This window comes from Hymenobacter cavernae, from assembly GCF_014641455.1.
Taxonomy (GTDB): domain Bacteria; phylum Bacteroidota; class Bacteroidia; order Cytophagales; family Hymenobacteraceae; genus Hymenobacter; species Hymenobacter cavernae.
Genome location: NZ_BMHT01000009.1, coordinates 115,343 through 155,745 on the forward strand (window position 1 = coordinate 115,343; position 40,403 = coordinate 155,745).

Consider the following 40,403-nt stretch of genomic DNA (forward strand, 5'->3'; position numbering starts at 1 on the left):
TCAGCTCATTATAGAAGTACTTCCAGAAAACGGCATCAGTACGAGCCTGTACTTCCGCAAAGCCGCCCCATTTATTTTCGGGACTACCCGGCAGCAGCGCCGTTCCGATCAGCCAGCTGCCCCAGCGCTGGGGTGGATTAGCGGGCGTTTGGGCAAGGGCAACACGGCTATGGCCAGCCAACAGTACTGATATGAGAACCGTAATGGGTAAGAATTTCTTCATCAAGAGGATAAGCTTAGGCGAAAAGGCAGGTGAGAAACCACAGCGAAGGTAGTCTACTACTGCTGCTTGTAGCTCCTTGCGCCGGTATTCAAAGTAATTACCTCAGAAATAAGTGCAAGCCAGACCTAGCCCCGGCACACGCACAAAAAAGGCAGCACGACGCTAGGTCATGCTGCCTTATCTGAACGGTACGCGCTACTTACTAACCTAGGTGCTCGCCCCTTCCATCCGCACGATGCGCGGGGTGAACGTGCCGAGCACGTCCACCAGTTGTTGCTGGCTGCGCATCACGGCGAAGATGTCCTTATACGCCTGCGGCGCTTCGTCCACGCCACCGCCGATGAGCGACACACCCGCGTCGGTCAGGTACTGGCGCACTTCGGCTTCGCCTAGCTCCTGCTTGGCCCGCGTCCGCGACATGGCCCGGCCAGCCCCGTGCGAGGCGGAGGCCAGCGAAGCCGCCTCTCCCCGTCCGCGCACGATGAAGCCCGGGGCCGTCATCGAGCCGGGGATGATGCCGAGTACCCCGGCGCCGGCCGGCGTAGCACCTTTGCGGTGCACCACCACGTTGCGGCCGTCGGCGAGGCGTTCTTTCCAGGCGAAGTTGTGGTGGTTTTCCACTTTCGCCAGGGGCCGCTCACCGAGGGCTTTGGCAATGCGCTGGTGAATCTGGTGGTGACAGGCGGAGGCGTAGTCGCCGGCCAGGTTCATAGCAGCCCAATACTCTTGGCCCGCTTCAGTGTCGAGGGAAAGCCAGGCCAGGTGCTGCGCTTCAGCGGGCAGTTGGCACACGTCTTTCGCCAGCTTCGTGTAGTGATTCGCAACGCTTGCGCCCAGGCCACGGGAGCCAGAGTGCGAAAGCAGACCTAGGTACTGGCCCACCGGCACCCCTAGCTCGTTCTGCGGATCGGTGATGTCAACCACGCCGAACTCCACGAAGTGGTTGCCGCCACCGGAAGTTCCGATCTGCGCAGCGGCCGTTTCCTGCTTATTGCGCAGGAACGGAATGCTCAGGAACTCGTCGCGCTCCAGTACCGCGTGGTCTAGCTTTTGGCCGTAGCGGAACACGTCGCGGTTGCCGAACTTGGTGTTGTCGAGCAAAATCTTGCGCATCTCTTGTAGGCGCTGCTCCAGGTGCTTAGGCGGCAAGGCGTACACCGACAGCGCCATGCGGCACCCGATGTCCACGCCCACAGCGTAGGGAATCACGGCGTTGTCCGTCGCCAGCACGCCACCGATGGGCAGGCCGTAGCCGTGGTGGGCATCGGGCATGAGGGCCCCGGCAACGGTTACGGGTAGTTTCATAGCCGTTTCCATCTGATGGATAGCGCCTTGCTCGATGTACTCGGGGCCGAATACGGCGTAACTTTTCCGCTCGGCCAAGGCAATGTGACGGCTCGGGGGCGGTAAAAGCGCGGCAGCCGTGTGACTCCAGTCGAGGTCGGTTAAGTACTCATTGGGATTGTTTAACAAGGTTTGGAGCAGACCTAGCTGCTCGGTGTGGGAAAGTTTTTTCAAATGTTTGCGCTGCAATTGAGCCAGCGCCAAGCCAATGGCACGCCCTTCCGGAAATCCGAGTTGGCGGAGGTCATTGCCACGTAGTTGTTGAGCCATGATTGGTTTTTGTTTTGGGCTGTTGGTTTTACAGAACCAACGACCTTGTCTGCCTTCGGCAGAAGTTATTAGTTAATACCTAGGTACCTGCCACCATTTGGGGGTATTTGTGCAGAGGAACACAAAGGCATTTTCTCAGTCGGTAATCAGCCTTGCTTTTACCTATCCAAGCACTTCAGTGCCGCGAAGCGGTGCAGGTGCTTGGCAAAAAGCCGCAAAATCTTCCTCCCGAATGGGCTAAGGGTAAATCTTGGTTTCATACTAGTGTGCTTATGGACTTTTTACACAAAACACAACCCTAGCTAGCCGGAGCAATGAGCGACAAGCGTGCTGTTTGCGAATAGAAATCGAAGGAACGCTCGCCTACGGCATCCGGCTAGGTTGAGTGGAACGCGGGAAGGGCAACAACTGAGTAGTCATATTGGATTTCCAGTCGAAGTAAGACTACCCTACGGCACCTTCTTGCGTTCCAATAAATTGACAGGGCGACAACCGCAAGTCTCTGTGCTCTAACCAACTGAGCTACCACCCCAAAGGGTGAGCGGGACTCGAACCCGCGACCCCAGCGTCCAAGGCGAAGTAAGACTTTGCTACGGCACCTGCCAATTGGCGAGGTGGTGAGATGGTGAAATGGCGAGTTTGTCGTTCTACCATTTTCAATCTAAACTCTCACCACCTCACCATTTCACTATCTCACCACTCGGGGCAACAAGCGCCCAGCCTCCAAAACCTGCTCTACCAACTGAGCTACAACTGACCCTTGCTAGGCCAATTGGCGGGGTTCGAACCCGCGACCTGGGCAATCGAAGTGCGAAGCATGGCTGAACTACGGCACCCGGTGAGGTAAGAAGAAATCCATCGGGGTAAAAAGCACGGCGCGAAAGATACGGCCGAAGCCGCTCTGCTCTACCCGCTGAGCTACTCTCAAGCTAGGCTTGAAGGCAGGGCTCGAACCTGCGACCCGAAGTAACGCGCCACTACGACACCCGACGGAGTACTTTTCCACAACCAACCTAGCAAGGGCAACAAGCAGCCGGCGACATGTTTTCATTCCCCAAGCCTTTAGGCCGGGGAGCAGGGTTCGAACCTGCGAGACTTCACGTGGTGAAGTCGAAAACGGACCACGAAGTAGCGCCCACTTACGGCACCTTGTAGGCTAGTTGGGAAGTGTTGTTATCGATTTATTTGATTGAATTTCATGGGAGTACTTTTTGGAAAAGTGCCTGCGCTTACCTGTTGTCAAGGGAGCGGCAGCCGCTTTTGTCTCTGCTGCTCCTTAGGTCGCTTCATTGAGCTAGAACTCAATTTTTTCAATCTCCGTCAGGGCGGAGCCGCCGTCTTCCAGCGCGGCCAGCACGTCGAACACTTTATCCGACCAGCCAGCAATGAGCGCCACGCCATCTTCGCGGCGCACTTGCAGCGGCACGGTGCCGTGGCCAGCTAGGTCGAAGAGATAGAGCTGCGCTTGCGGGGCTACCGTGCGGCGGTATTCGCGCCACTCAGCGGCCAGCGAGCCGGCCCGGCCGGTGTTGTCCCACAACTGGCAGTCGGTGAAGAGCATCACCTTATCTACCACTTCACGGCGCTGCCGCAAGTCGTAGACGACCAAGTGGCCGTTGGTGCTGTAGCCTACTTCGCCTTCACGACGGTACAGCTCCTGCACGTTGCACAGCACTTGCCCGCTGGGCAAGCTAACGCGCTTCCACCGGTCGCCGAACATGCCGGTTACCACATGCTGACAGCGGCTTTGCAGGAGCATCGCCAGCACCAGCCCGATGTCGTAGAGCAGCACTTTGCTGCGCGCCGAGATGGGTTGCTGCATGGAGCCCGACACGTCGCAAGCTAGGAGCACGCGGGTATTGGCGTCGAAGCCGCGCAGGTTGGCGACGGAGTGGCCGATGGCTGTTTCCAAAGCCGCCAGCACCGCCGGCACCCGCCCCGACTTCAGCTCCAGCACCTCGCGGTAGGCTGCCAGAAAGCGAAACGGCAGCTGCTTGCTGCGCGCCACCGCCGCCCGGTTGGCGAGCGTAGCGCACACGGCCTGCACCGCCTCGGCCGACACGTCGGCTTCGAGGATGTTGCGCAGGTTTCGCAGCAGGGCCATATAGCCTAGCTTACCGCTACCGATCAGCTCTTCCCACTTGGCTTGGAAGGCTACTTGGCGCTCCGCTGCGCTAGCAAATGCCTGCTGGCCTTGGGCCGACAGCTCTGTTTCCCAAGTGTAAGGCGTAGCTAGCTCGCCGCGCACCAGTTGATCGAATAAGGCTTGCTGGGCCGCGTCTTTGGCCTGTGGGTGCATCAGGAACAGGGCATCGCGGAGGCGCACCTGGCCGGCGCGGTCGTACTTGGCGAGCTGGTAGCCATCAAAGTGGTTGAAGCTAATAGCTAGGCCTTTCTGCAACTGCTTAGAAAGGCGGTTGAGCGTTTTCGCGGGCGCTTTGCCGTTGGCGCCTTGGCGCTCGTTGGCGACGGCGTAGAAGGCCAGCAACTCCGTGATTTCGTCGGCGCGCTGCACCACGCGGGCCACGAGGCGGCTCACGAGGTTGTCGCCGCGGTGCAGGCGGGCTAGCTCCACGGTCAGCACCAAGGGCACTGAGCGTAAGTGGAGTTTTTCGCGGGCATACACTGCCAGGCGCGCCACAAACAGCGGTTCGTTTTGCGCTATCAACTCGCGCAACCGCGCCAGCCGCGTATCGGCCTTCTCGTAGAACTGGTCGCTGAGCGCGGCGGTAGCCACGGCAGCGTATAGTTCGAGTGCGGGCGTAAGCTGGTAAGCGGCGGCGCCTTCGTGGTTGACCACCGGCGCCGATTCGTTTTTGCGGAAGCTGAAGTTGAAGCGCATAATTGTAGAGCGTAATCGAGTAAAAAGAAGCTTGGCTTCTGGAAATAAAAAGCTAGGTCTTGAGGGGCTTAGCCGGCTTAGTTGGCTGCGCTTTAGAATCAAGGTGATTTCCTTTTGTATCTGAATGCAGAGAATTATTGCCCGATACATGGGTTGCCGAAGTCACCGGCATCGAATTACTAAAGGATAGTCTGAAGATTTCGTACATAGTAGCGTTGGTAAAAGGGTGTAACCATCCGTTCGGCAATTCCAGCGGAATTAATTGCCGTTATTAAATTATTACCGAGCTAAAACTTTAGGCAATATTTTTCTACACCGTCATTTATTGACGATTAAAATAGAAAATAAATACCAGAAATAAAGCCCGATTTAGAAATACACGAACCGTGAATAAACCGGTAATCTTAGCTATGTTTTCGGCCGCAACTTGGCTTTCGTAGCTGGTCCCAGGCGCCGCACCAACGCCCTAGCACTTGGGCTGGATGTGTGGCTGCCAAGCAAAGGGAGGGTTGATGAAAGGACGTCATGGAAGTAACTGATTAGGATAGAGGAAAAAGAAAACGCCCGAACCTAGGTGGGTTCGGGCGTTTCATATGGTTGGTTTCTATCAGGTAAACCTACCTCATTGCATACGCGCCGAACCCGGGCTGAATATCGCGCTTCAGCTGACTGGGCATGGTTTGAAAATCTGATTTGTGGCGCCGCATGACGAGGATTGACTTTGTAGTCGCGTTAGGTTTTGTGCTTTGAACGGGACAAATATAGAAAAGTTATTTTCCTAAAGTCAATATACGATGAAAAATGTTTTTACTTTTTTTTATCAGAGGCAATTATTCGATTTCTAAGCAAAGAAAACTATTCATCCTGCCACAAGTAATTCTTATTAATCAACTACGAAATAGCGGAAAGCAAAAGATTTATTACGCGCAGAAATAACACGAGCTACTAACTAGTTCTTGAAGCTAATTCACAATTCTCTGAGTCATGCTGAGCTGACCGAAGCATCTCTCCCGCCAAAGTAAATCTGATTACCACTGCGGGAGAGATGCTTCGGTCAGCTCAGCATGACGTTCTAGAGAGTCTTTTCTGATCTACCCTCTTTCTGAGAACAGAGTGTGCTGTTGCACAGCACTGCTGGCCACGCGCATCTTACCTAGGTAATTGGTGGCGGGCACTAATTGAAAGGCCGGATCGTCGCGGAAGATGCTTTGCAGGGACCCAATGTGCGCCGCCCCGATAATGACCAGCACTTTCTTCGACTGCTGCGCCATCTGTGTGGTCACGATATTGGAGTAGATTTTATAGTCGCGGTTTTTAAAGATGGACGTCAGTTCGGCACCGATGTAGCGGGGGTTCACGAAGGCAGTGTCCACCATAGCATCAGGGTTGGTAAAGTGACCATTGGTGACACGGGCAGGCATGACGTAGCGCAGGTGATGGATTTTCTGCGTAATAGCGGGCTGGTTTATGTAGGTGATATATTCGGTGAGGCTTAGCTTGCCATTGTCCAGCTCGGTTTGCTTGGCCGTAGACAGGTTGCGCATCTGCACGCCTTCTTCCTGATATAGTTTGATGTTCTGGCCGTTGCTCAGGATGCTCTGTGAAGTACCGCCGGGCGCATTTACGCCCACAATCCTTTTGAGACCTAGCTGCTTACCGAGCGCGAAACCGATCTGGTATTCCTCGCCTCGCCCGTCTTCCATATCGGCGAGTTGGAGCTTGTTGTTCACGTACAGCGCGTAGGTGCTGTCGAGGGAGGCCTGTCCTTCAGGTACCCGCTCCACCACAATTAGGTCGGGTTGAAACTTGCGGATGCGGCTGATCAGGTCGGCCAGTTCCTGCTGGCGCTTGGCGGTCAGTACATCGGTATTTGGGTTGTCCTTATTGTACATCTGTCGCAGATGAGCGCAGCCGAGCAGCATAATCTGGGTGGGTTTTCCCTGGCTCCATCCTGAGCGTGTGAACAGGAAGCAGACCACGAGCAGCGCGAACAGAAATTTCATTTTATAGTGTTTTAGTATGAATGTGTATAGGTCGTAACCCAATAGCCATGCCATCTACTAAACCCTATCATTATCAGCACAATACATTGAATATCAACTTTCAACTTCGTCCATAAGTGAACGGTAACTGTCCGGTTCTGGACAGCTCATGAAAAGGTGTTCGATTTTGGCTGGATGAACGGTGTAGAGACGCAATAGTTGGAGTCTCTCGTTGAACGATTGCTGCCAACGCGGTCGACAGCAGCAACGACGAGGCGCAACGCATTGCGTCTTTACGCTGCTCTCAACTAACCGCAAGCCGAAAGGCGCCCCTACCCCACTTGGCCCCGTTGCGTATGTAGGCATGTTCTTGTAGCTAGGTTCGGGGGTCTTCGCAGATCTGCTGGCCGTTTTGCTTTTCACCGCATGCCCTGCCTCGCCACTTCCGACCGGTACGTTCTCGACTTGCCCACCGGCCACCGCTTTCCTATTGCCAAATACGAGCTGATTCATCAGCAACTTTTGTGGCAAGGCATCGCGCCGCCCACCGATTTTTATGACCCCGGCCTATGCTCGGAGGAAGACTTGCTGCGCGTGCACACCGTGGAGTACTGGCACAAGATCCGCGACCAACAGCTCTCGCCAGCCGAAGTGCGCCGGCTAGGATTGCCGCAAAGCGAGCGGCTGGTACTTCGCTCTCTGAGCAGCTCGGCCGGCACGCTGCAATCGGCGCGGCATGCTCTGCGCGACGGTGTAGCCCTGAACCTAGCCGGCGGCACCCACCACGCGTTTGCTGATCGGGGCGAAGGTTTTTGTGTGTTCAACGATATTGCCATTGCCGTCATGCACCTGCTGCATCACGGCCTAGCTAGGCAAGTATTAATCGTAGACCTCGACGTGCACCAGGGCGACGGCACGGCCAGCATCTTCCGCCACGAACCTAGGGTGTTCACCTTCTCCATGCACGCCGGCGCCAACTACCCGCTCCGTAAAGAGCAATCGGACCTTGACGTGCCACTGCCCCTGGGCATGGATGACGCCGCCTACCTATCCCAACTCCGCACCATCCTACCAGGCCTTATTGACCGAGTGCAGCCCGATTTCATCTTCTTTCAAGCCGGCGTGGATGTGCTGGCCACCGACAAGCTCGGCAAGCTAGCCCTCACCAAAGACGGCTGCCGGCAGCGCGACGAGTTCGTATTAGGTCTCTGCCGCCAACATCGTTTGCCGGTGGCCATAAGCATGGGCGGCGGCTACTCCGAGCGCATCGGCGACATTGTGGACGCGCACTGCAACACGTTTCAGGTGGCGTACGAACTGTTTGGGTAACCTAGAACCTAGCTCCCCTCCCTTCGGCTTTTCCTCTCCTATTTTTGTCTCTATGAATCTGCACAACCCCGCCATCGATCTGCCTGCTGAGCAGCATGTACCCGTCAAGCAACCGACGGAAGCACCTAGGTCCCCGACCCAGCAGGCTTTTCAGCAAGCGGTGCAGGACGTGGAGAACCTGCGCCAGCGCCTGCGCGACCTGCAAGCGGAGCAAGCCGAGGCCCGCCGCCGCTACTGGCAGCAGGTGGGGCCGCTGGCCCAAACAGTGGTAGCGGCGCGGCGTGCATTGTTTGAGCCGCTGGAAGAAGCCTTGCTCTCCGGCTACTTCAACCGCGGTGAGGAGCGGCAGCTGCTAGAGGTGATTGTCGGCAACGCCCGCACACTGCAAGACCGCTTCGGGGAAGATGAAGCAGCGATTTTGCAGAAGTACGCGCCCGATGCCAAGGCCACCCGCCCACCCGAACCCGCGCCTGAAGCTGCCAGCACCGAACCTAGCTTTCACGAAGAAGCTGCCCAGCAAGCTCGCGCCAAGCGCAAAACCAAAGCCGAGCGCGCTGCCGAAGCCGCGGCTAAGCAAGAGCGGGAAGAACAACAGCGGCTGCTCTCGAACACCAAGACTGTGTACCGGCAGCTGGCCCGCGTCAACCACCCCGACCTGGAACGCGACCCGGAACGCGCTGCGCTGAAAACCACCCGCATGCAGCGCATCACGGAGGCATACGAGGCCAACGACCTCTACACGCTGCTGCAACTGCTGGCCGAAGACTCCGCGGAAGCCCCCGACGACAACCTGCTCACGCGCTACACCCAGGCCTTGCAGCAGCAGCAAACGGAACTGAAGCAGCAGCTCAACGAGTTGAAGTATGGCCCTAATGGCTTTGCCGGCAGCACCGGCAAAAAGCAGGAGGCCGAGCTGCGCCAACTGAAGCGCCACCTACGCGCCGAGGCTGATTATCTACACCAGGTCGGGCAGCTTATTGCCCAGCCCGGCGGTTTGCGCGATTTGCTCAGGGACCTGGCTTCGGCCGGCCACGATACGTTCTAGGTTATCGCGCCAGTAGCGTGAAACCTACGCTTCGCGTATCGTTGAACGACCATCGTAAATGCACTACTATACGGTCCAAGGGTGAAACCCTAGGCTACGGAGCGGTTCTCATGTTCGACCGCTAACTAGCCCAGGGTTTCACCCTGAGAGGACTACCAGCTTCCAGCCACGACGCCGTATTTCTCGTATTGCTCCTAGATTCTGGCTCGACAGCAACTAGCACGGAGGCTGCCGTTCTCTGCGATGCAGCCGGAACTAGCGGCCTACTTTATGAAATGGTTTTCTTTCCGGCGTTTGCTCGGCTTGGGGTTCTTGCTGGTCGTGCTGACGCTGGGCCTCGCCGCCTGGTTTATCGGCTCGGCGTATGGGCGGCGCTACCTGGAGCAGCTCGTGCGCGGACGAGTCAGCCGCAGCTCCGACCTCGTGCTGGCGCCGTTTGAAATTGAGTTTTCGCCCTGGCACGACTTTCCGCACCTCACGGCGTCGCTGCACCACCTGCGCCTGACGGACACCACCTACCAGCAGCCGCAGCTGGTTTTTGGGGTGGGGCGCGCCGATATGCGCCTGGAGTTAGGTAGCCTGCTGCGCGGCCGTGCGCGAGTCAGTCGTCTGATCGTGACCGATGTAGACTTCCGGGAGCGGGTCGATTCGCTGGGCCATAGCTGGGGCTTGCACGGCAAGCGCAAAGGCCAAAAGCACAGCACCAGCCCCGACCTGACGCTGGTGCTCGACTCGCTCATTGTCAATAACTACCACATGCAGTCGCGCAACGAGTACGCCCACAGCTCGTTTGCCGCGAGTGCGCGGCAAGCCCGCCTTTCGGTTCGGATTCAGCAGGGCGTGTTGCAGGCGCGCGGCACTATCGATGGGCAAATCAATTACCTGGGTAGCAGCGACGACCCACTGTTTAAGCAGGAGCCGGTGCAGGCTTGGGTCAATTACACGTTTAATTTCGAGAAGCGACAGGGCGTGTTTTCCAACACCCGCGCCACGCTCAATGGCGACACCATCCAGGTCAGCGGCACGCATACGAGTACGGATAACCGGCGGGCCGGCACGCGCATGAACCTGCGGTTTGAGGGAGAGCAGCCGCTCATGGAGGTTTTGCATAAAGCCCTGCCTCCTAGCTTACAGTCGTATCTGGCGGGAGCAACCAGCCCGAGCAAGGCCCATATTATCTACACCATCGCGGGGCTGAACGGTCCCACGATCAGCACCCGCAACGTGCTGCGGTTTAAGCTACGCGGAGCCAGGTTGTTCTGGCCTGACTCGACGCGCCGCATCAACCACTGGGACCTGGCCGGCACCTACGACAATGGCCCCGGCCACACTTCCCGCACCACCTTTCTGAACCTCGACCATTGCCGCCTCTACACGTCGGCGGGGCAGCTAAACATTGCCTTGCTGCTGCGCGATTTCGACCGTCCGTTCGTAGATGGACACCTGCGTGGCAGCACCGAGTTGCCGGAGCTGGCAGCCGTCGTGTCGCCGGGGTTGTGGCGCGCCCGCCACGGCACGGCCCAGCTCGATGTGCGTTTGCACGGACTGCTGCCGCCCCCGCCGGGTAGGCGCACGGCTGTCTCCCGGCAGCCTAGCTTGTCGGTGCGCGGGGCCGTGACTCTGCGTGATGCCTCGTTCGTGCTGCTCGACCGGGGTGCCGACATGAGCGGCCTGAACGTGCGCATCGGCTTGCGCGACAGTATCTGGCGGCTCTCGGATGCTTCCGGGGTGCTCGATAAGATGGGGTTTCGGGCGGGCGCTACCACCGTTAACCTGCTGGATTATCTGACCGGCCAAAAACCCGTTACGCACATCACCGGCCATTTTGCCGTCGATGAGCTGCGGGTAACCCGGCTGCGGGAATTGCTGCGACCCCGCCCCCTGGCCACCCGGCCGGCAGCTACGCCGGCCCTGGCTCGCAAGCGCAACCGCGCCAAACAGGCCAACCGCACCGCTAACCTAGGTTCCAGCTTGTTTCCGCCCGGCTTGCGGCTGAACGTGGCCCTGCGCTGCGATCAGCTGCTGCTGCCCACCGACACGCTCCGCCACCTGGCCGTAACGGTGCGCCACGATGGCAAGCGCGTGGAGCTTTCCAACCTGGCCGGGCAGGTGTGGGGCGGGCAGGTGCGCGGGCAGGTTTCCTGGCCCACCGACACCACGCACCAGGTGGCTCCCGTCAACTTCCAGCTCGGCGTCCAGTTCGCCACCATCAACTACCAGCGTTTGCTCGCCAAGATGGCACGCCCTCCGCAGCGCTCGGCCAAAGCGCCGGCGAGTCCGGCGCTCCGCGAGCTGCTGTTGGCTGCTAATGGTCAGATTATTTGCACTATAAATCATGTGCAGCTGCCAGGCGGCGAGCAGTTGCGGAGCCTGAAAATGCGCTTCGATAAGCAGGAAAATGTTCTGCGTATGCCTTACCTCGACTTTGGCACAACGCGCGGCGGTACGGGCCACGCAACAGCCTCGGCGCAGGTAGCGGGCACCCACCTGCAAGCCGCCGACGCCAGCCTGGATCTGCGTTATGCCACCCTCGATGTGCAGGAACTCCTGAAGCTGCTGGCCAGCCTCGATCCGGACGATAACGCTACGCCCGCTCCGGTAGCTACTGCCAAACCAGAGCAAAACGCCAATAAAGCGGCCCGGCTACTGGCCGATGGTCTGCTTACGGCCAGGGTGCGCGTGCAGGCCGATGAGGTGCATTACGCCGCCATCAAGGGGCACGACTTCCGACTGGTATCACGCCTGCGCGACGGGGCGGCTCGCCTGGAAGATTGCTCGCTCAAAGCTTTTCAGGGGCAGATTCAGCTGCGGGGCTTTATGCGTACTAACGCCGGCCGGCACCATCACCCGCTGCACGTGCAGGTGCTATTAGATGCTATTCAGCTGCCGGAGTTGTTTGCGGCCGCCACTACGATGGGCCTGAATGTGATGAACAGCGACAATGTTCGCGGCTCCATGCACTGCGCCGCCGATCTGCGCACCGATCTCAACGCGGAGTTCCTGCCCGATTTCAACCAGACCCTAGGTTACCTGCGCACGGATATTCGCAACCTGGAACTCATTGAGGTCGACGCCCTCACCCAGGCCTTGCGTTTTCTGAAAGCGGAGCGCACCGATCATCTGTACTTTGAGCCGGTGAGTACCCGCTTCGTGCTCGACCGCGGCCAGCTTTTGATTCCTTCGCTGAACCTGAATAGCAATCTCACCGACCTGCACATCAGTGGCCGTTATGGCCTCGATGGCCGCTCCAACCTCTACGTGGGTCTTAATCCGTTGCAGGCTCTGTTCAGCAACAACGACAAGCGCATTGCCCGCATCCAGAGCGGCGAGGCTACCCGGCGACCCGACCGGCCCCTCACCTACGTCAATCTGCGCCGCACGGCACCCGACGCCAAGTATGGTGTGCGCCTCTTCAAGAAGGACGAGCAGCGCGCCCAGCAGGCAGCACTGCGCCAGCAGTGCCAGCGGCTCCTGCTTACCCAGCGGCTCGATACCACGCTCCGGCTGTTGCGGTCCGACGCACCGGCCGTTATGCAGCGCCAGCAGTAGCGGCCCGCCCATAAATCCTCAACTTCAAACCCTATAATCGTCACATTATCATGCGATTGATGGAATTTTTGCGTGCGTCTACCTTTGTCTTACATCACAGTACTACTTTCCGTCACTGCCATGCAAGACAAAGCCGAGAGCACCACGCTGGTGCACCCCGACGCAACGCCTGATTTCTATTTAAGCAACAAAACCCTCGGGACGCTGGGTATGCTAGGTGCGCCGTTTCTTGCCCTGGCTATGCTCTGGAGCAGTTTCTGGGGTAAGCACTGGCTGAACCCCTCGTACCTCGACGGGGTGCTCTGCCTCGTGTACATATCGGCTTGGATGTGCAGCATGCTCGGCTTGGTCCAATTGCGCGCCACCGGCGAAAGCCGCTTCGGGCGCGGCGTGCTCTACCTCATCTTCAGCACGCTCACCCTGGCCAATTGCTGGAACACCTACCACGCCATTCATCCCAACGCCTGGACGCTGCTTTATAGGGCGTTGGATGCTTTTTGGCCCATCAGCAACCTTGTCATGCTGGTGGTGGGCATCACCATTGCCCACACTAAAGGGCTGCCGGGCTGGCGGCGCTACGTGCCGCTAGCGGTGGGCCTCTGGCTGCCGAGTGTGGCCTTGGTCTACACCTGCCTGGGTAATAACCTGAGCACCATGCTGTTTGATACCTCCTACACCACCAGCGCCTGGCTGACCCTCGGCTACGTGGTGCGCACCAGCCCGGAAAGCTAGGTTTCGCGGAGTTCGGCTGCGGGGAGCTACGTACGCTTTAAATTCAACTTGCCGGCAATCTGATTTTTAGAAAATAAGCGCGCAAAGAGGCATCTCACACGCACTGAAAAGGCATTTAGATTGTAGTATAAGAAGAAGACCACGTATAGGGTCTGCTTCTTATACTACCACCAGCGCCAGATTATCTTACCCTGCCCGGATGTTTTCGCATCCTGAGCCTTGGGCTCCGTTGATCTGGCTACTGTTCAGCTTACCTTGCGTAATGATTATACTAGAGCCTTTCACCAAAGCCGATTTTCCGCAACTTATTTCCTGGATTGATAACGAACGACTGCTCAAGGAGTGGTCGGGTGGCCTGTTCTCTTTCCCCCTAACGGAGGACAGCCTAAACTGGTACATCGAGGACACCAACGACCTCGAAAACTCAGAAGTATTTGTTTACAAAGCCGTTGACACCAATACCGGCGAAACCGTCGGCCATATTTCACTGGGCAGCATTAGTCGCTACCACAAAGCCGGGCGCATCACGCGCGTGCTGGTTGGCAACACGGCCGCGCGCGGGCAGGGCTACGGCCAGGCCATGGTGAAAGCTATTCTCTCCGTTGGCTTTCGGGACCTAGGTCTGCACCGCATCAGCCTGGGCGTGTACGACTTCAACCACAGCGCCATTCGGTGCTACGAGCGCGCTGGCCTGCACCGCGAAGGCACCCTGCGCGACGTGGTCCGCTACGACGACAAATACTGGTCGTTGGTAGAAATGAGCATGTTACGGCACGAATGGCAGCAAGCGCAAGCCGAAGCGCAGGTTTCGGTCTGTGTTGCGTAGCCGGGCGGGCAGCCAGCCTTTTCACTTCCGAATCGCTAAAACTCTGAGCCGGTACGCGGCCGGTTCCGCATACAAACGGAACCGGCCGCGTACCGGCTCAACCCATCCGGGGCACACCACGTAGGCCTCGCAAAGGCAGCATCCTATTCCGGCGGCTCTTGCGACTTCCAGGGCCGGGCATTCGCTAACGACCAACGTATGTTTGAGCAGGTAGACTGGCACGCGGTGTTTGTGCCTCACACGCCGTTGCTGTAGATTTTCGTTCGGGGCTCCCTGATCTATCTAGCTTTATTCCTGCTGCTACGGGTGCTGCTGAAGCGGGAATCGGGCACCCTAGGTATCACCGACACGCTGCTCATCGTGCTGATTGCTGATGCCTCCCAAAACGGCATGGCCGACGATTACCGCTCCGTCACCGACGGCATTATCTTGGTAGCCACGCTTATTTTCTGGAGCTTATTTCTGAACTGGCTCAGCTACCGGTTCCCGGTTCTGGAGAAGCTGATAAAACCCCGCAAGCTGCTACTGGTCAGAAACGGCCGGATGCTGAAGGACAACACGCGCAAGGAGCTGATTACCTACAGCGAGCTGATGAGCGAAGTACGCGCCAACGGCATCACCGACCTCAGCAGCATCAGGGAAGCCTACATGGAGCCAACCGGCACCATCAGCATCATCTGCTTCGAGGAAAGCCCGGGCGGCAAGCGGGAAGAAAAAACAGTGGTATGACACGCAAAGGAGCAGCCTTGTCCGGGCTACTCCTGGCGGTTGTGTTTCGCATTGAGGCCGCTTAATAACCTAGCTTTTCTACAAAGCCCTGCGGTGGGGCAAGAACCGATGCGGCACAAAGTGCACCACCAACGGGCCTTCTCCGCCGTGGGCGGCGTAAAACGCGGCCACGGCTGTTTTCAGGGCCGGCTCATCGTGCAAAGAAACCGTGGCAAACACATCGTGCGCGTCCAGCGGAGCGGGCAGTGCGCTCAGGCGACAGCTATCAACCCCAAAGGAATGCTCGACGAACAACGGAGTACCATCCTTGGCGGCGTGGTCGTGCTGGTAGCGCCAAGCCTGGCTGAACGCCGGCCGGTTGGCCATGCGGTCCTCGTTGGTGGGCGAAAAACCTAGGCTTCGCAGGTAAGAATCGGTCATGGCAGTAAGGGAAAAAGAAGTTAGATAGAAAGAGAAGGCTCTGCGGCCCAGTTTACCTGGCGCAACAGCACGCGAAACTCAGCTTCCGAAGCCAGGCGGCCCTGGAAGCTGTACAGCAGCCGGCCGTTCACGGCTTCCAGCAGGGTCAGCTCGGCATCATCGTAGAGGACGATGGTTTCCTGCCCGCAGTCGCTGGGCCGACTGTAGCGCGTTTGTCCGGCCGGGGCGCGGTACGGCACGAAGCCAAACGCCAGCAGCAGCTCGGCGGAAGGCTGATAAAAGGAAGACATACAGGATGGCTCGGGAAAGGGCGCAAAGCCAAGATACTCTGCGCTAAGCTAGTAAGCGCCGAATGAGGGCGCAGCACAGTCAACAGTATCGCTACTACTACGGCCGGTACTTAGCTTAACGCGAACGGAGCCGTTAAGTTCGCCGGCCGACTACTGCGGCAAAAAGATGTGGAACGTAGTGCCGCTGCTCACTTCACTCTCCACCTCTACCCGCCCCCCGGCCTGGTGCACGAGGCGGTTGACCAGGTACAAGCCCATGCCGGAGCCAACGACCTCGGGGTGAAAGCGGCGAAACAGCTGAAACAGCTCGCTGCCATGCCGCGCCAGATCGATGCCACGGCCATTATCCTGCACGCTGATTATCACTTCCTTGTCGCCCTGCGCCGTGCTAACCCGCACCTGGGGCCTGCGGTCGGGGCTGGCGTACTTGAGGGCGTTGCTGAGCAGATTATACAACATGCTGTGCAGGCTAGGTCGCGCCATGCGCAGTCTGGGCACGGCAGAGAAGTCGAGCGTGAAACCGGCCTCATGCTCGCTTGGGTGCAGGCTGCGGATGATGTCCTCGGTGAATGGGCGCAATTCTACTACATCCACCGACACCTGCTCCAGCTCGCGCTGCTGCTGCACTACTTCCGTTAGCCCCTCAATGGTGCCCAGAATCTGCTGCAAGGCTTCTTCAAACATGCTCATCATGCCGGCCGCGTCGGGGTCGTGGAAGGTAGCGGTGCGTTTCAGCTCCTGAAACAGGCCCGCCATGTTCGTGACGGGCTGCTTCAGATCGTGAGAGGCCGTGTACACGAAGCTATCCAGGTCGGAGTTGATGCGCGTGAGCTGTTCGTTCTTCGTGACCAGCAGTTCGTTGGCGCGGGCGAGCTGCTTGCTCTGCTCCTCGGCCTGAACTTTGGCGCGCAACAGCTCCTGCTCGTATTTGCGCCGGTCGGTGATGTCGAATAAGGTTATCCGCACAGCCAGGGGTTGCTTATCGATGTCGCGCAGCAGCACGGCATTCATCAGCACGGGTAGCGTCGAGCCGTCTTTGCGGCGCAGCGTGTAGCTGATTTCCCGCACCTGATCTTGCAGCAACAGCAAGGGCGCGCAGTGCATTTCGTAGTGCAGGCGCCCGCCGATGGTGAACAGCTCTTGCAGACATTTGCGCGCTACCAGCTCCTGCACTTCATAACCTAGCCACGTAAGCAGCGTGTGGTTCAGCTTTACCAGGGTTCCGTCGGGCAGACAGGTGCAATAGCCACAAGGGGCATGTTCATACAGATCTTCCAGATTTTCCTGGGTTAAACGCAGATCAAGCTCGGGCAATAGCTCGTCCTCAGGTTCACTCATACTAACTACTTACGCCGGTACGCAAAAAATGGTCAATTGCGGCGATGGTTGCCCGCGGAACGCTCAGGTGCGGACAATGCCCGGAGGTATCCAGCACAATTAACTCGCTTTCAGGCAAATGCCTATGCAGATAGGTCCCGACGGCCAAGGGCGCAATTACATCGTGGGCACACTGCAAAATAAGGGCCGGCATGTGCAGCCGGGGCAGATCGGCGCGGTTGTCGGAGAGGAACGTGACGCGGGCAAAATGCCGGGCAATAGTGGGGTCGGAACTGCAAAAGCTGTTGTTCAGCTCGGCGGCCAGCTCGGGGCGGTCGGGGTGGCCCATGATAACGGGCGTGATGCCCCCCGACCAACCTAGGTAATTGTCGTCCATGGCCTCCAGCAGCTCCTCAATATCCGTCTGCTCGAAACCACCCACATACGCCTCGTCGTTGATATAGCGGGGCGAGGGCGCCACCAGCACCAGGCACGCAAAACGCGACGGCTCCCGGTTGGCTGCCAGCACTCCGATCATCGCACTCACGGAATGCCCTACGAAAACAACGTTCTCTAAACCTAGCTCGTGAATAACGGCCAGCACATCCTCGGCGTGAGCCGCCAGCGAGTTGTACCGCAGCGGGTCGTAGGCAGTCAGGTCCGAGCGCCCCGAGCCGACCAGGTCAAGCAGCACCACGCGGTAGCGCGCCTTAAAGGCCGGGGCTACCAAGCGCCACATGCGCTGGTCGCAGCCGAAGCCGTGCACGAATACCATAGCCTGCGCTCCATCACCGGAAACAGTGACGTTATTACGCCTGAGAACATTCATACCGCCTTCGCTACCCGTTAATCAATATGCAAGCCACGGAATAACAGGCCTCACTGAAGGTTGCCGCAAGCTGCTCCGCGCCCCTAAGGTAGCAGTTGTGCTCCGGTAACCGTGTTATGGGTCTGGGATAAGGCCACAAACTATTCCCGCCCTAGCTGCGGGTACCTGCTGGCAGCACCCGCTTGACTTCATGCCTTGGCGGGCACCTTTTACTTAACCGCCCCGACTACGGCCGACTGCTCGGGTCGCTCGGTTTAGCTTGGCCTTTAGTACCTCCACCCACCAGCACGGCGACATTCTTCCCAGCGTGTTCCTGGCGCGCCTGCAAGCTTACAGAAACCACATGGCCTCCGGCGCAAGCGCCACACGCACTTCCGCGCCGGGCTCAATCCCGTGCGTATCTGTCTTCAGAACAACCGTCGTATCGGCAAACGCGACATGCAATTCGGAGTAAGAGCCAAAAAACCTAGCTTCTATCACTTTGCCGGAAAGACCCGGATTTTCTCCCGAAGTTATCTTCAAATCTTCGGGCCGAATTACGATGCTTTCTCCTTTCGCTTCTACGCCGGCCAATTTTGAGAAAACCGCCACCTGCTCACCCGTTATCAAATTATAATCGCCGAACAAGGCGGCCGTGTATTCATCCGCGGGTTGTCGGTAAATCTGCGCGGGTTTGCCACGCTGAATAATTTGCCCGGCTTTCAACACCATAATTTCATCGGCCCACGAAAGCGTATCGTGCGGGTCGTGCGAAATCAAGATGCATGTGATACCTAGCTTTTCCCCCAAGTCGTGAATAACCGACTTCAGAATATTCTTATGAACCCGGTCCAGGTTTGAATACGGCTCGTCCAACAATAGCAAGGTTGGCGAAGCTAACAGCAACTTAGCCAGCGCAATCCGCTGACGCTCGCCCCCAGAAAGCTGGTTGGTTTTACGCGCAATCAAATGGTTGATCCGGCACACATCGTACAAGGTGCGCGCCTGCTCCGCCGATAATTTGTTAGCGTAGCGCAACACCTGTTCAACCCGCAAAAACTGCGGAAGCTCAAATTGCTGCGACAGGTACGCAATGGCCGGGTGACCCGGCACTAGTTTGTCCGCCGGGCCTCTTACTAGTTTATCTTCGAAGTATACTTCACCGGTTTCAGGCTGAATAAGGCCGGCTACGATTTGCAGCAAAGTGCTTTTCCCCGCGCCCGTTTCGCCCGCGATGGCTAGCTTCTGGAATTTCTCCAGCGTAAAGCGTATGTCCTTTAAAGCAAACTTATTATTCTCTTGTAACGATACTTCTGAAACACGCAATAAACTCATACAATCGAAGAAGAGGGTTTCGGTAAATCGCCAGAACACCTAGCTAGCTTTCCAGCCGATTAGAAGCCCTTGGGGTTGACGAAGGTACGCTGCTCGCGCCAAGACGACCTCATGGCATGCAGAGACGCGGCCGCTACTGTTCCCGTTTTTGCATGGTCGTCGCTGCGCCTTCTTCGTCGGCCTGATTAGTCGCGGGCGCTTCTCTCGGCTCATAAGCCAGCACATAGGCGGGCGGCAGGTTCAGCAGCACGTGGGTATGCCCTGTGAGGCGGAAGAACTTCTCGAACAGCTTCCGATTCTGGAGCGAGTACTGAAACAGGATCAGCTTGCCGGCAGGTAGCAGCAGTTGCTGGGTGTGCTCTACAATGCGCCACCCTAGCTTTCGCGGCAGCGAGGAGAATGGCAAGCCGCAGACTACATACTCTACCTCCTTGACACCTAGGTGTTTCAGGTAGTCGCCGGTTTTGTCGGCTGAGCCGTGGATGATGTGCACGTTGGGCTGGTTAGTATACCGCTCTTGCAGGAGGGTAGCGAAGCGGCGGTTGGTTTCGACCAGCACGATGGTCGTTTCGGCGCGGCGCCGGGCTACCAAGATGTCGGTGAAGACGCCCGTGCCGGGGCCATACTCCACGATGCAGCGAGCAGCGGCAAAGTCGATAGGTTCTATCACTTTGTTGGTCAGCTCGCGAGAGCTAGGGATGAGCGACCCAACCATAGCCGGGTTGCGGAAAAACTCTTCTACGAACGAGGACATGGCACAGCAGAAATTAGGACGAAGGTAAGCCTAGGTGAAAACGACTTCTGTACGACAATTTTCGGCTTTGGATCAGCACGTATTGCAGCTTTCGTAATTCTCTGACCAACAACCTCAACAGTACTGGTACTCGCTTATTGCGCGCCGCCTCGGAACCTGGCTAGGTAGGGCGCCGTGCGGCTTTTCTTTGCTTTCGCCACCTCGGCTGGCGGACCCGCAGCTACGACGTGGCCACCTTCGTCGCCGGCGCCAGGACCCATGTCAATCACCCAATCGGAGCCGGCTACTACGCGCATGTCGTGCTCGACGACGATAACGGTGTTGCCGGCTTCTACCAGTCCGTCGAGCTGAGCCATCAGCTTCTCAACATCTGATGGGTGCAGGCCGGTGGTGGGCTCGTCGAGGACGTAGAGCGAATTGCCGCGCTGGGCCCGTTGCAGCTCCGTAGCTAGCTTGATGCGCTGGGCCTCACCGCCCGATAGCTCGGTGGCCGGCTGGCCGAGGCGCAAATACCCTAGGCCAACTTCACGCAGCACCGTGAGGGCGCGCAGAATCGTCGGTTCGTCGGCGAAGAACTCCCAGGCGGCGTCTACCGTCAGGCCGAGCACCTCGGCAATGTTCTTGTCGCGGTAGGTGACTTCCAGCGTTTTGGCGTTGTAGCGGGCACCGTGGCAAACCGGGCATGGGGCGTACACGCTGGGCAAAAACAGCAGCTCTACCATCACAAACCCTTCGCCCTGGCAGTTTTCGCAGCGGCCTTTGGCTACGTTGAAGGAGAAGCGGCCGGCATCGTAGCGGCGGGCTTTGGCCATTTTGGTAGCGGCAAACAGCTTCCGCACATGGTCAAACAAACCGGTGTAGGTCGCCATATTGGAGCGGGGCGTGCGGCCAATTGCCTTCTGGTCGACGCGCACCAGCCGCTTAATCTGCTCCATGCCCGCCACAATTTGCCCACCTAGCTCTGCGGGTTCAGCGCGCTCCAGGGGGTCGGCTTCTTCCTCTTCGGCCTCCACCTCCTGCCCTAGCTGCTCGGCCACCAGCTCCACCAGCACCTGGCTAACCAGACTCGATTTGCCCGACCCCGACACGCCCGTGACGGTAGTGAGCACGCCCAGCGGAAACGCCACCTCTAGCTGCTCCAGGTTGTTGCGCGTGACACCCGCCAGCCGCAGCCAGCCCACAGGTGTGCGGGGCGTGCGCACAACCTGCTCATCGTCGGAAGTGAACAGATAGCGGCGGGTCTGCGACGTTTCGACGTCGGCCAGGCCTTTGGGCGGACCGCTATACAGCACTTCGCCGCCCTGCTCGCCCGCAGCCGGACCCACATCCACGAGCCAATCAGCTTGCCGGATCACATCGAGGTTGTGCTCCACCACAAACAGCGAATTGCCGGCTTGCTTCAAGCTAGCTAGTGCTTTCAACAAGGCTTCCGTATCGGAAGGATGCAGACCGGCGGAAGGCTCATCGAGCACGTACACTACGCCGAACAGATTGGAATACAGCTGCGTAGCCAGCCGCAACCGCTGCAACTCGCCCGGCGACAACGTCGGCGTGCTGCGCTCCAATGACAAATATCCTAGACCTAGGTCGAGCAGCACAGCGAGGCGAGCCGCGAGGTCGGCAGCAATGCGCTGCTTCACAATCAACTGCGCGGCATCGTGGTCCGGCTGACTGCCGACCGCACCCGTGGCGTAGGGCTGCAACAAGCTAGCGACGCGCTTCAGCGGCAGCCCCGACAAATCGGCAATATCCAGCCCGGCAAACATGACCGACAACGACTCGGGCCGCAGGCGCTTGCCGTGGCACAGCGGGCATTCGGTGCTGAGCATATACTGCAACGCCCGCTTTTTCATGAGAGGGCTTTGGGTGTTGGCGAAGGTGTGCAGCACGTGCCGTTTGGCGCTCGTGAAGGTGCCCATGTAGTTGGGCGGCTCCTTGCGCTTCAAGGCGCGCTGGGTTTCCTCGGGCGAGTAGCCGGGGTACACGGGCACCACGGGCTGCTCGTCGGTGAACAGAATCCAATCGCGCTGCTCCTGGGGCAGCTCGCGCCAGGGCGTGTCCACGTCGTAGCCCATCGTGACGAGGATGTCGCGCTGGTTTTGGCCGCCCCAGGCCTGGGGCCACGCCGCAATGGCCCGCTCCCGAATGGTGAGCGAGTCGTCGGGTACCATCGACTTTTCCGTCACTTCGTAGATGCGACCTAGGCCATGGCAGGTAGGGCAAGCGCCTTCAGGAGTGTTGGGCGAAAAGGCTTCGGCGTAGATAATACCCTGATCCGCTGGATAGTCGCCAGCCCGCGAGTAGAGCATGCGCACCAGGTTGGAGAGCGTCGTGACGCTGCCCACCGAGGAGCGCGTGGTGGGCGTGCCGCGCTGCTGCTGCAAGGCCACGGCCGGCGGCAAGCCGTCGATAGCATCTACTTCCGGCACCGCCATCTGGTGAAACAGCCGCCGCGCGTACGGCGACACCGACTCTAGGTAGCGCCGCTGCGCCTCGGCATAAAGCGTCCCAAACGCCAGGCTCGACTTCCCCGAACCCGATACGCCCGTGAATACCACCAGCGCATCGCGCGGAATTTCCAGGTCAACATTCTTGAGGTTGTGCTCCCGCGCGCCACGCACGCGCACAAATCCAGTAAACTCTTTTATATGAGTAGAGGACGAATCTTTTGCCATGTAGTAAAGCCCGATCAATAAATACTGCTGAGCTCAAGTACGCAGACCTAGCTTAATTCGCCGAACTGTTGCGTGCCGGGGCTAGCTCATCATGCTGACGCAACTGACACAAAGCAGCATCTGACATTCCTCGCTAGCAGGTCATTTCGACCAGTGAGAGACATCTCGCGTGCCATGCTAACTCCAATCGTCAGAGATTACTAGCACAACCTCAGCATGCGAGATTCCTCCTGGCGTCGGAATGACGTGCTAGTGTCAGCGGCAACGGCTATATATTCTCACCTAGCGCCGAACATTTTTTAGTATCATCGTCGTACATCTTGCTTCTGTCTTCTCTTCAGCCTATTGCTTTTGCGTACCGTTTCTCTTTTTCTAGCACTCATCTTAGCTTCTATCCTGGCTTTCAGCCAGAGCGGCTACCGGCGAGTAACCGCGCGTCGCGGTGATAATATAGCAACGCTGCTGCGGCGCAACCGCCTCGACCCTAACTCGAATCTGCGGGCTTTCTTAGCACTAAACCGGGGCAAGCTAGGTAGGCACAACACGCTGATTGCCGGCCGAAAGTACACGCTGCCGCGCCCCTCGTTGCGGCCCGTTGCCAAGCGCAATGTACCGGCTTCGACCCTCAAGCCTAAGCTAGCGGCCAAGCCCGCAAAGCTCAGCATTCCGCTGCCGGTGCTGTTTGGGCCCGCTTACAGCCAGGTTACGGTGCGCGACCAGCAGCTGCGCGGGGCCGTGCTCTACGTTTCGACCGGGCACGGCGGCCCTGATCCGGGCGCTATTGGCAAATACGGCGGCAACTCGCTGGCCGAGGACGAATACGCCTACGATGTTGGCCTGCGCTTGGTGCGGGCCTTGCTGGAACACGGCGCCACGGCGTACATGATTATTCAGGACCCGAACGACGGCATCCGCGACCAGGCGGTGCTCAAGATGGACAACGACGAGGTGACATACCCGCACCAGATTACGCCCATCAACCAGCTCGCCCGCCTGCGCCTGCGCATCAACGCGGTAAACAAGCTCAAAGCAGCGCACAAGAACAGCTATCAGCGGTTCATCGGCTTGCACGTGGACAGCCGCAGCATCGGTCAGAACATCGACGTATTTTTCTACCACAACTCGGCTAGCCCGGCCGGTAAGCGCTTAGCTGAAAGCATCCACAAAACGTTCACCGCTCGTTATAAACGCGCCCAGCCCAACCGCCCTTACAAAGGCACCGTCTCGACGCGCAACACGCTGTATGTGGTGCGCAACAGCCACGCGCCCGCAGTGTTTATGGAGCTAGGCAACATCCGCAACACCAAGGACCAACGTCGTTTTGTGGTGCCTGATAACCGTCAAGCCATGGCAAACTGGATTTGCGAAGGCATTATTGCCGATTACCGCAACCGTCGCTAGCTTACGAATCCAGCCGAACCATACTCTCGGAATTCATGCAGTAGCGCAGGCCACTTGGCTCGGGGCCGTCGGGGAAGATGTGACCTAGGTGCCCGTCGCAGACATTGCACTGCGCTTCAATGCGCTGCATGTGGTAGCTGTCGTCGAAGGTGTACTTGATGGCGTTTTTGGCAATCGGCTGCGTGAAGCTAGGCCAGCCGGATATGGCGTGGTACTTCTCGGTGGCGTTGAACAACAGACTGCCGCAGCCTACGCACGCGTACACGCCGGGCTCATAGGAGCGGCAGTACGCGTTGCGATACGGCGACTCGGTGCCTTTCGCGCGCAGCACCCGAAACTGCGCGGGCGTGAGCTGCGCCGCCCATTCCGCCTCCGTTTTCTCCACGCGCCGGGGCGGCTCGGGGTTACTGTATTTGGCAAATTTGAGAACGTCGATCCAGCGCAACACAATTGTGATTTACCATTTAACAATTAACATTTACCAATTATCAGTTGCCGGTACTTCCTCATTGCTACTTAGGTTAGTGGTGCCGTGTTAACTGGTAGCTGTTAACTGACCGCCGGGTTCATCAAGAGGAAAAGTAGGTTGTGGTAAACGATGCCTACTTCTCCGTCGTGCAAGCCGTAGAGGCCGGCGTCTTCCATCAGCCCCTCTACTTCGGCGTAATCCTCCACGAAGTCTAGCTCCAACTCGTCGGGGTTATCGTCGGCTAGCGTGTGCGTGACGTAGCGGCGCTGGGCTTCGAGCGTTACAAACAATTTCTGCCGAGCCGTTTGGGCGACGAGCAGCGCGGGAAATTGCAGGCGGCGGTTGCCTTTCTGGGTGTGAATAATAGTCTTTTCGGCGTCGGGCGTGTGTTGCAGGAAGGTGTCAAGGTCTAGGCTCATGGTGGTAGTATACGGCAGCGCTGCAAAACGCAGCGAGTAAAGCAGCACTTTCCTTGGCTATAAGCTTCTGAGTTAAGCACATGCGCTTATTTCGTACGCTTCGCGCTTCTGCCAAGCTGCCCACTCAATCTGTTTGGTTTTAAGCATCTAGCTTAGCATTCTTAAACGCTACCGGCATGTTCCCTTTTCAGCATGTGGAATACTTGCAGCATGGCACAGCTGTGCAGCAATCAGCTTATCATATTCTTCTGAACAGCAATCTACTGCACGTATTACGCCCCTATCAGCCGCTGCTGGTGGGTACCGTGCCCATCGGCTTGCAGCTGCCCGGCAGCGACCTAGATATTATCTGCGAGGTCCATGACTTAGGTGCGTTTGAATCCTTGCTACGGCAGTATTTCGGCCACTACCCGGACTTCTCCTTACGCCGTATCCAGCGGCAAGGCCACGCCTGCATTGTGGCTGCGTTTACGACGGGCTCGTGGCCAGTAGAGGTGTTTGGGCAGCCCGTGCCGAGCACGCAGCAGCACGGCTACCGGCACCTGCTGATCGAGCACCGCCTGCTGATGCTGGGTGGCGACGCCTTCCGGGCGCAAGTGCAAGCCCGGCGCGCTGCCGGGCTGAAAACCGAGCCTGCTTTCGCTATAAGCCTAGGGTTGGTGGGCGACCCATACGCGGCCCTGTTAGCGCTTGAAGCCTGCTCAGATGCAGAGCTGCGGGCGCGCTATTTCCGCAATACAGTTTGATTATCAAATTAGTACAGCTATCTTAAACAGAAGTCAAGCGGCTACTCCGCAGAAAGTCACGCTCCGGTTTCCGTGCCCTGGCTAGCCGGGCGCTTTGCCGAACCGCCGTTGGTTTATCAGTCGATTGTTATGGCTCTTATCACGAAACAATCAACGCAGAAAGATCCTGACTCAGCACCGGCGTCTTCGTCATCGGCTGCCGATATTGCCCAGAGCACTGACGTGCACCAAGGCAGCAAGCCCAGCCCGAGCCCGCCTCCTCTTGGACCCGCGGAGCTGCGAAGTGCATACCAGCAGGTAGGGCAGCAGCTGCGCGTGTGGCTAGGCCTGGGTGTGGTGTTGCTGCTGCTGGGCCTGGCGCTGTGGAGGTGGGGGCCGCGCGAACGGCTGAGCGAGCAAGCATTGGTCCCAACGGGCGGCTATACGTTTCGGCAGGCGGGCACCACAAGCGGACCCAACGGTGCCATCTGGCTCTGGATTCTGGCCGATACGGCCAACCGCGCGCAGGTGCTGCTCAGCGCCGACACGGGCCACACCTGGCAAGCACGCGACCTAGGTCTGCCGAGCAGCCGCGCCAAGGCGCTGGCGCTTGGCTGGGGCGAATGGGGCAAAGGCCTGGTCGTGGGCGACTCGGGCTGGGTGCGGACACTGGACAACGTGTTCGAAGCGCCCACCCAAGGCAGCAGCCGACAGTTGGGCCGCGACAAAGACGGGGAAAGAAATTTTCAGGCGGTGGCCGTCGACCCTGCTGGGCGCACGGCGGTGCTGCTGCAAACCAATGGGTACGCGCAGCTTACTCAGGATCAGGGCCAGAACTGGCAAGCGGCAAACAGTTTCCTGGACATCCCCAGGAAAGATGACCGCAACCCGCCTAAGCCGGGATTGGTAACGTACTGGCCAGCCCGCAAAAGCTTCGTCCTGACTTCGCGCTGGGACAACAGCGAGCTAGCCCCAGATAACTCCATAACTACCAGTGGTGCAGAACGGACGCTACCTCTTACCGACTCGGTGCTGACGACAGCCACAGACGCGCAAGCCAGGCACCGCGTGTACGTGGCCCGCAACGGGGACACGCGCTTCACCTGGCAGCCTGATACGACCGGAAAGGCCGCTCCTCTTGAAATCAGAGCGTCTTTATTTGGGCCGAATGTGCAGGCCGCGGGCCTGGTATTTTGGCAGCCCAACACCCTAGATAGCGCGCTGCTGCTGGTGAATGCTCCCGGCGGCGGGCAGCTCCGACGCATCGCCGTCAGGGCGCGCCTGGATGAAGCGCTGGAGCAGTTCAAGAAGAGCTACGCGGCGCGGCAGCCGTTTAAAACAGCCGGGACGCCACCTAGCCTAGCGACAAACCCAGCTAAATTAAACCCCGGAGCTGGCGCGAAGAAATCCTCTAAATCGGCTTCCAGCACCGCATCAAAAACGTCATCCCAAGCGGCGTCCCAAAGCGGCAACGCGAAAGGCAACACCAGCAACAATCCGCGCGGAAATCTACCTACTACCTCCGACGAGGAAGTAGTTGGCAAGGGCTCTTCCCCAAAATCCTCCTCGGAGAACAATCCTGTCCAACAATCGCCTGTGCAGCAATCGCCCGTGCAGCAAACCCGCCCTCCCCGCCGCGGCACCGATACACTAGCAAATCCGCAGCGCCAGCAAAAAGCAGCGCCTTTCACCCAAGGCAAAAATTAGCCACCCGTAAACCGCCGCACTCCCATGCTCCCCGTTCTACTCCGTGATAAGTTTGCGCCGGGCCTGCTGCTGGCCATCCTCACGCTCGGCCTGGTGCTACTGACGCTGGTCTGGGCTTGGCAAATTGTGCGCTTGCTGGGTCGCCGCCGCGAGCTGCGCGCCGTCAGCCCGAACCTAGGTCCGGATTCGCTGGCGGCGGTGCTGGGCAAAGACGACCAGCCCAGCGCCGCCGACACCCTAGGTTTTGGGGCCGTGGCCGACGCCGTGGCGGGGCTGCTGCGCAACGCGGCCACCGGCGCGCCCTACTCGGTGGTGGTGTCGGGCAACTGGGGCTCGGGCAAAAGCTCCGTCATGCTTCAGATCCGCAAGAAGCTGTGCCAGGAGCCGGATCGGGCGCCGTTCCGGGATATCTGGATCAACGTGTGGCACTACCAAAGCGAGCAGCACCTGCTGGGCGCTTTTCTGCGGGACCTGCTGCGCGCCTGCGACGATGGCTCGTACCGCAGCAGCTTCCGCAAAGGGCGCCTGCGCGAGCTAGGTTTCTGGCAGGCGTGGCGCGTGGGCATCGTGCTGTTTTTGCTCGGGCCGGTGGTGCTGTACCTCACGGGCGTGCTGCTGGAGTCGCCGCCGCTGCGGCTGTTTAGCACCCTGGGCCTAGTAAAACCGGCTCATGACCTTGACGCCTGGTTTCACCTGCACCACCTAGGTTGGGTGCTGGCTCCGCTGCACCTGCTGCACCGCGCCCCCGATCTGCTCCAGCTGGCCGGCTCCGACAAGACCTCGGGCACGCCCGGCCTCACCATCTGGAGCACCGTGCTGGCGTGGCTGGGCACCTTGCTGGGTCTGATTCACGCGCTGCGCACCCAGGGCGCGGCCATCACCGAGCTGTTGCCGCTGCGCCAGTTTGAGCAAGCCGCCGCCCGCGCCGACACCGGCTTCCGCGACCAATACCGGCGCGAGTTCAGCGACGTGCTGCGCTACGCGCCTTCCGGGTTGCGCATCGTGTTTTTTGTGGATGACGTGGACCGCATTCCCGGCCCGCGGGTGCTGGAGCTGCTTGAAAGTCTGAACTTTCTGGTGGAAGTAAGCCGGGAGGCGCGGGCCCAGCAGGATGCCATCGTGAAAGCAGCCCCGGATGACGACCGCACCAAATCGGCGCCTGAAGACGTGGCCCGCCTGTACTTTGTGCTCGGTATGCACGTGCCAGAAGTGGTGCGCACCCTCGCTGACGCCCTCGACCCCAATCAGCGCCTCCCCTCCCGAGCCGAAGCCCGCCACCACGCCGCCCGCTACCTCGAAAAGCTGATCGACCTGGTGGTGCCGATGCCAACCCTCGCACAGTGCGCCCCCGAGCAGGTCGCCAAGCTGCTGTTTGGCGAAGAAGAACCTAGGCCGGAGCCCACTACAACCGATGCTGTGCCGCAACCTAGCCCTTTATCAGCATGAAAAAGATGCTGCCTGCGCTGCTGGGTTTGCTCACTGCTTATCTGCTGGTGAGTCTGTTCTACGCCCGCCTGGAAGAAGACGCCACTATCGTTGTTCAGAAGAACGCTGCAAACAAGAAGACTGCCGAGCAAGAAAAGAAGCGGGCAGAACGGGACAAAAAAGCCCTACTCGCAACCGAAGAGCGGCGACATCGGGAGCTGGTAGAGGCCTTGCGTACTGGTGTTCAACGCAATAGCGCTAGCGTGATCAATACATCGTCGGAGCGAGCTGCTTCCACTGCTGCCTCTGACACTACGCCTGCCGGCGAAAAACCTAGCCCTGGAGTTTCTGTTTCACAGTCTTTGCGAAACAACCAATCGGTGAAACAAACCAGCAAGCCGGCGCTGGCTGACCAAGCGCGGGCGCAGCTCTGGTGGCTGCTCCCCGGCCTAGGTCTGCTGGGCGCGGTGCTGCTGGGTCGGTTTGCCTGGGTCGGCTGGCGCGATAGCCAAGTGGAGCTGCTGCTGCCCGACCGATCCGAGCGCGACACGCCTGTGCTGGAAATGCTGCTCCGCACGTTTGCCGGTCCCATTGGCCGCGCCCTACCGATTCCGCGCCAGGTGAAGCGGTTTGCATCGAAGGCGCGGCTGCAACACAACTTGCTGCACGCGCTAGCCAGAAGCACGAGCAATGGCCCTAACCCGTTCCAGTTTGGCCCCAAGCAGCAGGTGCTGGCTTTTCTGCTATTGCTTTTGCTGGAAGAAGAAACTGCCCGCGAGAATTTCGCAAAGTCAGTTTCCGGACTCAACGATGCGCCCTTGATGCGCCTGCGCGAAACCGAACAGGAGCTGTTTGCCACCGAACTGCGGTCCATCTTCACCGCCTGGCACCAAACCGGCACCGACGCCTCCAATTATGCCGCTTTCGCGCAAGCCGCCGGGCGCTCAATACCAACCTACTCAGAATTGCCGACGCTACTGACCAATGAAGCCAGCGACCGGCTCCTGGTTCAGCTATACCGCCTGAATGCTGGCCTACTTGTGTAGCCAGCTTCTAAAAACCTAGGCCTTCTCTCCTACCGTCCAACCCTCACGCTCTACAGGCGTTTGGTCGGGGCTGGGAATGAGGCGGTCAAGGACGGCGCCGGTGGTGAAGGCGTAGATGCCTTTGTGCACCAGATCAATCACTTGCTCGTCCTTGGGCCACGTCCAGGGCAGGGCACCTACGCCGGTGGCATTTTCCAGGGTTTGGTCGTTGAGCAGGCGCAGGTTCATGAACATGAAGGAGCCCACGGGTCCGCGCAGGCCGCGCTCGGCCATGATGCTCCGCACAATACCCAGCACGATACCCTGCCCCCAGTGCATCGCCCAGTTGAGACCTAGCCTCTCTTCATCGGGCTTGTGCGGAAGCGCCAGCAACTTTTCGAGCACGTGGGCGGGCACGTACGAATTAGGGCGCTTGGTAAAGCGCTGCTCGATCTTCTCGGCCAGCGTCATGGCAGCTACTCCGGCTGCACCCGCCGCCAAGCCATATAGTATTGTTTTGCCTGTCATATCTGTCTTCTCCCTGTCCAGCTAGCTACAACACCGCCGGACTATTTATGCGGCTTCGAAAAGGCGCTTGATGCTATGGTTATGCTTACCCCAGCTTGAGGCAAAACGTGCTGATTTCTACGAGTGCGGCAGCAGGTGGTTCGGGGAGAATAATGGCCAGCTGAGCGGTAGTGAACAGCCTTTTAGCCCAAAGCACCGCATACATACCGCCTCTATGTTGTCGCGGGTGCTAAAATAATCCGTTGGTGCTTGCCGCTACCAGAGTTAGGTCAACCTGTGACAATGAAAAATACAATTATTTAAATCCATAAATAGCATCTGTCGTACAACCGCTGTCTGCTTCAGATATATTCAATAAGAACAACAAAATCTTGTAAACATCTAACACACTTTCAACCTGCATTCTCCTCTCTCCCTTTTATGAAAACACCATTACTGCTAAGTAGTCTGCTCATGTTGACGCTGCACGCGCAAGCCCAATTTCAGGTACAACAGCTTGCCCCGACACGCAACACCAACACGGCCGCGCGCAGCACGCCTGTGCGACTAACCTACAGCCAAGATATACAGGCTAATACAGCCTCTAAAGTGGCAGTTTTCAGCAAGCAGGCAGGCGGACGTAAGGTGGGCACGACTACCGTGTCGGGTCGTACCATTACGTTCGATCCGACGGTCGATTTTAAAGCCGGTGAAACCATATTCGTGACTGCTCCGGCTACGGTGCTCAACATCAACGATGTGCCCAGCAAGCCTTTGGTGTACCAGTTTACGACCCAGGTTCAGCCTAGCCCCGGCACCTTTGTCACTGGCCCGCAAGCCGATGTGGGCGCCACTCCCACCAGCATCGCCCCGGCCGACGTGGATGGCGACGGCGACCTCGACCTGCTCGTGTCGAACTCCAGCCCGAACTGGGTGAGCGTACGGCTGAACGATGGCACGGGCAGCTTCACCAATGGCTGGGTGGAGTATAGCGTCGGCGGGGCGCTCAGGGAAATACAGGCAACTGACTTTGATGGGGATGGCGACCTAGATTTTGCCGTAATCAGCGGCGGCTTTACCCCTCTGGTAACAGTGGGCCTCAACGATGGCACGGGCCACTTCCCCGGCCGTGCATCGGCTAACCCTGGTTACACCAACGCATCCGGCCGAACCGTCCGAACTGCCGACGTAGACGCCGACGCTGATGAAGACATTCTCATTGCGGCCTCTGGGGATATTTTTGTGAGCCTCAATACCGGAGCGGGAAGTTTTGGCCCCGTTAGTCCTCAATTAGCGCTCGGCGGCAACGGCGCCCGCGACCTGAGAACCGCCGACATTGACGGCGACGGGGACCTAGATCTGCTCGCGTCCGTGGCCACCACGTCGTCCAATGAGGTGCGCGTGCTTCTCAACGACGGCTCGGGTTCCTTCGGCAATGGCTACAGTGTGCGCGTTCCGACCGCGCCTTATGGCCTAGCTACGGCTGACATGGACGGTGATGGCGACTTAGATATTCTTACATCAAGCGACCCTAGCAGCACGACAACGGGCACGGTAACCCTCCTTCGCAACAACGGCACCGGCACCTTCAGCGCGGGAGCGGCCGTGCGGGTAGGCAGTTCACCCAGCGTCCCGGCCGTCGCCGACCTCGATGGCGATGGCGATCTGGATTTGGTGACGGCGAGCAACGTCAGCACCGGCGGCGTGAGTATCCGTCGTAACGACGGCGGCGGCAACTTCGACGCAGGCACCGATCTGGCAGTAGGCAGCTATAATTCAAGCGTGACGCCCGCCGACATAGATAGCGACGGCGACCTAGACTTATTAATCATCAATAACTTGATTGATAAAGTAAACGTGCTTTACAACAGCTCCGTCTTAGCCACTGCTTCGGCCAAGACGGCAGAACCCGTACGCGTGTACCCCAACCCAGCCCAAGATGCCTTTACGGTAGAATACAACGCAACTGCTGCCCAGCCCGCGACGCTCACGCTCACCGATCCGCTCGGGCGCGCGGTGTATCAGCAGTCGGTGCGGCTGGTGGCTGGTCGTAACAGTTTTCCGCTCTCGGGAGCTAGCTTGGCACAAGGGCTTTACCACCTTACGCTCGTGCCCGGCACAGCAGCAGCCGTAAGCCAGAAGGTGATGATCAACCACTAAAAGGAGCTCTAGCTTGTTGCGGGGACGGGCAAAATTCTTCTACGAGGCTAGCCTTTTATGCAGCCGATTAACTGCCTAGTTGGGTTGTAATAGGCACCGCCCCCGTAAGCGTTTTATGAATCGGGCACTGCTCGGCTACTTTCAACAGGCGTTGCAGCTGTTCGGGACCTAGGTCGCCGTGCAGCTGCAATACTATTTCTAGACTAGTAATAACATGGCGCTCGTCGCGCTCAAACGTGACGGTGGCTTCTATGCTTTGCAGGGGCCACTGCTTGCGGGCGGCGTACATGCGCAACGTGATGCAGGTACAGGCGCTCAGCGAAGCGGCCAGCAATTCGCCGGGCGTCGGACCTAGGTCCAGGCCACCTAGGTCGGTGGGCTCGTCGGCTATCAGGGTGTGGCCGCGTTCGAGGGCGATGGTAGTCAGGTAGGGAGCGGCATCACTGCGGCCGGTGACGGTTGGCATGGCGAAGAGTTAGCGTGGAGCTATCTTCTACGGAGTCAGCCGCAAAGTAGTGGCACCCGCCCGCTGAGTGCCGGGCGAAGCGGCAGAACCCGCGTTTCCGTAGTATCTTCATGCCTGTACTATTGAAAACGCTCTGTTCTTTCCTTGATGTCTACTATTTTCCCTTTTTCGGGTGGGCGGCGCTTACTGCCGGCGCTGCTCACCGTTAGCCTTGCTGCCGCCGTGAATCCGCTACCTAGCTTCGCCCAAACCAAGCCCGCAGCCGGCTTCGCGGTGCGCGCCGATAATTCGATGCTCGCCCAGTGGGCAGGCCCCTACGGCGGCTTTCCGGCCTTCGACAAGGTACAGGTAAGTCAGCTGAAGCCCGCGCTGGAAGCCGCCATGGCGCAAAACTTAGCTGAGGTTCAGGTTATTGCCAACAACCCGCAGGCTCCGAACTTCGAGAACACCATTGCTGCTATGGAGCGGGCCGGTGGAGCTTTGGATCGGGTGCAAACGGTGTACGGCATCTGGTCGGGCACGATGAGCAACCCTGAGGTGCAAGCCGTGCAACGCGAAATGGCCCCGCGCATGGCCGCTTTCAGCGACCAGATTACACAGAACGAGAAGCTGTTTCACCGCATTGAAGCGGTGTACAATTCGCCCGACAAGAAGAAGCTGACGCCTGAGCAGCAACGCCTGACGTATGTGTATTACAACAACTTCGTGCGGGCCGGAGCTAGGCTTGATGCCAAAGCCAAAACGCGCCTCTCGGAGATAAATCAGCAGCTAGCCGGATTTTTTACGCGCTTCAGCCAGAACGTATTGGCCGACGAAAACGACTCGGTGCTGGTGCTGAAAACCACTGCCAACCTAGGTGGCTTACCCCAATCCTTGCGCGACGACGCGGCTAACACAGCTACCGCCCGCAAGATCACGGCGCCCGGCGTCATTGCCAACACTCGCTCCTCTATTGAGCCTTTCCTGACGTATTCTGACCAGCGCAAGCTGCGCGAGAAGGCGTGGCGTATGTTCTACAACCGCGGCGACAACGGCGGCGAGCACGACAACAACGCCCTGATTACCGAGATTTTGCAGCTCCGTGCTGAGCGGGCCAAGCTGCTCGGCTACAAAACGCACGCCCACCTGCGCCTCGACAATACCATGGCCAAAACGCCCGAAGCAGCCATGGCGCTGATGGAGGAAGTGTGGGTACCGGCCGTGGCCCGCGTGAAAGAGGAAGTGGCGGATATGCAGGCGCTTGCAAAGAAAGAAGGCGCCCCCGCCAACTTCAGGATTGAGCCCTGGGACTACCGCTACTACGCCGAGAAGGTGCGCAAGGCCCGCTACGACCTCGACCAGAACGAGGTGAAGCAATATTTACAGCTCGACAAGATGCGCGAAGGCATGTTCTGGGTGGCCGGCGAAATCTACGGTTTCGCCTTCACGCCCGTGACGGATGTACCTGTCTACCACCCCGACGTGACGGCCTGGGAGGTGAAGGACAAAACTACCGGTAAGCACATCGGCCTGTGGTACTTCGACCCGTATGCGCGGCCCGGCAAGCGCTCCGGCGCCTGGATGAACGCCTACCGTAAGCAGGAGCGCATGGATGGCGAGGTGGCCACCATCGTGTCCAATAACTCCAACTTTGTGAAGGGTAAGGATGGTGCGCCCGTGCTCATTTCCTGGACCGACGCCACAACGCTGTTCCACGAATTTGGGCATGCCCTGCACGGTCTTTCGTCTAACGTGACTTACCCGACGCTCTCGGGCACCAGCGTGGTGCGCGACTACGTGGAGTTTCCGTCGCAGGTAATGGAAAACTGGTTGCCCACGCCGCAGGTGCTCCAGCGCTTTGCCGTGCATTACCAAACCGGCAAACCCATTCCGCAGGCGCTGGTCGACCGCATCGAAAAGGCCTCGACCTTCAACCAGGGCTTCGAAACCACCGAGTTCCTGGCCAGTGCCCTCATCGACATGAAGCTGCACCTCGCCGGCGACCAGAAGATTGACCCCGACAAGTTTGAGCGCGAAACCCTCGCCCAGCTCGGCATGCCCCGCGAAATCGTGATGCGCCACCGCACGCCGCAGTTCTCGCACGTATTTTCCTCTGATGGCTACTCGGCGGGCTACTACAGCTACCTGTGGTCGGTGGTGCTCGCCTCCGATGCCTTCAGCACCTTCACCGAGGCGGGCGGCCCCTACGACAAAGTGGTAGCCAAGCGCCTGAAAGACAAGGTTCTTTCCGTCGGCAATACCGTCGACCCCGCCGACGCCTACCGCAGCTTCCGCGGCCGCGACCCGAAAATCGACGCACTGATGCGCGAGCGGGGCTTCCCGATGAAGAACGCCGGTAAAGCACCGGAGAAGAAAACGACTGGCAAGAAAAGCTAGGTTGTTGTCTGGTTGAAAGCTACTTACAGCAAGAAGCCCTAGCTGCATCAGCAGCTAGGGCTTCTGTGTTTTGAATTTGTTTGGTGGTTAGCCAGCTACAAAGGCAGCAACAACCAAGCGGAGCTGCATCCCTCTTGATTTCATTGCTTTTCAGCGGCGGGCCACCAAGTAGCTTAGGTGAAGCTGAAAAGAGGCGTTGCGAATACGGTTCGGGGCTTGGCGCACATTCGTCAGGCCTGCATTGTAGCGTGCTCCTATTCCCAGGCCGTTTCTCAGCTCATAGCTAATACCCGCGGCGTAACCTAGCTCCCATCGTTGGTAAGGGTCAACACTACGTTGTTCGCGTAGCGTGAGGGTAGGATTATAATCGCGTAAGCTAAGCAAATAGCCGAGCTGCGGACCGGCTTCAAGGACTAAACCACCCGCTTTAATTTTAGCTAGCAGAGGCAAGTTCAGATAATGTAAGCGCACACTGGTCTGGGCAGTAAACGAGGGCGTTGACAACTGAAATCCCTTGCGGATATACAGCAACTCAGGCTGGAAAGAGAAGAAACCATCGGACGTAAGCGGTATGCTTGTAATCAACCCAATCGTATGCCCCAATTTGAGTCCTCCATTATATCTGCCTTGCCCACTAACCGTTGAGACATTGACGCCCGCCCGCACCCCATAACGAATACCTTGCGCCTGTACGCCAACGATGCTGCTGACTAACAATAAGCCGGAACATAAAAGCTTTTTCATAGGAAGATAGATAAGCAAAGAGGTCTATACCGTCGCTCTAACGGACCTGTTGGCTACTAGCGTATTGATAATAAGACAAATAACTTAACCATTGTCGCTCCGGCGATTTCTAAATCAGACAGGACCTAGCTCGGCGGGGTCCATGATGCTCTGTGGGCAGTTACTTAACTCGGCCGAATTTATAATCCGGCTGTTGAGAGTCGGAAATTTATAATCCCCGTCCGCACAGCGGACAACTCTGCCAGAACAATCGCTCAAACCGCGCGACCGGGCGGATTTGTAATCCGCCCCCAGCAGGGCCAGCAGGTAAGCGGACTGCCAGGTCCGTGCTACAGAACCTGGCAGCTTCTCCTGCGTATGGCAGCGCATTTTCGGTTACCTTTCAGGTTGAAACCTAGGTGTATGTCGCAGCAGCCCAAAATTCAGCCTCTTCCAGAAAACGAACCGGACCTGCACCAGTACACCTTTGCGGCGGCCACCGTTGCTACGCTCAGCATAGCCGATGTGGCTCGGCACTCCCCGCCCGGCTTCTTCGCCGACAACCGCACCCTGACCGCTATTCAGCCCAAGAGCCTCACGCTGGACTGCGGCACGTTTAGCAGCTCGGAGCTAGGTTTCCCAACGGTAACGGTGGAGCAACAGGCACACGACTTAGTGTTAACGTGCGCTTGCTCAACGCCAAAAACAGCCTTGTGCGAGCACCAGGCGCAGGTGCTGCTCAGCATCTTACAGCGCCGAGAGCTGCGTGTGTTCTTCGATGCTAGGGCTCGCCGTGAACTGCTACAAGCTACCGCCCGCGACTACGGCCTGGAGCACGCCCCCGACCTCGACGCCTACTTTCAACTCACTTATACCCGCCCTTCGGTGGTGGTCACGCCACGAGACGCAGGGCTGTGCCCCGTAACGCCGGCTACCAAGCAGGAGCTGGTTAGTCAACTGCTACGCCCGGAGCAACGGCCCACCTCACCGTCAGCTAGTACGCAGCGGTTTATTGTATTCAGCAAACACAAATACTACGGCCACCTCACCGTCCAGTTGGCGGAGGCGGCTTTCACGGCGGCGGGCAAGGTGAAGAACCCCGTGACGGTGCTCAACCCGCTGGATGCTAGCTGGCAAACCAACGACATAGCCGAACTGAAGTTTTACAGCGGCCTCGCCCGTTTTCAGAACAACTACGACGATGCTCGCTCCGTGGCGGCAGTGGAAGCACTGCGCGCCATTCTGCACAACCCCGCTGGGCTGCCTATGTTTGCCCACGACCCGAGCGTGTCGGACAAGCTTATGGCGCCGGCCCTCACGCCCTTGCAGCTACGCCACGCCCCGGTAGATTTGCGCTTGTCGGTGAACGAAACCGAGGACTTCTACGAGGTAGCCGGCCACCTGCTGCTCCACGACCAACCCGTGGATCTGAGGAACCTAGCTGTGCGGTTTGAGTACTTTGTGGTGGCTAATAGTGCCTTGTACCTGATTGAAAGCCAGGATGTATGGCGCGTGATTGAGTTTTTCGCCAAGCGCAACAACACCCTGCTGATTCACCGAAGCAAGTTCGCGGAGTTTCGGCGCGATGTGCTGGCCAACCTCGAAGATCAGCTCCACGTCCACTACGCCTACACCCGGCCGGCCACTCCGCAGCAGGTCGTCAGCCACGGCTTCGATCAGGCGCCGGAGAAGCTGCTCTACCTCACCGATGCCGGCGCGCACGTGGAGGTGCTGCCCGTGATGCGCTACGGCACGCGCGAGGTGTCGGTGCTCTCGCGCCGGCAGCTGTTTGGCGTCGATGAGCTAGGTAAACCGTTTGCTTTACAGCGCGATACGGCCGCCGAGCTGCACTTCACCACCGCCCTGCTGCGCCATTATCCTGACTTCCGGGAGCAGCTTCAGCAGGCAACTTTGTACGTACCCAAGTCGGTGTTTCTGGACGAAGAGTGGTTTCTGGCGGCCTTCGAAGACTGGCAGCAAGAGCAGATTACCATCCTAGGTTTCAACCAGCTCAAGAACAACACGCTGAACCCCAACCGCGCCCGCATCACGGTGCGCGTGACGGGCGAAACCAACTGGTTTGAAACTCACCTAGGGGTGCGCTTTGGCAAGCAAAAGGCCACGTTGCGGCAGCTCCAACAGGCCATTCGCAACCGCAGCCATTACGTGCGCCTCGACGACGGCACCCGCGGCATTCTGCCCCAGGAATGGGTTGATAAGTTTGCCCGCTACTTCGCGGCCGGCGCGGTGGTGGAGGATACCATTCGCACGCCGAGCATCAACTTTTCGGCCATCGAGGAGCTGTACGACCCCGAGACACTGGCCGCGGAAGCGCAAGCAAAGTTAGCTTTGTACAAGGCCGCCGTGGCCGATTTCGACGGCATCGAAGCCGTGCTAGTGCCCACCGACCTGCGCGCCACCCTACGCGACTACCAGCGGCAGGGCCTGAACTGGCTGAACTTCCTCGATACCTTCGGCTTTGGCGGCTGCTTGGCCGACGACATGGGCCTAGGCAAGACTCTGCAAATGCTCGCTTTTATCCTGCTCCAGCGCGCTAAGGGCCGCACCGCCGCCAACTTAGTAGTAGTGCCGACCTCGTTGGTGTTCAACTGGCAGGCCGAAGTTGAGAAGTTTGCGCCCTCCCTGCGCGTGCACCTGCTGCACGGCCCCGCCCGCCGCCATGACGCGGCCCTGTTCGACGACGCCGACATCGTGCTAACGACTTACAACACCATGGTTTCCGACATTCGGCAGCTGCGGGAATACCGGTTTAACTACGTGATTCTGGACGAAGCGCAGGCTATTAAGAACCCGGATTCGCAGCGCTACAAGGCGGCTTGCCTGCTGCAAGCCCGCAACCGGGTGGTGCTTACGGGTACGCCGGTCGAGAACAATACCTTCGACTTGTACGGCCAGCTGTCCTTTGCCTGCCCTGGCCTGCTGGGTAGCAAGCAGAACTTCCAGGACCTCTTCGCCGCCCGCATCGACAAGTTCAAAGAATCGAAGCCCACGAGGGCCTTGCAGCGCAAGATTAGCCCGTTTGTGCTGCGCCGCACCAAAGCTCAAGTAGCCAGGGAGTTGCCCGACAAAACCGAGATGGTGATTTACTGCGAGATGGGCGACGAGCAGCGCCGCTTGTACGAGGCCTGCAAAAAAGACTTCCGCGACCTGCTCCTGGGCAAGCACGAGGAAACGCGCCTGAAAAGTAGCGCCCACGTGCTGCAAGGCCTCACCAAACTGCGCCAGATCTGCAACTCCCCCGCCCTGCTTCCCGACCAGGAAAGCTACGGCCACCCATCGGCCAAGCTAGAGGCGCTAGTGGAGGAAATTCGCAACAAGGCCCCGCAGCATAAAATCCTGATCTTCTCACAGTTTGTGAAGATGCTCGACCTGATCGGGCACGCCCTCCGCGCCCACGATATTCCTTTTGAGCAGCTCACCGGCCAGACAAAAAACCGCGCCGCCCCGGTCCAGGCGTTTCAGCAGGAAGCAGGGTCGCGGGTGTTTCTCATCAGCCTGAAAGCCGGCGGCACCGGCCTGAACCTGACGGAAGCCGACTACGTCTATATCGTGGACCCGTGGTGGAACCCGGCCGTCGAGAACCAGGCCATCGACCGTAGCTACCGCATCGGCCAAACGAAGAAAGTCATGGCCGTGCGCCTCATCTGCCCCGATACAGTGGAGGAGAAAATCATGCACCTGCAAGAAGCCAAGCGCGACCTAGCCCACGACTTGATCAAAACAGATGCGGCGCTGGTCAAGTCCCTGACGCAGCAGGAGCTACTGGAATTGTTTACGTAAGGTACTATTAGCTTGTAGTGAGTACTTTGCTAATTACCTCATCGTTGGTCAAAGACTGCAAAAAAGCTAGCCCCTTTTCTTTGTTTACTTTCAACAATGACTCGGCACTGTACTCCCTCACTTCGTTATCCGGATGCGCACACAGTTTAGTCAGCAGTTCGAAAGTATTTACGTGCTTAAATGCGGGCAGCGCAATTGCTAAATAAGACAAGGAGTAGTTATCGCTATTGTCCAGAATAGCTAAGAGTTGGTAAGGGTCTGTTTTCCGTCGCCGTCTCCCTATATGAGAGAACAAGGTTGCTATTTCAACTTCGTCTTTCTCTACTTTCAACCGCTCAAGTAGCTCCGCATAAGGTGGAATTTTCAACGGCGGTTCTACCCTTTCACGCTTGATTCGTCCCTTTATATCGCCGCGTCCTATGCACACTGGACAAACGCAAAGCCATTCTTTTACATGACTTTCAGGCGAATAGCGCCATCCTACAGTTTGTGGCAAAGCTACCACTTTCATGATTTCGCTTGGTTCAATCTTCCGCTCGATCAAGAACTCGTAGCCTAACTTGTTCTCTAGCTGCATAAAGGACCCGATAGCTTGCCCTAAAGCAATTTTCTGATGTCCTGTACCTGACCTCCTCCCATTTACTGAGCCCGCTAGAAGTAGAGCATCAGGCGTTTTGAAGCTCGACCGTAGTGGCGGCAGCTACTACCTCATCGGGCGTTAAATTCTGT

31 protein-coding genes (1 of these 31 cut by a window edge) are annotated in these 40,403 nt (G+C 58.5%); 14 read left to right on the plus strand and 17 right to left on the minus strand.

What is annotated here, in order from left to right; all coding sequences use genetic code 11:
• The 4 genes from IEX74_RS21035 to IEX74_RS21050 form a co-directional block, all read right to left on the minus strand.
• A protein-coding gene (locus IEX74_RS21035) for a DUF2490 domain-containing protein (RefSeq protein ID WP_188816025.1) crosses the window boundary here: on the minus strand, window positions 1-223 show its 5' portion. The gene continues 575 nt to the left of window position 1, outside the view; the window shows 223 of its 798 coding nt (coding positions 1-223); its start codon is at window positions 221-223; its stop codon lies off the left edge, out of view.
• 207 nt (window positions 224-430) lie between these two features.
• Window positions 431-1,837, minus strand: coding sequence for an RtcB family protein (locus IEX74_RS21040; RefSeq protein ID WP_188816028.1), 1,407 nt, complete (start codon window positions 1,835-1,837; stop codon window positions 431-433).
• Between the two features lie 1,294 nt (window positions 1,838-3,131).
• A complete protein-coding gene (locus tag IEX74_RS21045; protein ID WP_188816030.1) occupies window positions 3,132-4,679 on the minus strand; it encodes a TROVE domain-containing protein in 1,548 nt (515 codons plus the stop codon).
• 1,091 nt (window positions 4,680-5,770) lie between these two features.
• The gene (locus tag IEX74_RS21050) at window positions 5,771-6,682 is read right to left on the minus strand and encodes a DUF5694 domain-containing protein (protein WP_188816032.1); all 912 of its coding nucleotides are present in this window, start codon (window positions 6,680-6,682) and stop codon (window positions 5,771-5,773) included.
• A gap of 405 nt (window positions 6,683-7,087) precedes the next feature.
• Here IEX74_RS21050 and IEX74_RS21055 point away from each other — a divergent pair, with 405 nt between their 5' ends.
• From IEX74_RS21055 to IEX74_RS21080, 6 genes are all read left to right on the plus strand, one after another.
• Window positions 7,088-7,990, plus strand: a complete 903-nt coding sequence (locus IEX74_RS21055; RefSeq protein WP_188816034.1) for a histone deacetylase family protein — start codon at window positions 7,088-7,090, stop codon at window positions 7,988-7,990.
• A gap of 52 nt (window positions 7,991-8,042) precedes the next feature.
• Window positions 8,043-9,035, plus strand: a complete 993-nt coding sequence (locus IEX74_RS21060; protein WP_188816035.1) for a J domain-containing protein — start codon at window positions 8,043-8,045, stop codon at window positions 9,033-9,035.
• A gap of 270 nt (window positions 9,036-9,305) precedes the next feature.
• The gene (locus IEX74_RS21065; protein WP_188816037.1) at window positions 9,306-12,584 is read left to right on the plus strand and encodes an AsmA-like C-terminal region-containing protein; all 3,279 of its coding nucleotides are present in this window, start codon (window positions 9,306-9,308) and stop codon (window positions 12,582-12,584) included.
• A gap of 120 nt (window positions 12,585-12,704) precedes the next feature.
• Window positions 12,705-13,316 (plus strand): hypothetical protein, encoded by a 612-nt coding sequence (locus tag IEX74_RS21070; protein WP_188816039.1) that lies wholly within the window; start codon window positions 12,705-12,707, stop codon window positions 13,314-13,316.
• Window positions 13,317-13,578: 262 nt separating this feature from the next.
• Entirely contained in the window at window positions 13,579-14,142 is a 564-nt protein-coding gene (locus IEX74_RS21075) for a GNAT family N-acetyltransferase (protein WP_188816040.1), read from the plus strand.
• 306 nt (window positions 14,143-14,448) lie between these two features.
• A complete protein-coding gene (locus IEX74_RS21080; protein ID WP_229755401.1) occupies window positions 14,449-14,871 on the plus strand; it encodes a DUF421 domain-containing protein in 423 nt (140 codons plus the stop codon).
• A gap of 78 nt (window positions 14,872-14,949) precedes the next feature.
• On the opposite strand, the gene IEX74_RS21085 is transcribed toward IEX74_RS21080, so the two are convergent.
• From IEX74_RS21085 to uvrA, 7 genes are all read right to left on the minus strand, one after another.
• Window positions 14,950-15,291 (minus strand): hypothetical protein, encoded by a 342-nt coding sequence (locus IEX74_RS21085; RefSeq protein ID WP_188816043.1) that lies wholly within the window; start codon window positions 15,289-15,291, stop codon window positions 14,950-14,952.
• Between the two features lie 20 nt (window positions 15,292-15,311).
• The gene (locus IEX74_RS21090; protein WP_188816045.1) at window positions 15,312-15,581 is read right to left on the minus strand and encodes a hypothetical protein; all 270 of its coding nucleotides are present in this window, start codon (window positions 15,579-15,581) and stop codon (window positions 15,312-15,314) included.
• Window positions 15,582-15,731: 150 nt separating this feature from the next.
• Window positions 15,732-16,919, minus strand: a complete 1,188-nt coding sequence (locus IEX74_RS21095) for a PAS domain-containing sensor histidine kinase (protein WP_188816046.1) — start codon at window positions 16,917-16,919, stop codon at window positions 15,732-15,734.
• A gap of 1 nt (window position 16,920) precedes the next feature.
• Window positions 16,921-17,727 (minus strand): alpha/beta fold hydrolase, encoded by an 807-nt coding sequence (locus IEX74_RS21100; protein ID WP_188816048.1) that lies wholly within the window; start codon window positions 17,725-17,727, stop codon window positions 16,921-16,923.
• A 330-nt stretch (window positions 17,728-18,057) separates the two neighbouring features.
• Window positions 18,058-19,041 (minus strand): ABC transporter ATP-binding protein, encoded by a 984-nt coding sequence (locus IEX74_RS21105; protein ID WP_188816050.1) that lies wholly within the window; start codon window positions 19,039-19,041, stop codon window positions 18,058-18,060.
• A gap of 133 nt (window positions 19,042-19,174) precedes the next feature.
• Window positions 19,175-19,795, minus strand: a complete 621-nt coding sequence (locus tag IEX74_RS21110) for a class I SAM-dependent methyltransferase (protein WP_188816052.1) — start codon at window positions 19,793-19,795, stop codon at window positions 19,175-19,177.
• Between the two features lie 134 nt (window positions 19,796-19,929).
• Window positions 19,930-22,470 (minus strand): excinuclease ABC subunit UvrA, encoded by a 2,541-nt coding sequence (gene uvrA, locus IEX74_RS21115; protein WP_188816054.1) that lies wholly within the window; start codon window positions 22,468-22,470, stop codon window positions 19,930-19,932.
• 351 nt (window positions 22,471-22,821) lie between these two features.
• Between uvrA and IEX74_RS21120 the strand changes: the two genes are divergently transcribed.
• Window positions 22,822-23,871 carry an N-acetylmuramoyl-L-alanine amidase family protein gene (locus IEX74_RS21120; RefSeq protein ID WP_229755402.1) on the plus strand — a complete coding sequence of 350 codons (1,050 nt, stop codon included), beginning with the start codon at window positions 22,822-22,824 and terminating at the stop codon, window positions 23,869-23,871.
• A 1-nt stretch (window position 23,872) separates the two neighbouring features.
• On the opposite strand, the gene msrB is transcribed toward IEX74_RS21120, so the two are convergent.
• Complete coding sequence (msrB, locus tag IEX74_RS21125) at window positions 23,873-24,319, minus strand: peptide-methionine (R)-S-oxide reductase MsrB (protein WP_188816056.1); 447 nt, start codon at window positions 24,317-24,319, stop codon at window positions 23,873-23,875.
• Window positions 24,320-24,420: 101 nt separating this feature from the next.
• Window positions 24,421-24,759 (minus strand): hypothetical protein, encoded by a 339-nt coding sequence (locus IEX74_RS21130; protein ID WP_188816057.1) that lies wholly within the window; start codon window positions 24,757-24,759, stop codon window positions 24,421-24,423.
• Window positions 24,760-24,935: 176 nt separating this feature from the next.
• Between IEX74_RS21130 and IEX74_RS21135 the strand changes: the two genes are divergently transcribed.
• The 4 genes from IEX74_RS21135 to IEX74_RS21150 all read left to right on the plus strand — a co-directional run bounded on the left by IEX74_RS21135 (window position 24,936) and on the right by IEX74_RS21150 (window position 29,662).
• Entirely contained in the window at window positions 24,936-25,505 is a 570-nt protein-coding gene (locus tag IEX74_RS21135) for a DUF4269 domain-containing protein (RefSeq protein WP_229755403.1), read from the plus strand.
• Window positions 25,506-25,634: 129 nt separating this feature from the next.
• The gene (locus IEX74_RS21140; RefSeq protein ID WP_188816059.1) at window positions 25,635-27,191 is read left to right on the plus strand and encodes a hypothetical protein; all 1,557 of its coding nucleotides are present in this window, start codon (window positions 25,635-25,637) and stop codon (window positions 27,189-27,191) included.
• 24 nt (window positions 27,192-27,215) lie between these two features.
• Window positions 27,216-28,637, plus strand: coding sequence for a P-loop NTPase fold protein (locus tag IEX74_RS21145; RefSeq protein WP_188816061.1), 1,422 nt, complete (start codon window positions 27,216-27,218; stop codon window positions 28,635-28,637).
• Window positions 28,634-29,662 carry a hypothetical protein gene (locus IEX74_RS21150; RefSeq protein ID WP_188816063.1) on the plus strand — a complete coding sequence of 343 codons (1,029 nt, stop codon included), beginning with the start codon at window positions 28,634-28,636 and terminating at the stop codon, window positions 29,660-29,662. Before IEX74_RS21145 ends, IEX74_RS21150 begins: the two co-directional genes overlap by 4 nt.
• A 15-nt stretch (window positions 29,663-29,677) precedes the next feature.
• Here the strand turns inward: IEX74_RS21150 and IEX74_RS21155 are convergent, their stop codons facing one another.
• Window positions 29,678-30,169 carry a hypothetical protein gene (locus tag IEX74_RS21155; protein ID WP_188816065.1) on the minus strand — a complete coding sequence of 164 codons (492 nt, stop codon included), beginning with the start codon at window positions 30,167-30,169 and terminating at the stop codon, window positions 29,678-29,680.
• 420 nt (window positions 30,170-30,589) lie between these two features.
• Here IEX74_RS21155 and IEX74_RS21160 point away from each other — a divergent pair, with 420 nt between their 5' ends.
• Window positions 30,590-32,308 (plus strand): FG-GAP-like repeat-containing protein, encoded by a 1,719-nt coding sequence (locus tag IEX74_RS21160; RefSeq protein ID WP_188816067.1) that lies wholly within the window; start codon window positions 30,590-30,592, stop codon window positions 32,306-32,308.
• Window positions 32,309-32,375: 67 nt separating this feature from the next.
• On the opposite strand, the gene IEX74_RS21165 is transcribed toward IEX74_RS21160, so the two are convergent.
• Entirely contained in the window at window positions 32,376-32,774 is a 399-nt protein-coding gene (locus IEX74_RS21165; protein WP_188816069.1) for an OsmC family protein, read from the minus strand.
• 147 nt (window positions 32,775-32,921) lie between these two features.
• On the opposite strand from IEX74_RS21165, the gene IEX74_RS21170 reads away from it, so the two are divergent.
• A complete protein-coding gene (locus IEX74_RS21170; protein ID WP_188816071.1) occupies window positions 32,922-35,150 on the plus strand; it encodes a M3 family metallopeptidase in 2,229 nt (742 codons plus the stop codon).
• Between the two features lie 150 nt (window positions 35,151-35,300).
• On the opposite strand, the gene IEX74_RS21175 is transcribed toward IEX74_RS21170, so the two are convergent.
• Window positions 35,301-35,894 (minus strand): porin family protein, encoded by a 594-nt coding sequence (locus tag IEX74_RS21175; protein WP_188816073.1) that lies wholly within the window; start codon window positions 35,892-35,894, stop codon window positions 35,301-35,303.
• A 402-nt stretch (window positions 35,895-36,296) separates the two neighbouring features.
• On the opposite strand from IEX74_RS21175, the gene IEX74_RS21180 reads away from it, so the two are divergent.
• Window positions 36,297-39,674, plus strand: a complete 3,378-nt coding sequence (locus tag IEX74_RS21180; RefSeq protein ID WP_188816075.1) for a DEAD/DEAH box helicase — start codon at window positions 36,297-36,299, stop codon at window positions 39,672-39,674.
• A 7-nt stretch (window positions 39,675-39,681) separates the two neighbouring features.
• Here IEX74_RS21180 and IEX74_RS21185 read toward each other — a convergent pair whose 3' ends face one another.
• The gene (locus tag IEX74_RS21185; protein WP_188816077.1) at window positions 39,682-40,251 is read right to left on the minus strand and encodes a HEAT repeat domain-containing protein; all 570 of its coding nucleotides are present in this window, start codon (window positions 40,249-40,251) and stop codon (window positions 39,682-39,684) included.
• Window positions 40,252-40,403: the final 152 nt, after the last annotated feature.

What these genes read in the sequence shown, in the direction of transcription:
- IEX74_RS21105 (WP_188816050.1), bottom strand. Translation starts at nt 19,041, where the DNA reads ATGAGTTTATTGCGTGTTTCAGAAGTATCGTTACAAGAGAATAATAAG.
- IEX74_RS21185 (WP_188816077.1), bottom strand. Translation starts at nt 40,251, where the DNA reads ATGCAGCTAGAGAACAAGTTAGGCTACGAGTTCTTGATCGAGCGGAAG.
- IEX74_RS21175 (WP_188816073.1), bottom strand. Translation starts at nt 35,894, where the DNA reads ATGAAAAAGCTTTTATGTTCCGGCTTATTGTTAGTCAGCAGCATCGTT.
- IEX74_RS21040 (WP_188816028.1), bottom strand. Translation starts at nt 1,837, where the DNA reads ATGGCTCAACAACTACGTGGCAATGACCTCCGCCAACTCGGATTTCCG.
- IEX74_RS21155 (WP_188816065.1), bottom strand. Translation starts at nt 30,169, where the DNA reads ATGACAGGCAAAACAATACTATATGGCTTGGCGGCGGGTGCAGCCGGA.
- IEX74_RS21085 (WP_188816043.1), bottom strand. Translation starts at nt 15,291, where the DNA reads ATGACCGATTCTTACCTGCGAAGCCTAGGTTTTTCGCCCACCAACGAG.
- IEX74_RS21055 (WP_188816034.1), top strand. Translation starts at nt 7,088, where the DNA reads ATGCCCTGCCTCGCCACTTCCGACCGGTACGTTCTCGACTTGCCCACC.
- IEX74_RS21060 (WP_188816035.1), top strand. Translation starts at nt 8,043, where the DNA reads ATGAATCTGCACAACCCCGCCATCGATCTGCCTGCTGAGCAGCATGTA.
- IEX74_RS21135 (WP_229755403.1), top strand. Translation starts at nt 24,936, where the DNA reads ATGTTCCCTTTTCAGCATGTGGAATACTTGCAGCATGGCACAGCTGTG.
- IEX74_RS21145 (WP_188816061.1), top strand. Translation starts at nt 27,216, where the DNA reads ATGCTCCCCGTTCTACTCCGTGATAAGTTTGCGCCGGGCCTGCTGCTG.
- IEX74_RS21090 (WP_188816045.1), bottom strand. Translation starts at nt 15,581, where the DNA reads ATGTCTTCCTTTTATCAGCCTTCCGCCGAGCTGCTGCTGGCGTTTGGC.
- IEX74_RS21075 (WP_188816040.1), top strand. Translation starts at nt 13,579, where the DNA reads ATGATTATACTAGAGCCTTTCACCAAAGCCGATTTTCCGCAACTTATT.
- IEX74_RS21100 (WP_188816048.1), bottom strand. Translation starts at nt 17,727, where the DNA reads ATGAATGTTCTCAGGCGTAATAACGTCACTGTTTCCGGTGATGGAGCG.
- IEX74_RS21110 (WP_188816052.1), bottom strand. Translation starts at nt 19,795, where the DNA reads ATGTCCTCGTTCGTAGAAGAGTTTTTCCGCAACCCGGCTATGGTTGGG.
- IEX74_RS21160 (WP_188816067.1), top strand. Translation starts at nt 30,590, where the DNA reads ATGAAAACACCATTACTGCTAAGTAGTCTGCTCATGTTGACGCTGCAC.
- IEX74_RS21150 (WP_188816063.1), top strand. Translation starts at nt 28,634, where the DNA reads ATGAAAAAGATGCTGCCTGCGCTGCTGGGTTTGCTCACTGCTTATCTG.
- IEX74_RS21045 (WP_188816030.1), bottom strand. Translation starts at nt 4,679, where the DNA reads ATGCGCTTCAACTTCAGCTTCCGCAAAAACGAATCGGCGCCGGTGGTC.
- IEX74_RS21140 (WP_188816059.1), top strand. Translation starts at nt 25,635, where the DNA reads ATGGCTCTTATCACGAAACAATCAACGCAGAAAGATCCTGACTCAGCA.
- IEX74_RS21180 (WP_188816075.1), top strand. Translation starts at nt 36,297, where the DNA reads ATGTCGCAGCAGCCCAAAATTCAGCCTCTTCCAGAAAACGAACCGGAC.
- IEX74_RS21170 (WP_188816071.1), top strand. Translation starts at nt 32,922, where the DNA reads ATGTCTACTATTTTCCCTTTTTCGGGTGGGCGGCGCTTACTGCCGGCG.
- IEX74_RS21165 (WP_188816069.1), bottom strand. Translation starts at nt 32,774, where the DNA reads ATGCCAACCGTCACCGGCCGCAGTGATGCCGCTCCCTACCTGACTACC.
- uvrA (WP_188816054.1), bottom strand. Translation starts at nt 22,470, where the DNA reads ATGGCAAAAGATTCGTCCTCTACTCATATAAAAGAGTTTACTGGATTT.
- IEX74_RS21130 (WP_188816057.1), bottom strand. Translation starts at nt 24,759, where the DNA reads ATGAGCCTAGACCTTGACACCTTCCTGCAACACACGCCCGACGCCGAA.
- IEX74_RS21070 (WP_188816039.1), top strand. Translation starts at nt 12,705, where the DNA reads ATGCAAGACAAAGCCGAGAGCACCACGCTGGTGCACCCCGACGCAACG.
- IEX74_RS21095 (WP_188816046.1), bottom strand. Translation starts at nt 16,919, where the DNA reads ATGAGTGAACCTGAGGACGAGCTATTGCCCGAGCTTGATCTGCGTTTA.
- IEX74_RS21050 (WP_188816032.1), bottom strand. Translation starts at nt 6,682, where the DNA reads ATGAAATTTCTGTTCGCGCTGCTCGTGGTCTGCTTCCTGTTCACACGC.
- IEX74_RS21065 (WP_188816037.1), top strand. Translation starts at nt 9,306, where the DNA reads ATGAAATGGTTTTCTTTCCGGCGTTTGCTCGGCTTGGGGTTCTTGCTG.